The organism is Hanstruepera flava (assembly GCF_023634025.1).
Classification (GTDB): Bacteria; Bacteroidota; Bacteroidia; order Flavobacteriales; family Flavobacteriaceae; genus Hanstruepera; species Hanstruepera flava.
In genome coordinates this window covers 475,172-532,842 of record NZ_JALJCW010000001.1, presented here as the reverse complement: position 1 = coordinate 532,842, position 57,671 = coordinate 475,172, and the positions used below count along the sequence as shown (strand labels likewise).

General features: G+C 34.0%; 50 protein-coding genes and 1 pseudogene (2 of these 51 running past the window's edge). 22 read left to right on the top strand and 29 right to left on the bottom strand.

All coding sequences use genetic code 11. The features are described from left to right. Both MTX13_RS02485 and MTX13_RS02480 read right to left on the bottom strand, forming a co-directional pair. A protein-coding gene (locus tag MTX13_RS02485; RefSeq protein ID WP_250432837.1) for a hypothetical protein crosses the window boundary here: on the bottom strand, positions 1-98 show its 5' portion. Its footprint begins 310 nt before the window's first position; 98 of the gene's 408 nt are visible here — the first part of the coding sequence; its start codon is at positions 96-98; its stop codon lies beyond the left edge, outside the window. An 88-nt stretch (positions 99-186) separates the two neighbouring features. Further along, positions 187-1,404 (bottom strand): MDR family MFS transporter, encoded by a 1,218-nt coding sequence (locus MTX13_RS02480; protein ID WP_250432836.1) that lies wholly within the window; start codon positions 1,402-1,404, stop codon positions 187-189. A gap of 231 nt (positions 1,405-1,635) precedes the next feature. Between MTX13_RS02480 and MTX13_RS02475 the strand changes: the two genes are divergently transcribed. Continuing rightward, positions 1,636-2,238, top strand: coding sequence for a DUF1684 domain-containing protein (locus MTX13_RS02475; protein ID WP_250432835.1), 603 nt, complete (start codon positions 1,636-1,638; stop codon positions 2,236-2,238). A 6-nt stretch (positions 2,239-2,244) separates the two neighbouring features. Here MTX13_RS02475 and crcB read toward each other — a convergent pair whose 3' ends face one another. The 3 genes from crcB to MTX13_RS02460 form a co-directional block, all read right to left on the bottom strand. Next, positions 2,245-2,610 (bottom strand): fluoride efflux transporter CrcB, encoded by a 366-nt coding sequence (crcB, locus tag MTX13_RS02470; protein WP_250432834.1) that lies wholly within the window; start codon positions 2,608-2,610, stop codon positions 2,245-2,247. Further along, a complete protein-coding gene (locus tag MTX13_RS02465; RefSeq protein ID WP_250432833.1) occupies positions 2,611-3,633 on the bottom strand; it encodes an SRPBCC family protein in 1,023 nt (340 codons plus the stop codon). It lies immediately after the preceding gene. Positions 3,634-3,707: 74 nt separating this feature from the next. Further along, positions 3,708-3,893, bottom strand: coding sequence for a hypothetical protein (locus MTX13_RS02460; protein WP_250432832.1), 186 nt, complete (start codon positions 3,891-3,893; stop codon positions 3,708-3,710). Between the two features lie 73 nt (positions 3,894-3,966). Between MTX13_RS02460 and MTX13_RS02455 the strand changes: the two genes are divergently transcribed. Next, positions 3,967-4,353 carry a nucleoside triphosphate pyrophosphohydrolase family protein gene (locus tag MTX13_RS02455; RefSeq protein ID WP_250432831.1) on the top strand — a complete coding sequence of 129 codons (387 nt, stop codon included), beginning with the start codon at positions 3,967-3,969 and terminating at the stop codon, positions 4,351-4,353. A 34-nt stretch (positions 4,354-4,387) separates the two neighbouring features. Here the strand turns inward: MTX13_RS02455 and MTX13_RS02450 are convergent, their stop codons facing one another. Beyond that, positions 4,388-5,455 carry a branched-chain amino acid aminotransferase gene (locus MTX13_RS02450; RefSeq protein ID WP_250432830.1) on the bottom strand — a complete coding sequence of 356 codons (1,068 nt, stop codon included), beginning with the start codon at positions 5,453-5,455 and terminating at the stop codon, positions 4,388-4,390. 114 nt (positions 5,456-5,569) lie between these two features. On the opposite strand from MTX13_RS02450, the gene MTX13_RS02445 reads away from it, so the two are divergent. The 4 genes from MTX13_RS02445 (at position 5,570) to MTX13_RS02430 (ending at position 8,237) form a co-directional block, all read left to right on the top strand. Beyond that, a complete protein-coding gene (locus tag MTX13_RS02445; RefSeq protein ID WP_250432829.1) occupies positions 5,570-6,082 on the top strand; it encodes a DUF4920 domain-containing protein in 513 nt (170 codons plus the stop codon). Continuing rightward, the gene (locus tag MTX13_RS02440) at positions 6,082-6,519 is read left to right on the top strand and encodes a hypothetical protein (RefSeq protein WP_250432828.1); all 438 of its coding nucleotides are present in this window, start codon (positions 6,082-6,084) and stop codon (positions 6,517-6,519) included. The genes MTX13_RS02445 and MTX13_RS02440 overlap by 1 nt, the downstream gene beginning before the upstream one ends. 1 nt (position 6,520) lies before the next feature. After that, the gene (gene mnmD / locus MTX13_RS02435) at positions 6,521-7,204 is read left to right on the top strand and encodes a tRNA (5-methylaminomethyl-2-thiouridine)(34)-methyltransferase MnmD (protein WP_250432827.1); all 684 of its coding nucleotides are present in this window, start codon (positions 6,521-6,523) and stop codon (positions 7,202-7,204) included. A 130-nt stretch (positions 7,205-7,334) separates the two neighbouring features. Next, positions 7,335-8,237, top strand: a complete 903-nt coding sequence (locus MTX13_RS02430) for a TIGR01777 family oxidoreductase (protein WP_250432826.1) — start codon at positions 7,335-7,337, stop codon at positions 8,235-8,237. A gap of 54 nt (positions 8,238-8,291) precedes the next feature. On the opposite strand, the gene MTX13_RS02425 is transcribed toward MTX13_RS02430, so the two are convergent. Beyond that, complete coding sequence (locus MTX13_RS02425; protein ID WP_250432825.1) at positions 8,292-8,951, bottom strand: YceI family protein; 660 nt, start codon at positions 8,949-8,951, stop codon at positions 8,292-8,294. A 159-nt stretch (positions 8,952-9,110) separates the two neighbouring features. On the opposite strand from MTX13_RS02425, the gene MTX13_RS02420 reads away from it, so the two are divergent. The 12 genes from MTX13_RS02420 (at position 9,111) to MTX13_RS02365 (ending at position 20,442) form a co-directional block, all read left to right on the top strand. Continuing rightward, positions 9,111-9,638 carry a nucleotide exchange factor GrpE gene (locus tag MTX13_RS02420; protein WP_250432824.1) on the top strand — a complete coding sequence of 176 codons (528 nt, stop codon included), beginning with the start codon at positions 9,111-9,113 and terminating at the stop codon, positions 9,636-9,638. Positions 9,639-9,641: 3 nt separating this feature from the next. Beyond that, entirely contained in the window at positions 9,642-10,772 is a 1,131-nt protein-coding gene (dnaJ, locus tag MTX13_RS02415; RefSeq protein ID WP_250432823.1) for a molecular chaperone DnaJ, read from the top strand. Between the two features lie 296 nt (positions 10,773-11,068). Next, positions 11,069-11,995 (top strand): ABC transporter ATP-binding protein, encoded by a 927-nt coding sequence (locus MTX13_RS02410; protein WP_250432822.1) that lies wholly within the window; start codon positions 11,069-11,071, stop codon positions 11,993-11,995. A gap of 2 nt (positions 11,996-11,997) precedes the next feature. Further along, positions 11,998-13,311, top strand: a complete 1,314-nt coding sequence (locus tag MTX13_RS02405) for an ABC transporter permease (RefSeq protein ID WP_250432821.1) — start codon at positions 11,998-12,000, stop codon at positions 13,309-13,311. A gap of 4 nt (positions 13,312-13,315) precedes the next feature. After that, positions 13,316-14,212: a mechanosensitive ion channel family protein gene (locus tag MTX13_RS02400; protein ID WP_250432820.1), complete on the top strand. Its 897-nt coding sequence runs from the start codon at positions 13,316-13,318 to the stop codon at positions 14,210-14,212. Positions 14,213-14,235: 23 nt separating this feature from the next. After that, positions 14,236-15,120 (top strand): DUF6268 family outer membrane beta-barrel protein, encoded by an 885-nt coding sequence (locus MTX13_RS02395; RefSeq protein ID WP_250432819.1) that lies wholly within the window; start codon positions 14,236-14,238, stop codon positions 15,118-15,120. A 1-nt stretch (position 15,121) separates the two neighbouring features. Continuing rightward, entirely contained in the window at positions 15,122-16,285 is a 1,164-nt protein-coding gene (locus MTX13_RS02390; protein ID WP_250432818.1) for a sigma-54-dependent transcriptional regulator, read from the top strand. A 136-nt stretch (positions 16,286-16,421) separates the two neighbouring features. Next, a complete protein-coding gene (locus MTX13_RS02385; protein ID WP_250432817.1) occupies positions 16,422-17,300 on the top strand; it encodes a PPK2 family polyphosphate kinase in 879 nt (292 codons plus the stop codon). An 80-nt stretch (positions 17,301-17,380) separates the two neighbouring features. Continuing rightward, positions 17,381-18,784, top strand: a complete 1,404-nt coding sequence (locus MTX13_RS02380; protein ID WP_250432816.1) for a M20/M25/M40 family metallo-hydrolase — start codon at positions 17,381-17,383, stop codon at positions 18,782-18,784. 4 nt (positions 18,785-18,788) lie between these two features. Continuing rightward, complete coding sequence (locus MTX13_RS02375) at positions 18,789-19,490, top strand: T9SS type A sorting domain-containing protein (RefSeq protein WP_250432815.1); 702 nt, start codon at positions 18,789-18,791, stop codon at positions 19,488-19,490. After that, on the top strand, positions 19,487-20,062 hold the full coding sequence (locus MTX13_RS02370; protein ID WP_250432814.1) for a hypothetical protein: 576 nt from the start codon (positions 19,487-19,489) through the stop codon (positions 20,060-20,062). Before MTX13_RS02375 ends, MTX13_RS02370 begins: the two co-directional genes overlap by 4 nt. After that, a complete protein-coding gene (locus tag MTX13_RS02365) occupies positions 20,062-20,442 on the top strand; it encodes a VOC family protein (RefSeq protein WP_250432813.1) in 381 nt (126 codons plus the stop codon). The genes MTX13_RS02370 and MTX13_RS02365 overlap by 1 nt, the downstream gene beginning before the upstream one ends. Before the next feature lie 215 nt (positions 20,443-20,657). Here the strand turns inward: MTX13_RS02365 and MTX13_RS02360 are convergent, their stop codons facing one another. From MTX13_RS02360 to lysA, 4 genes and pseudogenes are all read right to left on the bottom strand, one after another. Then, positions 20,658-21,848 (bottom strand): DUF1624 domain-containing protein, encoded by a 1,191-nt coding sequence (locus tag MTX13_RS02360; protein WP_250432812.1) that lies wholly within the window; start codon positions 21,846-21,848, stop codon positions 20,658-20,660. 4 nt (positions 21,849-21,852) lie between these two features. Next, positions 21,853-23,268: an MBOAT family O-acyltransferase gene (locus MTX13_RS02355; RefSeq protein WP_250432811.1), complete on the bottom strand. Its 1,416-nt coding sequence runs from the start codon at positions 23,266-23,268 to the stop codon at positions 21,853-21,855. A gap of 2 nt (positions 23,269-23,270) precedes the next feature. Continuing rightward, complete coding sequence (locus tag MTX13_RS02350; protein WP_250432810.1) at positions 23,271-24,314, bottom strand: hypothetical protein; 1,044 nt, start codon at positions 24,312-24,314, stop codon at positions 23,271-23,273. A 357-nt stretch (positions 24,315-24,671) separates the two neighbouring features. Beyond that, positions 24,672-25,877: pseudogene (gene lysA, locus MTX13_RS02345) on the bottom strand (diaminopimelate decarboxylase). 176 nt (positions 25,878-26,053) lie between these two features. Here lysA and sucC point away from each other — a divergent pair. Next, positions 26,054-27,244 carry an ADP-forming succinate--CoA ligase subunit beta gene (gene sucC / locus MTX13_RS02340; protein ID WP_250432809.1) on the top strand — a complete coding sequence of 397 codons (1,191 nt, stop codon included), beginning with the start codon at positions 26,054-26,056 and terminating at the stop codon, positions 27,242-27,244. 51 nt (positions 27,245-27,295) lie between these two features. Here sucC and MTX13_RS02335 read toward each other — a convergent pair whose 3' ends face one another. Further along, positions 27,296-27,994 carry a phosphoadenylyl-sulfate reductase gene (locus tag MTX13_RS02335; RefSeq protein ID WP_250432808.1) on the bottom strand — a complete coding sequence of 233 codons (699 nt, stop codon included), beginning with the start codon at positions 27,992-27,994 and terminating at the stop codon, positions 27,296-27,298. Between the two features lie 68 nt (positions 27,995-28,062). Continuing rightward, positions 28,063-28,356, bottom strand: a complete 294-nt coding sequence (locus MTX13_RS02330; protein WP_250432807.1) for a DUF1456 family protein — start codon at positions 28,354-28,356, stop codon at positions 28,063-28,065. A gap of 226 nt (positions 28,357-28,582) precedes the next feature. Here MTX13_RS02330 and MTX13_RS02325 point away from each other — a divergent pair, with 226 nt between their 5' ends. Beyond that, positions 28,583-28,984, top strand: coding sequence for a TerB family tellurite resistance protein (locus MTX13_RS02325; protein ID WP_250432806.1), 402 nt, complete (start codon positions 28,583-28,585; stop codon positions 28,982-28,984). Here the strand turns inward: MTX13_RS02325 and uvrB are convergent. The 15 genes from uvrB to MTX13_RS02250 all read right to left on the bottom strand — a co-directional run bounded on the left by uvrB (position 28,981) and on the right by MTX13_RS02250 (position 55,028). Next, positions 28,981-30,984 carry an excinuclease ABC subunit UvrB gene (gene uvrB, locus MTX13_RS02320; RefSeq protein WP_250432805.1) on the bottom strand — a complete coding sequence of 668 codons (2,004 nt, stop codon included), beginning with the start codon at positions 30,982-30,984 and terminating at the stop codon, positions 28,981-28,983. The two genes, MTX13_RS02325 and uvrB, sit on opposite strands and share 4 nt — an antisense overlap. Before the next feature lie 18 nt (positions 30,985-31,002). Further along, positions 31,003-33,342, bottom strand: a complete 2,340-nt coding sequence (locus MTX13_RS02315; protein ID WP_250432804.1) for a T9SS type B sorting domain-containing protein — start codon at positions 33,340-33,342, stop codon at positions 31,003-31,005. Between the two features lie 68 nt (positions 33,343-33,410). Further along, positions 33,411-38,276: a T9SS type B sorting domain-containing protein gene (locus MTX13_RS02310; protein WP_250432803.1), complete on the bottom strand. Its 4,866-nt coding sequence runs from the start codon at positions 38,274-38,276 to the stop codon at positions 33,411-33,413. Between the two features lie 89 nt (positions 38,277-38,365). Next, positions 38,366-40,207, bottom strand: a complete 1,842-nt coding sequence (locus MTX13_RS02305; RefSeq protein ID WP_250432802.1) for a T9SS type B sorting domain-containing protein — start codon at positions 40,205-40,207, stop codon at positions 38,366-38,368. Positions 40,208-40,246: 39 nt separating this feature from the next. Beyond that, positions 40,247-42,634 (bottom strand): T9SS type B sorting domain-containing protein, encoded by a 2,388-nt coding sequence (locus tag MTX13_RS02300; protein WP_250432801.1) that lies wholly within the window; start codon positions 42,632-42,634, stop codon positions 40,247-40,249. 4 nt (positions 42,635-42,638) lie between these two features. After that, positions 42,639-45,092: a T9SS type B sorting domain-containing protein gene (locus MTX13_RS02295; RefSeq protein WP_250432800.1), complete on the bottom strand. Its 2,454-nt coding sequence runs from the start codon at positions 45,090-45,092 to the stop codon at positions 42,639-42,641. A gap of 4 nt (positions 45,093-45,096) precedes the next feature. Continuing rightward, entirely contained in the window at positions 45,097-48,396 is a 3,300-nt protein-coding gene (locus tag MTX13_RS02290; protein WP_250432799.1) for a T9SS type B sorting domain-containing protein, read from the bottom strand. A 27-nt stretch (positions 48,397-48,423) separates the two neighbouring features. Continuing rightward, on the bottom strand, positions 48,424-49,248 hold the full coding sequence (locus tag MTX13_RS02285) for an ABC transporter permease (protein WP_250432798.1): 825 nt from the start codon (positions 49,246-49,248) through the stop codon (positions 48,424-48,426). Positions 49,249-49,266: 18 nt separating this feature from the next. Further along, positions 49,267-50,163, bottom strand: coding sequence for an ABC transporter ATP-binding protein (locus MTX13_RS02280; protein ID WP_250432796.1), 897 nt, complete (start codon positions 50,161-50,163; stop codon positions 49,267-49,269). 135 nt (positions 50,164-50,298) lie between these two features. Beyond that, positions 50,299-50,814 carry a plasmid pRiA4b ORF-3 family protein gene (locus tag MTX13_RS02275; RefSeq protein WP_250432794.1) on the bottom strand — a complete coding sequence of 172 codons (516 nt, stop codon included), beginning with the start codon at positions 50,812-50,814 and terminating at the stop codon, positions 50,299-50,301. 37 nt (positions 50,815-50,851) lie between these two features. Further along, on the bottom strand, positions 50,852-51,868 hold the full coding sequence (locus MTX13_RS02270) for a COX15/CtaA family protein (protein WP_250432792.1): 1,017 nt from the start codon (positions 51,866-51,868) through the stop codon (positions 50,852-50,854). A gap of 12 nt (positions 51,869-51,880) precedes the next feature. After that, on the bottom strand, positions 51,881-52,330 hold the full coding sequence (locus tag MTX13_RS02265; protein ID WP_250432790.1) for a GNAT family N-acetyltransferase: 450 nt from the start codon (positions 52,328-52,330) through the stop codon (positions 51,881-51,883). Beyond that, positions 52,331-53,749 carry a CCA tRNA nucleotidyltransferase gene (locus MTX13_RS02260; RefSeq protein ID WP_250432788.1) on the bottom strand — a complete coding sequence of 473 codons (1,419 nt, stop codon included), beginning with the start codon at positions 53,747-53,749 and terminating at the stop codon, positions 52,331-52,333. It lies immediately after the preceding gene. Positions 53,750-53,804: 55 nt separating this feature from the next. Continuing rightward, positions 53,805-54,365, bottom strand: coding sequence for an L-threonylcarbamoyladenylate synthase (locus MTX13_RS02255; protein WP_250432787.1), 561 nt, complete (start codon positions 54,363-54,365; stop codon positions 53,805-53,807). Positions 54,366-54,383: 18 nt separating this feature from the next. Then, positions 54,384-55,028, bottom strand: coding sequence for a class I SAM-dependent methyltransferase (locus MTX13_RS02250; RefSeq protein WP_250432785.1), 645 nt, complete (start codon positions 55,026-55,028; stop codon positions 54,384-54,386). Between the two features lie 68 nt (positions 55,029-55,096). On the opposite strand from MTX13_RS02250, the gene MTX13_RS02245 reads away from it, so the two are divergent. Then, the gene (locus tag MTX13_RS02245) at positions 55,097-56,293 is read left to right on the top strand and encodes a glycosyltransferase family 2 protein (protein ID WP_250432783.1); all 1,197 of its coding nucleotides are present in this window, start codon (positions 55,097-55,099) and stop codon (positions 56,291-56,293) included. Between the two features lie 62 nt (positions 56,294-56,355). Next, a complete protein-coding gene (locus MTX13_RS02240) occupies positions 56,356-57,588 on the top strand; it encodes a glycosyltransferase (RefSeq protein WP_250432781.1) in 1,233 nt (410 codons plus the stop codon). On the opposite strand, the gene MTX13_RS02235 is transcribed toward MTX13_RS02240, so the two are convergent. Continuing rightward, on the bottom strand, positions 57,583-57,671 hold the 3' end of the coding sequence (locus MTX13_RS02235) for a hypothetical protein (RefSeq protein WP_250432780.1). 871 nt of this gene lie beyond the right edge of the window; 89 of the gene's 960 nt are visible here — the last part of the coding sequence; the start codon falls outside the window, past its right edge; the stop codon is at positions 57,583-57,585. The two genes, MTX13_RS02240 and MTX13_RS02235, sit on opposite strands and share 6 nt — an antisense overlap.

Genomic DNA, 57,671 nt, shown 5'->3' with positions numbered 1-57,671 from the left:
GCTTCTACAATGTTCGACGGAATAGGCAATGAGTTATCGACAAGATAGTTTATACTGTCATCTATCATTTTGCCATCTTCTTCAGTTTCAAAGAACATCTCTTATTCCATAGTAATTTCAACAATGGAATCAACGAGTGTTCTGATACTTTCGGCCTTTTGAAATATTGGTAGATTTTCCCAAGGTCTATCCATAACTTAATTCATTTTTAGCTTTTAAATATCGCTTTAATATCCATAATAACAAAGCACAAATGATACCAAGCCCAGTCATAATGTACCATGTATTATCAAAACCAATATTATCAACCAATTGCATACCAGCATTATGACCAAAAATATGTGCAATAGAAAACGAAATGGTGTAGAGCGCCATGTATTCCCCTTGATTACCCTTTTTAGCACGTTCCATGGCGAATGCGTTAGAAAATGGAAACGCAATCATTTCGCCTATGGTCATAAACAACATACCTATCAATAATACACCTATCCAACTAGTCAAGTTTAATACTAAAAAACTCAAGGCTGTTAAAAATGCACCCACTAACATGAGTGTTGCTTTTGAGTTTTTGGTATTCTCCAACCATTTGATAAGCGGCATTTCCAAAATAAAAATAAACGCACCATTTAAGCCCAAAAGCATGCCGATTTCCAATTCGGTAAGCAAGTGTACATCTTTGTAGTAAATAGGCATTGTTGAAAAATATTGCAGGAATATGATTCCAAACAGTGTCATTGATACCAAGAATATCCAGAAAGCTTTGTCTTTATAAGCTGATTGCGGATTCTCGTTTATTATTGTGTCCAATGGCTTTGCTTTTTTTGGATGTAGTACTCTAATTAATAATAGTGTTGCCAAAACACACGTAATACCATCTACCCAAAATAGGCCTGAATAGTTCATTGTGGTAATAATCAAGCCTCCTATTGCAGGGCCTGCTGAAAACCCTAGATTAATAGCCAGGCGGATAAGTGTAACACTTCGTGTTTTATTTTCTGGCTTGCTATAGGCACTTAATGCTACAAACATAGCAGGACGAAACATATCAGCCACAAGCATTACGAGAAATATACCCAAACAAATAGAGACAAAAGTGTTTAAAAACTGTAAACCAATAAAAAGAATACCTGTAGTTAAAAGACTTCTAACCATAACTTTGTAATATCCTATTTTGTCGGTTAGCTTACCTCCAAGCCAGGATCCAGCAAAAGAACCCAAGCCAAAGGCAGTCATAATCCAACCAACATCTTTAGGCTCAAAATGTAAATCTTCGGTTAGGTATAGAGATAAAAATGGAATAACCATTGTCCCGGCTCGGTTTATTAGTGTTATAAGAGCGAGCCACCAAATCTCTTTAGAGAGGCCTTTAAAAGTGTTTAAATAGTTAAAGTATAGTTTCTTCATTTTTTGATTGCATGTTATAAAAATAAAAAGTCCGACGGTTACGTCGGACTTTTCTATATTGATTAATTATATGTTTATATCATCATAATATATAGCCAGTCCAACATCTTTCCCAAGAGGTTTGTCTTTGCGTATATTTTACGATATAGTTGTTCATTGTTTTCTAAAATGTTAACCAAAACTAGGTAAAAAAACTTTAAGTTGTATTTTTGAAGTCATAAAATTTTTAAAATGAAACAAATCCTTATACTATTTCTGGCTATTACAACCTTTGCCTGTGCTCAAGATAAACAACCCATTTTAGGTGAAACTGATTGGCAAAAAAAAATGAATGCTGATTTTAAAGATGCTACAAAATCGCCATTAAAAGATAAGGATAGAAAAGATTTTAAAGGTTTGGATTTTTTTAAGTTCGATTCTGCTTATGTTGTTAAGGCGACTTTAAAACGAACACCAGACGAGAAGCCCTTTAAAATGAAGACAACAACTGAACGATTGGCCAATTATGTTAAATACGGCACAATTGTTTTTGAATTAAACGGAAAAGAGCACGAACTTAATATTTATCAAAATCTAGACTTGTTAAAAAAACCTGGATATGAAGATTATCTGTTCTTACCTTTTTTAGACCATACCAATGGCGAGGATAGTTATTCTGGAGGTAGATATGTGGAGGCTAGAATTCCGGAAGGTGATATAATTCAAATAGATTTCAATACGGCTTATAATCCGTATTGTGCTTATAACGAGAAATACTCTTGTCCTATTGTACCTAGAGAAAATACGCTGTATACACGCGTTGAAGCTGGTGTAAAGGCTTTTAAAAAGCATTAACTGACCTTACTTTACTAAAAACATTCCAAAGAATACTGCTAGAAAACCAATGGCAAAACTTGCGATGGTGTAAATAGCAAAGCTTGTAAAATCCCCCGATTTCAACATAACATGGTTTTCGTAAGCGAAGGTTGAGAACGTTGTGAATCCACCACAAAAACCTGTTGCCAAAATTAATGTTTGACTGGAGTTAAGTGCATCATTTTTTACAGCTAACCCGAGAATAATTCCAATAAGTAGACTTCCTATAATATTAGCAGCGAAGGTGCCATAAGGAATCCCTGTTTCAGTACTGTTTAAGAGTTTTCCTAATATATAACGCAGAACACTACCTACACCACCTCCAATGAAAACTAAAATTAAATTCTTCATTTATTCTGCTAAAGCGATATATATTTCTGTTACCCAGTCAGCAGGATTAGGAGTAGATCCAGGGTCGGTTAGATATACTTCTAACATAGGTCCTGATTCTGCAATGGTTAGTTGATAGTTTTCAATATACTCAAAAGTTTTATCCCAAGCCTCTTTTAAGTTTTCGTAATCTCCAGTTAACGTCGTTCTAACGGCTTTGAATGGTTCTAATTGTCCAGTTAATATATCACTTTCAGTAGTTATAACTTGTGCTGTTGTTGGGATACAGCAAGAGAACATCACTGCATTGTTAGCCTCATCCCATTTGTGATACAAAACAAAAGGAGCTCCAGCCATTGGGATTTTATTTTTCATGGCATAATTACCAATTTTAGGCATCATTTGCTGCATTTGTGTTTTAAAATCACTCATTTTGCTTGATGTGGTATTGTAAATATAGTAACCACCACTATGATTTGTAACACCCTGAACATTTATATTGTAAACGCTCATTGATGCCATAACAATACTATCTAATTTTTCTAACCCTCGTTCATAATCTGGCCCTATCATATTATCAAATCCACCATTTAGAAGTGCACTCGCTTTAAAAACAAAAGGTACATTGTTACTGTTCATTTTCCAGGTGACATTTGTTTTTCCATCTTCAGTAGGCTCAAGATTCCATGTTACTTGAGAAGGTTCAAAATCACCAAATTGTAATTCTTGGGTAATGGTATGTGGAGCATTTGTTTCTAAAGTTTTCATTCTGCCTTCACCATGCGAATCTATCCATGAAAATGCACCACCAACTCCATCGGTTTTGTCACTTAATGTTATGACGGTTTCAGGATCATTCTCAACCCAAGAAGACCAAGTTTCCCAATTTTTAAAGTCTATAACATTATTGTAAATTACCGCAGCAGGGGCATTAATGGTTCGAGATCGTTTTACTTCAAAGGAATTAGGTTGCACAGCTATATAGATTGAAATTCCTATAACTAGAATTAGAACTATAAATAAAATGTATTTTAATGCTTTCATCTTTGGTCATTGTAGTTTAACCAAAGATAGTTAATTTATTAAAGCTTTTTTAGAAAATATTCTTTACAGTATTGCTATTGAAACAGCCATTTTATGGTAACAATAAAGAGAATAAACGAAATAAAAGCAATAAGAACCCATAAGCTACCTTTGTAGTGTTTGTTGTGCAGTTTAATGTCTTTGCGGTAAGCATAAATAAGAGCAACTATAAAAGCTATTGCAAATAATACTCCAAAAACTAATTGCCCTTTTGTAAACATATCTTTAATTTTATGCAAAATTAATTAAAAAGAATAATACTTTCACTTTTGTGAAAGTTAAAACAAGTTTTAAATGAAAGAAAAAATAGAAGCCGTTAAAGCATTTCATACGGCATTTAAAATAGGTCATCGAGAAACACCAAAAGCCAATTTGGGTTTAGAGAAAAATATGTTGCGCTATAAGCTTATGCGCGAGGAAAATGAAGAATATTTAGAAGCGGCTAATGAAAATGATTTAGTTGAAGTGGCAGACGCGTTAGGCGATATGCTCTACATATTATGCGGCACCATTATCGAACATGGTTTGCAATATAAAATTGAAGAAGTCTTTAACGAAATTCAACGTAGTAATATGAGCAAATTGGGCGAGGATGGTGAACCCATTTATAGAGAGGATGGCAAAGTATTAAAGGGCCCAAATTATTTTAAGCCTAATATCGAGGCTATACTAGATAAATAAAAAAAGCAGCTCTTTAGCTGCTTTTTTTATAAGTTTAGACATCCAATCTCCAACCGTGTTTATCTTCTGTAAGATTATGTTGAATATTGAGTAGTTCTTGTTTTAATAAAGTAGCATAACTTTTTTCAACATCTGGTAATTCAAAAACCTTTTCTGCATGTTCAAAAGCTGAAATAGGACTAATAACAGCAGCGGTTCCAGTTCCAAAAATTTCTTTTAGTGTTCCGTTATTTGCAGCTTCTTTAACCTCACTAACACTTATACGTCTTACTTCAACGCTGATATCATTATCTTTGGCAAGTTGAATTATGCTTTTTCTAGTAATGCCATCAAGAATTCTATCGTTAGTTGGCGCAGTAATTAACGTGTCATTAATTCTGAAGAAAATATTCATGGTGCCAGCTTCTTCTAAATATTCATGTGTATTGGCATCTGTCCAGATAACTTGTTGGAAGCCTTTCTTTTGTGCAAGGCTTGTTGGATAAAATTGGGCAGCGTAATTACCTGCAGCTTTTGCAAAACCTACACCTCCATCGGCAGAGCGGCTATATTTTTCTGCAAATAGTACACGCACTTTTCCTGTATAATAAGCTTTTGCAGGCGAGCAGATAATCATAAAACGATATGTATTTGCTGGAGCAGCAGAAATTGCTGGTTCAATAGCTATAATAAAAGGTCTAATATAAAGCGAATTGCCAACACCAGATTTAATCCAAGCTTTATCTAGTTTCAGTAATTCGGTTAAGCCATTTAAAAAATACTGTTTTGGGAATTCTGGCATGGCAAGACGTGCAGCAGATTTATTAATTCGCTCATGGTTGTCTTCAGGTCTAAATAGGAAAACATTGTCTGAATTGTCCTTAAACGCCTTCATGCCTTCAAAAACAGCTTGACCATAATGGAACACGCGTGCAGATGGTTCGATAGTCATAGGTTGATAAGGCATAATCTTTGGTTGTTGCCATTCGCCATTAACAAAATCACAGACAAACATATGGTCGGTAAATACACGTCCAAAATCTATCTTATCAAAATCTACTTCATTTACCCTTGATTTCTCTACTTTAACTATATCGATTTCGTTAATCTTATGATCTACCATTTTTTTCTGTTTTTTAGTGCTGCAAAAATACTTAATTTCAATCTTTTTTAAAACATAATAATTACTTAAAAAAAGCGTATATTTGAGGTCGGAATTTTATATCAATATTGACTTATGAAAAATATTTTCTCTTTGCTTTTATTAGCTTTAATCATGGTTTCTTGCAAGAATAACGAACAAAAAACAGAAGTTGAAATTGTTGAACCTGAAACTAAAGAAATTGCCTATGCCTCTTTTGGAGATAAAATTGAAGCAGACAATGCGGTTGATGCATCTGTAATGGCCGAAAAGTTTAAGGCTATGCAAGTAGGTGATAGTGTATCCTCAAAAATGGTTGCCAAAGTTGATGAGGTATGCCAGGCTAAAGGCTGTTGGATGCGATTGGATTTAGGTAACGATGAGCAAGTAATGGTTAAATTTAAAGACTACGGGTTTTTTATGCCAAAAAATATTGCCGGAAAAGAGGTTATTATTAATGGGCAGGCTTATGTGTCAGAAGTATCTGTAGATGAGCAGAGACACTACGCTGAAGATGCAGGAAAATCAGAAGAAGAAATAGCAGAAATTACTGAACCAAAGCGTACCTATTCATTTATGGCCGACGGTGTGCTTTTAATTGAAGAATAGTGAAGTATTTAGTTCTTGTATTAAGTATATTTATTTTTTTTAGCTGTAAACAAAACGAGGAAACTCAAGAAACCGCTAAACAAGAAAAGATTGTTTATGATATGTATGAGCCATCTGAAATGGCTAATCTCATGAACCAAATGTATGCCCATAACTTAAAAGTCAAGAACGATATTTTGGCTGGAAATGTACCTTCAGAATTCCCATTGGATTTTTTAAAGATCCATTCAGCAGAAATGTCTGAATTTAAAGAGCGAAATGCTGTATTTCAAAGCTTTTCTGAATTGTTTATTGAAGCCGAAAAAGAAATTTATAATACAGAATCTACCGTTCCATTAGAAGAACGTTTCAACAAAACAGTCAACCTATGCATATCTTGTCATCAAACAGAATGTACAGGGCCAATACCTAGAATAAAAAAGCTATTAATAAAATAGTTTGAAGCGTCAAATAATCACCACAGCAGACGGTTCAAAAACCATACAAATAAAAGATTGGAATGAGCAATATCATTCTGTACATGGCGCCTTGAAAGAGGCGCAACATGTTTTTATAAAACACGGACTCCATTATTTTATCGACCTTTTTAAAGATTTAAACACACCAATATCAATATTAGAGATTGGTTTTGGAACGGGGTTGAATGCCTTTCTTACTTTACTAGAAGCCGAAGAAAAGGAAACTCCGATTGATTATGTAGGTGTTGAGGCTTATCCGGTTTTAGTTTATGAAGTTCAGGCGCTAAACTATCCTGAATTATTAAATAATGAGTGTTTTGGCAATACGTTTAATGAGTTGCATACTTGTGGTTGGGAAGAAAAGCATGTTATTTCGCCACACTTTAGTTTAACTAAAAGAAAGCAGAAGTTTCAAGATTTAAAAGATCAGAATCATTTCAACATTATTTATTATGATGCTTTTGGAGCCCGAGTCCAGCCCGAATTATGGACAGAAAATATTTTTAAAATAATGTACGATGCTTTAACAAAAAATGGTATTCTGGTTACTTATTCAGCCAAAGGAAGCGTAAGACGTGCCATGCAGGCTGTTGGTTTTACTGTCGAGCGGTTGGAAGGTCCTCCTGGAAAACGTGAAATGTTACGAGCCTCTAAAAAAGCCTAGGATTCGACGAATAGAGCGAGTTAAATGCTTCATGCTACGAAGTATTGTTAACTTTCGTTAAATCTGTTAAAGCTACATTAAACTATGGCTTTTTGGGCCATGCATTTCTTATCTTTATTAAAAATTGAATATGAAAGTTTTAATTACAGGAGCAACAGGCTTAATAGGAAAGTCTATTGTGTATCAATGTCATGCGCTAGGCTATTCTGTACATTATTTAACTACTTCAAAAGGTAAAATAGAAAATAGCCCTAATTATCGCGGTTTTTTTTGGAATCCAAAAATTGGTGATATTGATTCTAAATGTTTAGAGGGAGTTAATGCAATTATTAATTTGGCAGGTAGTACCATTGCCCAGCGTTGGACAGAAGCTAATAAAAATGAAATTTTAGAGAGTAGAATTAATAGCTTAAAAACATTGAACAGTTTATTAAGCCAACATACGCATTCGGTTACTCATATTATTTCAGCCAGTGCTATTGGAATTTACCCCAGTTCTGTTACTAATTTTTATGAAGAAGACTTTTCCGACGTTTCTGGTACCTTTTTAGGAGAAGTTGTTGTAAAATGGGAATTGGAAGCAGATACGTTTAAAGAGTTGGGATTAACAGTTTCAAAAATACGAATTGGCTTGGTTTTGGATGATAAGGAAGGTGCTTTGCCTCAAATTGCTAGACCAGTAAAATTAGGGCTTGGAGCGGCTTTTGGAAATGGCAATCAATGGCAGTCATGGATTCATAAGACTGATTTGTCAGCTATGTTTGTATACGTGCTCAATCATAAATTACCAGGTGTCTTTAATGGTGTAGCACCTAATCCTGTAACTAATTCAGAACTAACCAAATCAGTAGCTCGAACCCTTAAAAGACCTTTAATACTTCCCAATATTCCTCGATTTATTATGAAACTAATTTTAGGAGATATGCACATTTTGTTGTTTGAAAGTCAGCGTGTAAGCAGTAAAAAAATTGAGAATAAGGGCTTTCAGTTTAGCTATGCCAATTTAAAATCAAGTTTAGCTAATCTATTATAAAGAATAAAGCCGCTGTAAATTTACAGCGGCTTTATTGACAAAAATTTGTTGGCGCTAAGCTTTTTTATTAGCCGTAACTGAAATTTGTAGTTCAATATCGTCGTTTATAAATTTATCACCTAAATCATCAAAGAATGATTTTGATTTGAACTTAACATTCCATTTAGAACGATCAATAGTAAATGCTTCACTAGTAATTGTAACTGTATCACCATTTTCAGATACATTAACAGGAATTGTAACGTTGTTTTCAACATCTTTCATTTTTAAATTTCCAGAAAGCATAGCTTTTCCATCCTGCATTTCAAAAGCTGTTACCTCAAATGCTGAAGATGGGTATTGTTCTACATGAAAGAAATCATCACTCTTTAAGTGGCCTGTTAATTTAGCATTACCTTCGTCTTCAGCAGGGATGTCTGTAACTGTTATAGAACCCATGTCAATTAAGAAAGATCCACTCTCAATAGCATTATCATTCATGGTAAATACACCATTTTCTATTGCAATGGTTCCTGTGTGTGTTCCTGTTGGTTTAAATCCTTTCCACTTAATAGTAGAATTACCAGCGTCTACTAAATATTTTGTAGAAACAGCAGTAGTTTCAGCAGTTTCTTCAGCTACAGTAGTTTCAGCTTCTTTAGCCTTGTCTTTACAGTTTGTAAGTGCAAGGGCTAATATTGTTATTCCAGCAAATTTTAAAAATGTTTTAGTCATAATAATTTTCTTTTAGTGTTATAACACAAAAATACGTATTAGTAATCTAGATATTTCTAAAAAAAAACTTAAAAATTTTGAGTGACATTTTGACATTTTAATAATAATGGCAGTACTTTTGCTCGTCCATATAAGTATTGTATAAAAAGGAAATTACACATGAGCAAAAAAGATAAGAAGGAAGCAATTTCTGAAGAACAAATTTCTGAAAACCAAGTAGCAGAACAAGAGGAGAAGTCTGCTGAAGAGCAACTTGAAGAGGCTTTACAACAAGAAAAAGATAAGTTTTTAAGATTGTTTGCAGAGTTTGAAAATTATAAACGACGCACTGCAAAAGAACGTATTGAATTATTTAAAACGGCTAATGAAGATGTTATACAAGCTTTGTTGCCTATTTTAGATGATTTTGACAGAGCCTATTTGGAAATATCAAAAACAGAAGAAAAGGAGTTGCTTAAAGGTGTTGAGCTTATTAAAAATAAATTAAGAAATACTCTAAATCAAAAGGGATTGGAGGCTATAGAACTACAAGAAGGTGATACTTTTGATGCCGATATTCATGAGGCAGTAACACAAATCCCTGCTCCAAACGAAGATTTAAAAGGCAAAATAATTGATGTAATCGAAAAAGGTTACAAATTAGGTGACAAAACCATACGATTCCCTAAAGTAGTTATAGGACAATAAGACATGGCAAAACGAGATTATTACGACATATTAGGAGTAACCAAAAGTGCTTCAGATTCAGAAATAAAGAAAGCTTACCGAAAAATGGCTTTAAAGTATCATCCGGACAAAAACCCAGATGATAAAGAAGCCGAAGCTAAATTTAAGGAAGCGGCTGAAGCTTATGAAGTATTAAGTAATGCTGATAAAAAAGCGCGTTACGACCAATTTGGACACCAAGCTTTTGATGGTGCTGGAGGCTTTGGTGGAGGCGGCATGAATATGGACGATATATTCAGCCAGTTTGGGGATATTTTTGGAGGAGCCTTTGGCGGAAGCGGCGGATTCTCTGGTTTTGGCGGTGGATTTGGAGGCGGCGGACAACGTCGTGTTAAAGGCAGTAATCTTCGTATTCGTGTTAAATTAACTCTGGAAGATATAGCCAATGGTGTTGAGAAAAAGGTAAAAGTAAGACGTAAAGTTCAAGCTCCGGGAACAACATATAAAACATGTAGTACTTGTAATGGCTCGGGTCAGGTTACACGGGTTACCAATACGATTTTGGGACGCATGCAAACGGCATCAACCTGTAATGTTTGTGGTGGAGCAGGCCAGACTATTGATAAAAAACCAAGTGATGCTGATGCGCATGGCCTTATTGTTAAAGAAGAAACGGTTTCTATTAAAATACCTGCTGGAGTTGTAGATGGTATGCAACTAAAAGTTTCTGGTAAAGGAAATGAAGCGCCTGGAAATGGTATTTCAGGTGATTTACTAGTTGCTATAGAGGAAGAAAATCATCCAACACTACAGCGTGAAGGTGATAATTTACATTACGATTTATATGTTAGTTTGCCTGATGCAGTATTGGGAACTTCAAAGGAAATTGATACTGTTACTGGAAAAGTTCGTATAAAAATTGAACCAGGAGTCCAATCAGGTAAAATACTGCGTTTACGGGGTAAAGGTATTCCATCTATAAATGGTTATGGTAAAGGAGATCTACTTGTACATGTTAATGTTTGGACACCCAAAACATTAAATAAGCAACAAAAAGACTTTTTTGAAAGCATGAGAAATGACGAACATTTTGAACCGAAGCCAGAAATTGGTGACAAATCGTTTTTTGAGAAGGTGAAAGATATGTTTTCATAACTAGTCAATTTCTTGAACCCTATATAAATCCGCTTGTTTAGCGGATTTTTTTTGATTATTATTAAAGTTATTTATCGACTTTTATTAATAGTTACAGAAAAAACACTATATTTGATTTATCACTATTCTAGAATAGTGGTAATTTTTCTTTTTCATAGCAATTTTTTCCCATCCTTAAATTCGTTTTTAAGGATGGGTTTTGTTTTTATTAAAACGTATTTAGGGCTTATTATTTTTAATTTACTCTACTACATTTAATATCTTTACCCAATGCAACAATAAATAGCAATTCAAGAATGGATTACTTATTGGAAGTACACGATGTTTCTAAAAAATTTGGCGATTTTACTGCATTGAATAAAGTGTCTATTGCAGTTCCTAAAGGCAGTGTTTTTGGATTATTGGGTCCGAATGGGGCTGGTAAAACAACATTAATAAGAATAATAAACCAGATAACCATGCCAGATCAAGGGCGTGTAATTCTGGATTCTGAATCCTTACAGCCTAAACATATAAAAGATATTGGTTATTTGCCTGAAGAACGTGGGTTATATAAATCTATGAAAGTTGGCGAGCAGGCCCTTTATTTAGCGCAACTTAAGGGTTTGAGTAAACAGGAGGCTAAAAAGCGATTAAAATATTGGTTTGAACGCCTAGAAATAGGAGATTGGTGGAATAAAAAAATTCAAGAACTCTCTAAAGGTATGGCACAAAAAATTCAGTTTGTTGTTACTGTCTTGCATGAGCCAAAATTATTGATATTTGATGAGCCATTTTCAGGATTTGACCCTATAAATGCCAATATTATTAAAGATGAAATAATCAGGCTCAAAGAAAATGGCGCAACAGTAATATTTTCAACCCATCGTATGGAGTCTGTTGAGGAACTTTGTGACCATATAGCTTTGATTCACCAATCAAACAAAATTCTTGATGGTAAATTAATCGATATTAAAAGAGCTTATAAAACCAATACGTTTGAGGTTGGTATTAACCCTTTTCAAGAAACTGGCTTCGAAAATGAACTTATATCGAGATTTAAAACGTCAAAGGCTAGTTACAAGTCTATAGGAGATGAATTAAAGTATAATGTCAAGCTATCTGATGCTGATTCAGCAAACGATTTATTAGACTTTTTAATGACAAAAGGAAGCGTGTGCCATTTTGTTGAACAAGTGCCAAGTGCCAATGATATTTTTATTCAATCTGTAAAGAGTAATTAAACATGAATCATTTACCACTAATTATAAAGCGCGAGTATTTAACTAAAGTTAAGAACAAGTCTTTTATTGTCATGACAATTTTAAGCCCTGTAATTATGATAGCTTTAGTTGCAGTTGTGGCCTATTTGTCTCAAATTAACAATAATGCTAAACGAGAAGTTTCGGTTTTGGATAATTCTGGGTTAATGCAATCTGTACTAGAAAGCACAGATAATATTAATTATTCATTTTTACCAAACATGTCGCTAGAAGAGGCAAAAACTCTTGTTGAGGAGCAAGAAAACTATGGCCTATTATATGTGGAGAATAGTATTGATGTTGATACATTGGCCAACAATATTAAGTTCTATTCCGTAGATTCGCCTTCGCTTACTTTCATAGGAAGCTTGGAAGATAAATTAGGTAACTATTTAACCGACTTAAAATTAGAGCGCTTAAATGTTAATATTGAACAAATACGTAATTCAAGAGTACGTGTAGATATTGTACAAGAAAGTTTTGTTGGTGAAAAGACATCAAAAACAGATAGTATAGTAAAACTTATTTTTGGTGGTGCTGCAGGGTATTTATTGTTTATGTTCATAATTATTTACGGTAATATGATTATGAGAAGTGTTATAGAAGAAAAAACCAGTCGTATTATTGAGGTCATTATCTCTTCTGTAAAACCAGTTCAATTAATGCTGGGTAAAATAATTGGAACATCGTTGGCAGGTATTACTCAATTTGTGATTTGGATTGTTTTAGGTGGTATTCTAATGCTAATAGTGTCAAGTGTTTTTGGCATAGATTTAATGCAATCGCAATTAACACAACAGGAGTTAATTAATCAATCTGCTAACACAGGAGCTGTATCTTTCGAGGCGCAACAGGTTCTGGTGGCATTCTCTAATTTGCCTATTTTAAATTTAATTTTAGCATTCATTTTCTTTTTTATTGGCGGCTATTTACTGTACAGTTCACTTTATGCAGCTATTGGTGCAGCTGTTGATAACGAAACGGACACACAGCAATTTATGTTGCCTATTTTAATGCCATTAATTTTAGCCGTTTATATTGGAATATTTACAGTAATAGAAGATCCTCATGGTATGGTGTCTACTTTGTTTTCGCATATCCCTTTTACATCTCCAGTTGTTATGCTTATGCGCATTCCATTTGGAGTTCCAATTTGGGAGCAATTATTATCTTTAGGAATATTAATTGGAACTTTTGTTTTTACAGTTTGGGTTGCGGCAAAAATCTATCGTGTAGGAATATTAATGTATGGTAAAAAACCAAGCTATAAAGAACTCATTAAATGGATTAAATATTAAGTTTATGAGACAGAATCAATTAGAAGAAATTGAAGAAATTGTAAAAGAGAGTAGTATTTGGGAATCATTTGTGGATTTTCTAGGTACAGTTTTGTACGTAAACGAAGACAAGACCATTAAAATAACAATTGGCCTCGTTTTATTGGTTTTAATTATTTATATAGTTACAACAATTGTTTTGAGTATTGTTAAAAGGTTGTTTTCAAGACGTTTGCCTAAAGATGACAGAGCCAAGTTTCAAACTGTTTTTTCATTTGCACGATGGGTAGTTTACATCGTGGTTTTACTCATTGTTTTTCATTCGGTCGGTATTAACGTAACGGCTATTTTTGCAGCTTCGGCGGCATTATTGATTGGTGTTGGTTTAGCACTGCAAACCCTTTTTCAGGACATCATTTCTGGTGTTTTTATTTTAATAGACCAGAGTTTACATGTTGGCGATATTATTGAAATAGATGGTATGGTTGGTCGAGTAGATGAAATAAAGTTACGCACAACAAGAGCTGTAACAATTGACAATAAAGTTTTGGTAATACCAAACCATTTGTATTTAACGAATAGTTTATATAATTGGACGCAAAATGGCATAACTACTCGCGAAAGTGTTGAGGTTGGTGTAGCTTATGGTAGTGATGTGCAATTGGTTAAAAAGTTGCTTATTCAAGCAGCAAATGCTCAACCAGAGACTTTGAATCATGAAGAAACGATTGTATTATTTACAAATTTTGGAGATAGCTCACTAAATTTTAAAGTAATATTTACCATTAATAATAGTTTTAAGGCGCAATTTCCTAAAAGCAACATCCGTTTTGAAATTGATAGGTTGTTTAGGGAACATAATGTTACCATACCATTCCCACAGAGAGATGTTCATATTTTTGAAAAACCCAGCAAACAATAATTATTAAGTTAATCAAGCAAAGAATGAATACTCAAATATTTAAAGTGATAATCTTATTCACTTTAATGTTTGTGCCAAATAGTACCATAGCCCAACTTACAGATATTGCTCGATTAGAATATTCATTTATCCCGCAAAGTCAATCTGAAGACCAATACACACGCTTTCGCGCCTTATTTAATTACCCGATTGAACTGAAAAAAGGCAGCTATTTTGTTATTGGTGCAGAATACAATCGAGTGCATCTAAAATTAGAAGAACCCTATCCATTCGAAACCGATATCATTGATAAATTTCATATCATAGATTTTTCAATGGCATATACATTTAAAACTCATGATGATTGGCGATTTGGAGTAAAAGTTTATCCTAGAATAGCATCGACATTAACGCAAAGTATTACTTGGAGAGATTTTTTTATAAATGGTGGTATTTACGCTATAAAAGATAGATTGAAAGATGAAAGTTTAAATAATCCATGGCGATTAATTTTAGGTCTAACCTATAATTCAACAGCTGGTGTGCCTTTTCCTCTACCGTTTATTAGTTACTATAGAATACTTAATGAAAAATGGAGTTATACATTAGGTATTCCAAAATCTAATATTAAACTACAACTTAATAGTAAGAGCACATTTCAAACATTTGTGACTTTTGATGGATTTTATGCTCATATTCAAGACGCGATTGTTATTAATGATGAACTAGCCGATCATATTTCGTTATCTGTAGTTGTGGGTGGACTGGGTTATGAGTACAGTTTTACAGATCATTTAGCTGCTTATATATATACAGGGTATACATTCCGTTTAAATAATGTTTTAAGAGCTGAAAATCGCGATGAAATTTATAAATTAGACAACATAAATGCGCCTTATTTAAGAACCGGATTAAAATTTAAAATATAATATGTCCAAAATATTAGTAATTGAAGATGAGGCGGCTATACGCCGTGTATTAGTAAAAATATTATCTGAAGAAAATGACAGTTATCAAGTTGATGAAGCCGAAGATGGCTTGTCTGGAATAGAAAAAATAAAACAAGACGATTTCGATTTGGTTTTATGTGATATTAAAATGCCAAAGATGGATGGTGTTGAAGTTCTGGAAGCTGTCAAAAAAATTAAGCCTGAAATTCCTATTGTTATGATTTCTGGTCATGGCGATTTAGACACAGCTGTTAATACAATGCGTCTGGGTGCGTTTGACTATATATCAAAACCACCAGATTTAAACCGTTTACTTAATACCGTGCGTATTGCATTGGATAGAAAAGAGCTAGTAGTTGAAAATAAAATGCTCAAAAAGAAAGTAAGTAAAAACTACGAGATGATTGGTGAGAGTGATGCAATATCTCATATTAAAGACATGATTGATAAAGTTGCTCAAACAGATGCTCGTGTTTTAATTACTGGGCCAAACGGAACGGGAAAAGAACTTGTCGCGCATTGGTTGCATCAAAAAAGTGAACGTTCAAAAGGGCCATTAATTGAGGTTAACTGCGCTGCTATACCTGCAGAACTTATTGAAAGTGAACTATTCGGCCATGTAAAAGGGGCTTTTACTAGTGCTGTTAAAGACCGAGCAGGTAAATTTGAAGCGGCTAATGGAGGTACTATCTTTTTAGATGAAATAGGCGATATGAGTCTTTCTGCACAAGCTAAAGTGTTGCGAGCTCTTCAAGAAAATAAAATTCAGCGTGTTGGTAATGACAAAGATATCAAAGTTGATGTTCGTGTAATTGCTGCAACTAACAAAAATTTAAAAAAGGAAATAGAAGAGGGACGCTTTAGAGAAGATTTATATCACAGATTGGCTGTTATTCTTATTAAGGTTCCAGCATTAAATGATAGACGCGATGATATTCCGTTACTAATAGAGCACTTTGCCGATAAGATTTCAAAAGAACAAGGTACAGTTAAAAAATCCTTTTCAGCCAAAGCTGTTAAACTCCTTCAAGAATACGATTGGACAGGTAACATTCGCGAATTGCGTAACGTGGTAGAACGCTTAATTATATTAGGTGAAAAAGAGGTTAGTGAAAGCGATGTTAAGATGTTTGCTTCAAAATGAGCTTTAATTAATATTGAGTACATAAAAAAACACCGCTTAAGCGGTGTTTTTTTATAATAAACAATTGACCTTTTCCTGTTGACCAATACAATCATTAGGAATTAGTATATTTATAATTCTAATTAAAATTCACTTTATGAAGGATATTAATATCGAATCGTTTCAAATCAAACAAACCATAAAATTATCTGAAATACCAACAACATTTGATTTACAAGCCAATAAGAAAAAAATTGAGCATGCTCTGGAAGATGTTTGTGAAGATTTGGCAGACATACAAAATACTATGTATGCCCATGGTAAGTATGCGGCATTAATTTGCATTCAAGGTATGGACACAGCTGGTAAAGATAGTTTAATTCGTGAGGTTTTTAAAGAACTCAACGCCAGAGGCGTTGTGGTACATAGTTTTAAGGTTCCTACGGAATTGGAACTTAATCATGATTATTTATGGCGTCATTATATAGCCCTACCTGCTCGAGGCAAATTTGGTGTATTTAACCGTACACATTACGAGAACGTTTTGGTAACGCGTGTGCATCCGCAATATATTCTAGGAGAAAAGCTACCTGATGTCAATAGTTTAGAAGATGTAAATGAGGCATTTTGGGAAAGGCGTTTTGAGCAAATTAATAATTTTGAAAAGCACATAGCCGAAAATGGCACCATAATATTTAAGTTTTTTCTTCATCTGTCTAAAGATGAACAAAAACACAGATTATTACGCCGTTTAGCCAAACCAAACAAAAACTGGAAGTTTTCACCAGGCGATTTAGACGAACGAAAACTATGGGACGACTATCAGTTTTGTTATGAAGAGGCCATTAATAAAACCTCTAAATCTCATGCGCCTTGGTATGCCATTCCAGCCGATGATAAACCAACAGCTAGATACCTTGTAGCCCGTGTTTTGCATGATACTTTAAAGCGTTACACAGATATAGAACCTCCTGAGCTTGAACCAGATGTAAAGGCTAACATAGATTTGTATAAAAAACAACTTGAAAGTGAATAGCTTTTCAGTTAATCGATTTTATACTTTTTTTCACTTTTAGACCACCAATAATATAGTATCTTTCCATTCAAATTATTTTCATGAAAAAACTAGTTCTACTTATTACAATATTATCGTCAGTAATTGTATCTGCTCAAACCGATGCTGAAACCTTAAGAACCATTTACACCACTTCTTTAACCAATGGTAAGAGTTATGAATGGTTAGATTATTTGTCTAATCAGATAGGTGGCAGGCTTTCAGGCTCTTTAAATGCCGAAAAAGCTGTTGAATATACCAAAGAGGAACTGGAAAAGTTAGGATTGGATAAAGTGTGGTTGCAACCTGTAATGGTTCCCAAATGGGTTAGAGGTACTAAAGAATATGCCTTTATTGAGTCTGGTTCAGGATCAACGACCACAGTTAATATTTGCGCTTTAGGAGGATCAATCGCAACGCCTTTTGGTGGTGTAAAAGCACCTGTGATAGAAGTCCAAGATTTTGAAGAATTAAAGAAACTAGGTCGTTTAAATGTTGCTGGAAAAATTGTATTTTTTAACAGACCTATGCAACCCGATTTAATTCAAACTTTTGAAGCTTATGGCGGTTGCGTGAATCAGCGTTATGCTGGTGCCATGGAAGCTGGTAAACTTGGAGCAGTTGGTGTAATTGTACGTTCCATGAATTTACGTTTAGACGATTTGCCACATACCGGAAGTATGAGTTATGGTGATTTGCCAAATTCGCAACGTATACCTTCTGCTGCTATAAGTACAAACGATGCCGAAAAATTGAGTAGTATGTTGGCTTTAGACAAAGACTTAAAGTTCTTTTTTAACCAGACCTGTAAGCAAATGAACGACGTACAATCGTATAACGTTATTGGTGAAATTACTGGAAGCGAGTTTCCTAACGAATATATTATTGTTGGTGGCCATTTAGACTCTTGGGATTTAGGTGATGGTTCTCATGATGATGGTGCAGGTTGTGTGCAATCTATGGATGTATTACGTTTACTAAAAGAAAGTGGTATAAAGCCTAAACGTAGTATTCGCGTTGTGTTGTTTATGAATGAGGAAAATGGACTACGTGGCGCAACAAAATATGCTGAAGTGGCCAAACAAAAAGGTGAAAACCATATTTTTTCGTTAGAAAGTGATGCTGGAGGATTTACACCTCGAGGCTTTAGCTTTGATTGTAGCGATGCTGTTTTTAATAAAATTGAAAGTTGGAGAAGCTTATTTAAGCCCTATTTAATTCATTATTTTGAAAAGGGTGGCAGCGGAGCCGATGTTGGTCCATTAAAAACCGATACCAATGTATGTGCTGGATTACGTCCAGATTCACAACGTTATTTTGACCATCATCATGCTGCTAACGATACGTTTGAACATGTAAATAAACGCGAACTGGAATTAGGCGCAGCAACTATGACAAGTTTAGTGTATTTAATTGATAAGTATGGTATTTCGCCAATTTCGAATAATGAAGAATTAAAAGATTGATAACATGAAAAAAATAATGCTCCTAGTTTTAGTTTGCCTTTCTTTCTATAGTTTTTCTCAAAACCCTTTATTAGATGATAATGCTTGGTATTTACAAAATGTGATAATTAATGGCGAAGATAATTTTCCTCCTGTTAATGAGGAAATTGCGAATATAACATTAGAATTTTTGGATGAACCTTATGAGTTTTATTCAGTGATGTGCAATTATTTGGCTGGGAATATTAGTTTTGATGATAACACATCTACTTTTACTTTTGAAGATTTAGTACAATCTTTGGCGGTTTGCGGGATATCTGAAAACAGTGCCTATGAACAGCAATATTTTAATGTATATATGGGTAATCAGTTTAATCCGTTTACATATGTAATTACAACTGAATCTGATTCTAGTACATTAATAGTTACAGCTGCTAATGGTGATCAAGCTATTTACGGTAGCGCCAGGCTTCATGCTACAGAGTTTCGTATGACAGATTTAAAAACCTATCCTAATCCTATTATTGATGAACTTTTTATAGAAAAACAAAATAATGATAAATTAAATGTTAGCGTTTATGACATTAACGGTCAATTAATACATTCAAAATCTGTTAGCCATGAGCAATCGGTAATTAATGTTTCAGAACTAAAACCTGGTATTTACATTTTTGTTTTTGAAAGTGATAATAATAGAAAAGAGATACGAAAAATAATAAAACAATGAAGACTGTTTTTACTGCCATATTAGTTTTAGCTTTTACTTCTGGTTTTTCACAATCACATGATGATAGATTGCCGTATTACGAAATACCTGAAGCTCCAGAAAGCTTTACAGCAGGAACTGTCGCAGCACGAGCTGTTGATGGATTAGGATTTCGATATTATTGGGCAACAGAAGGATTAAGACAAGCTGATTTGGATTTTAAACCCAATGCCGATGCACGCTCTTCTATGGAGACGATTGAGCATATATATAGACTTTCAAAAATGATAGTTAATTCAACTTTAAAAAAGGACAACAATATAAAAGAGGATAAAGAAGAGTTGAATTTTGAAGAAATGCGCAAAGCCACTTTAATCAACTTTAAAACAGCTGCAGATATTTTAAGAACCAGTGATGATATCAGCCAGTTTAAAATAGTATTTGGAGATCGTGAAATTCCGTTTTGGAACCAAATAAATGGTCCAATAGAAGATGCGGTTTGGCATTGCGGACAAGTGGTTTTGTTGAGGCGTTCATCTGGGAATCCGTTTAACTCTAAAGCGAGTTTATTTAATGGTAAATTAAGAGACTAATGGAAAAAGCACATTTACACCAAATACATCCTGTTTTACCGGTACAAAATGTTTTAGCTGCCTTGTTTTTTTATGTCAATAAGCTAGGTTTTGAAATTGCCTTTGCAGACGATCCTAAAAATCCAACTTATGCTGGAGTACGAAGAGACGATATTGAAATTCATTTGCAGTGGCACGATGCCAAAGAGTGGGAATCTGGAGTAGATAGGCCCATGCTACGGATTGTTACCCATAATATTGAGAGTTTATTTAATGAATATAAATCTAAAGATGTGTTTCACGAAAGTACTGCAGTAAAGGAGACACCTTGGCAAACTAAAGAATTTGCATTTTATGATTTATATAAAAACGGGTTAACTTTTTATAAGGATATCAACTAGAATTTAAGTAAAGCTATTGTGCTTGCTTTTCTTCTTTTTCTTCGCGTTTTAGTTCAAGATATTTCGTAATAAGTCGTATACCTAATCTAGCGAAAAGGATAATAGCAAAAGCCATAACGATACTAAAACCATCCATAATAGTCGTTTGCTACAAAGATACTGGCTTTGTAACATTTAAAAGAAGAATGGTATTGGTTTAACTTATAATTATGACATTACAAATAACTCAACCACCATTTGTCTCTATTATTTGCTTTGTATTTCATGAACATATTGCAGAACGGATATAATATTACAACGACCATAATCGATACTAAATAGGTTACCCATAAATCAAAACCTTTATCAGCAAGATAACCGCTCATAAATCTAGAAGGCGTCATGATTAGTTCTCTCCAATCTTCTCCTAATATGGTCAGACCAATTAAGCCAACAAAATGAATGACGTATAAATGAATGATATAATAGAAAAATGGTACACGTCCTATAACCACTAAAACATGAGTAATAGCATTTTTTACATTTTCTATAGTATATAAGAATAGCATTGAAGGGCCCAGTGTCATTAAGGTGTACAGGAGGGATGGTGGGTATTTAGCCGTATTCATAAACGATAAAAAGGTGTATGTACTATCTTTTTGAACACTCCAAGGAACCAAATCGCCATATACATTTATATAACGTAGAACTATAAATAATGCAATAGAACCAAAGCCTAATATTAGTAGCCATTTTTTTCGGATAGCTACATTAAAATCTTTTTTATAGAAGTTTCCAAAGCAGTACCCTAAAACCATAATCCCGAGCCAAGGTAGAATAGGATAGGCAACAAACATCATAGACTGACCACCATTGAATACGACAAAATTTTGTTGATGTATGAAATACCATAAAATTGCAAGAGGATCGTTGCCCTGCATTGTTATCCCATCTAATAAGTTGTGACCAAATAAGATTAATAAACCTAGGATTAATAATACTTTTTTAGGGAAGTAAATTAGTCCTGACAAAATCATCATACAGGCACCAATAGCCCATATAACCTGAAAGATGTGAAGGCTTAAGTTAATGTCAAAAGTCCATGCAAAATTAACTATGGTTAATTCTGTAAAAACCAACCATAATCCACGAGTAAATAAAAATTTTGACAAGGCTTTTTTTGATGTTTTTTTGGCTCCATATAAAAAAGCAGATGTTCCAGCCAAGAATACAAATACTGGTGCGCAAAAATGGGTAATCCATCGTGTGAAAAATAAACCAGGTGTTGTGGTGTCCATATTAGTGGGATCTAGAAATAAGTATCCTGTATTTGTATAATCCCTAACATGGTCTAGAGCCATAATAATCATAACTAAACCTCTTAAAATGTCTATGGACTCTATTCTTGTTGATTTTACAGTATTCATAGATTTAAAATTGAAAATATATAAATTGTTCACCACTGCCTTGAGATATTATTATTAAGAATAACATAAACGCCCAAAACACACCCAAAATAATGGGGTTGGTTTTTAAAGATACAGCTTTCATAGATGTATTTCGCATAAGCCAATGGCATATAAATAATATTCCAACTACCAGACTTACTTTTAAAATCTCAAATGAGCCTAATATTTTTTCGCCATTAGTCTGCATGTAAAACATAGATTTAATCATATTCCAAGCTGTGTCAAACTCACGTGCCCTAAAAAACACCCATGTAATATTTACACAAGAAAATGTAATGAATGCCAAGAAAATACCATTCCATTTAGTAATCTTAAAAGGTAAATACTGCTTTTGAAGTTTTTCGAGTATGAGATAAGTTCCATGCAAACCACCCCAAACCATAAAGGTCCAGGCAGCACCATGCCAAAGTCCGCCTAGTAACATGGTTAGCATCAAGGCTACATACATTCTGGTAATACCATGTCGGTTTCCACCTAAAGGAATATATAGATAGTCTTTTAGCCAACTTGATAATGAAATGTGCCAACGACTCCATAAATCTGAAAAGCCTAATGAAGCATATGGATATCTAAAGTTATCTGGAAGAATAATGCCAAGCATTAATGCGATACCAATTGCACATGTAGAGTATCCTGCAAAATCAAAAAATATTTGTCCTGAAAATGCCAATGTACCAATCCAAGCATCAACGCCATGCAGTAGTTTATCCGAACCAAAAACATAGTCGGATGTACTGGATAGTAATGTGTCAGCCATCACTACTTTTTGAAATAAGCCAATAGTTAATAAAAAAACACCCCAAAAAAACTGATTGGCTGTTGCTCGTTTCTCTTCATAAAATTGTGTTATTAAATCTTTTGCTCTAACAATTGGACCAGCAACTAATTGTGGGAAGAATGTAACATATAATGCAAAATCTAAAAAGGTTCTAGCTGGTTCAATTTTACCTTTATACATATCAATGGTGTAGGACATGGTTTGGAATGTGTAAAACGAAATTCCCATTGGTAAAATAATATCCATGGGCAAGGCTTCAAATTCAATTCCCATTGTGTTGACTAAAGCAGTAAAATTTTCCAATAGAAAATTACCGTATTTAAAGAATGCCAGAAAGCCAAGGTTTACTACCATGCTTAATAATAGCCACATTTTTCGTTTTCTTTGGTTGTCTTCTATTGCTAATTTTTTGCCAGCAGTCCAATCGACTAAAGTTGAGATCCAAAGCAATATTACTAATGGTGGATTCCATAATCCGTAAAACACATAACTAGCTAGTAACAGCATGCGCTTTTTGTTGGTCCAGTTTAAGAATTTAGAATAGTAAAGCAGTAAAACTATAACTAGAAATACTATAAAGCTTAAGGAGTTAAAAAGCATATCTAGTTAGTTTTAAGTTTAATTGGTATTGTGTTGTCATTCATCATAATCTTTGCAATTTCAGCCGTAAAAAAATCAGCATCCTCACCCGATAAGTGAGACCATTCTGGACAATCCAAATCTTTTAATTGTTTATAGTCTTCAAAATGATAGCCTTTAGCTCCAGATTGTTTTACAAGTTCGTCCCAAAACTCATCTCTACAATAAAAATTCTCTTCTTTTTTACGATAATACCCAGTTGAAGGACATCTTAAAAGCACGAGCTTTCCCCCACGTTCTTGAAATATTTTGGCATCTTTAACAAAAAGTTCCATTACACTGTCTTTACTCATCTCCCTTGGTGGCGTTTCAGGTGTGCTTTTAAAGCTCCAAACATTTTTTATTAATCTAGCAAAAGATGTATCTCTTGCCGTTTTTTCTGTCATTCGTAAATTTCTATCAAGTGAAATGTCTGCAAAGTTTGGAAAAGGAGGGAAGTCATTCCCTTCAATACGATTGCCGAATTGAATACCTTCTAAAAGAAATTGCAATTTAATAGCGTCTACACCATCTGCATCGCTAATAAATGCTAGGCTTTCTTGTAATGGTATTGATAATAAGTGATTTAAACGTTGGGCGTAAGTTCGATTATGAAAATATTCAACTTTATCATTGGCGCTTCTATATGCCCTTTTTTCAGTAGAAGTAGATGAGAAAAACAGTCCTGGTGTTACACCAACAATTATAGTTCCCACAAAATCTGTATGGTTTACCAGATCGTGAAAAACTGGCAACGGCGTTGCTCCTGGATAAGCTAATTGAATGGGTTTTATTCCCGTTTCCTGTTTCCAAACATCCAATTGTATATCAAAATGAATTCGAGAAGAACCAACGATTATAATGTCTGAATCCAATGCTCTTTTAACTCGATTTCTTTGTACGGCAAATAATGCTTCGTTATTATCTAAATCGGGATAGTAACCTTTGGATCGCCAATATATTTCCCAGCCTATGGTTCCTAGAATACAAAGGGTGATTCCAATTATTAAGGATTGTTTTAAGTTCATAGAATTTAATTATTACAAGTCACTACTGTTAACATCTTTTGTTTTATTATTGCAGCCAACCAAGGCAAGGCTAATGGACATTTCGTGATTTAATTGGTTGGAAACACATAATTTTTGAGAGGGGAAAATACACGAAAAGTTATCCCAATTGATTATTGAGATAAATGTGGTAGGAAAATTCTTGAGCTTTAGGGGATGTGAGATTGAGCCTTTTAGCTCAATGAAATTAGTTGGTTTGGTTGTCATAAGTCTTTATTAAAGCTATTAAAAGACTTTAGGGAATTATAAATATAGCAAAAAAAACTTGAGAACCTATTAAAAATAATAAAGCGCGATTATTACAGTCGCGCTTTTTAATTAAATATCTAATACTATTTGATGCTTTATTATATCATCAAAAGTTTCGCGTTCGCGTATTAAATGGGCTTTTTTATTATGCCATAAAATTTCTGCGGGTCTATATCTGGAATTATAATTTGAAGCCATTGAAAAACAATAAGCACCAGCATTTTTAAAAGCTAAAATATCACCTTCAGTAATTTCTGCAATACGTCTATTATTTGCAAAAGTATCTGTTTCACAAATATAGCCTACAACCGAATAAAACCGTTCGCGGCCTTCAGGGTTTGAGATATTAACAATTTCATGTTGTGAACCATATAGCATAGGTCTGATAAGATGATTGAATCCAGAATCTATTTGTGCAAATACGGTAGATGTTGTTTGCTTAACAACATTTACTTTGGTTAAAAAGTAACCAGCTTCGCTCACTAAAAATTTACCAGGTTCAAAGGCTAATGTTTATTCTTTACCATATTCTTTGCAGAAGGCATTGAAGCGTTTTGTTAGTTTTTTACCAAATTCTTCAATGTTGGTTTCAATATCACCTTCTTTGTAGGGCACTTTAAAACCAGAACCAAAATCTATGAATTCTAGGTTTTCAAAATTTTTGGCTGTTTCAAATAAAATTTCACTGGCATATAAAAACACATCAATATCTAAAATATCACTACCAGTATGCATGTGAATACCATTAATGGTCATATTGGTGTTCTTTACAATACGCAAAATATGAGGTATTTGATGAATGGAAATACCAAACTTACTATCAATATGTCCAACAGAGATATTGGTGTTCCCACCAGCCATAACATGAGGGTTGATTCTGATGCAAACAGGTGTGTTTGGATGCTTAGTACCAAATTGCTCTAAAATAGATAAGTTGTCAATGTTTATTTGAACACCTAATTTTGAAGCCATTTCAATTTCTTCAAGTGAAACACCATTAGGTGTATAAATAATGTCTTTAGGATCAAAACCAGCAGTTAGTCCTAATTTAACTTCTTGAATGGAAACGGTATCCAACCCAGAACCCAATGAATTCATCAGTTTTAAAACAGACAAATTAGATAAAGCCTTGACTGCATAATTTATCTTTACCTGTTTCACCTTATTAAATGCCTGTTTTAAACGTTTATATTGTGAAACTATTTTTTCAGAATTATAAACATAAATAGGACTTCCATGGTCCTCGGCAATTTGTAATAAGGTTTTTGAGTTCATTTTTTTTAATTTAAGATCTGCAAAGCTAAAAAGTATTTTGGGATAGCTAATATGAATCTATAGGTATTTATATCAAATTTCGGTCAATTAAAAAGGGTTGGAATACTTCCTTTAAAATTTATTGGTTAAATGTTACAGGATGTTTACTTTTGTGGCACTATAAATTTTACAGATAAATGAATTTACACGAATATCAAGGAAAGGAAATTTTAAGCAGTTTTGGCGTTCGCATTCAGCGTGGTATTGTTGCGCAAAATGCTCAAGAAGCTGTACAGGCTGCAAAACAATTAACCGAAGAAACAGGAACAAGCTGGCATGTCATAAAAGCTCAAGTACATGCTGGTGGCCGTGGAAAAGGTGGAGGTGTTAAATTGGCTAAAAATTTAGAGGAAGTAGAGCAGATTGCAGGTCAAATAATAGGAATGAACCTTGTAACACCTCAAACTTCGGCTGAAGGTAAACGTGTACACCAAGTGTTGATTGCAGAGGATGTGTATTATCCAGGTGAAAGTGAAACAAGCGAGTTTTACATGTCTGTTTTATTAAATCGTGGTACAGGTCGTAACATGATTATGTATTCTACCGAAGGTGGTATGGATATTGAGACAGTAGCTGAAGAAACACCACATTTAATTTTTACTGAAGAAATTGATCCAGCTGTTGGATTAATGCCTTTTCAAGCTAGACGTGTAGCCTTTAACCTTGGTTTATCAGGTATGGCTTTTAAAGAAATGACAAAATTCGTTACAGCGTTATATACTGCTTATGTAAAGTCTGATTCGTCATTATTTGAAATTAATCCTGTTTTAAAAACAAGCGATAATAAAATAATGGCCGTAGATGCTAAAGTTACCATTGATGATAATGCCTTATATAGACATAAAGATTATGCTGAATTACGTGATTTACGTGAGGAAAATCCTGTTGAGGTTGAAGCTAAAGAAGTCGGACTTAACTATGTGGATTTAGATGGTAATGTAGGATGTATGGTAAATGGAGCAGGTTTAGCTATGGCTACTATGGATTTAATTAAGCAAGCAGGTGGTGAGCCAGCAAACTTTTTAGATGTTGGAGGTACCGCAGATGCTGCTAGAGTAGAAGCTGCCTTTAACTTAATTTTGAAAGATCCTAATGTTAAGGCTATTTTGATTAATATTTTTGGTGGTATTGTACGTTGCGACCGTGTGGCTCAAGGTGTGATTGATGCTTATAAAAATATGGGTAATATAAATGTGCCTATTATAGTGCGTTTACAAGGAACCAATGCTGATGTTGCAAAAGAATTAATTGACAACTCTGGGTTGGATGTTATGAGTGCAACAGAATTTCAAGAAGCAGCAGATAAAGTACAGCAAGTTTTATCTTAATAATAAACAAATGGAATAAAAAAAGGCTCTCTATTTTGAGAGCTTTTTTTGTTATAAATGTAAACCACATTCTGTTTTAGGATTGTTGTTCCATCTGCCACTCCTGTCTTCACCAGGTATGGTACAATGCTTACAACCAATAGAGTGGTAGCCATGAGCTACTAATGGGTGAAATGGTAAATTATGCTCCTTTATGTAGGAGTCACGTTCTTGTTTGGAGATATCCAATAAGGGGTAAAACTTAAGAATATCGCCACGTAACTCAAATATATCTAATGTTGCACGATGATCACTTTGCCACTCCATTAAGCCAGAAACCCATACATTATATTGTTTTTTAATAATGTCAAGTGGTCTAACTTTGTTTATTGAACAGCAGAAATCTGGATTTTTTTTCCAGGTTTCGTCTTTTTTTGTGAATTCGTATTCTTCTTTAATGGCACGAATTGATTTTACGTTTAGACCGTAACGTTTTTCTAAAGCTTCCTTATATCGTATAGTTTCATCAAAATGATAACCAGTATCAATAAAAAACACGGTTTGTTCTTTATTGATATCTGATATTAGTTTAAGTAAAAATGCTGAAGTTGCAGCAAATGAACTCGTAAGCATTATGTCGCTTACATCAAAATCTATATACAGTTGTTCAATTCTTTGGCAAGGTGTTAAAGGCTTATACTTTTTATTAAGTAACTGGATTTCTTGTTCTGAAAAATGTGTTTTTGGAGTAGGTATTGGTTGATTGAACATGCAATTAGGATAAATATGTCTTAATTGTGCAATATTAAGAATGAAGCTTGATAAATAAAAAAAATAAACTAGTTATTTTTAGAATTATTTGACTTTCCGTTATGAGGTGAATTTGGTTTGGAGTTGGTGTTAGGTTTCTTCTTTGGTTTAGGGCCTCTTAAATGTATAACGAGCCCATTTAAGAAATTGCGTAATATTTGGTCGCCACATTCTTTATATTTAGGGTGATCTTCTTTTCTAAAAAAGGCACCAAGCTCACTTTTAGAAATTCTAAAGTCTACAAGTTCTAAAATCTTCACAATTTCATCATCTCTTAACTGTAGAGCGACTCTTAATTTTTTAAAAATATCATTATTTGTCATGGGTCACTTTTAAATATGATTTGTCTCATGCTTTTAAGAATTATCGATGAAACGCAAAAACACATTAAAAAGCTGTTTTTCAGTGAATTGAAAAGACTACTTTGAGTAAATGATTAAAAATACCGATAAAAAGCATTAAAATTTTCGACAAGTTACAATTTATAGCGGATTATTTAAAGGTCTATCTCCGTATCTTTATAACAGTAATAATTAATCTATTCCTCACATGATAAACAGGGTTGAAAAATTAAGCCTCCTATCTGAAATGATTTCGTTTGCAAAAACCGAAAGCAATTTAAAGCCTATTGAATATAATTTTCTTTTAGCGATAGCGAAGCAGCTTGATATTTCACGAGAAGATTTTGATTATTTAATAGACCATCCCATAAATTATATCCATTTAGAATCCCATAGCGAACGTATTGTACAGTTTCACAGATTGGTTTTATTAATGAATATAGATAATGAACACACACCAAAAGAAATTGCGAAACTTCATAATTACGGTTTACGAATGGGATTGAGTCAGGAATCCATTAGAAAGGTTTTGTATTTAATGGAGAGCTTTCCAAACAAGATAGTTCCGCCAGATGTGTTAATCGACATTTTTAAGGTACAATATAATTAAACCTTAAGTTTCTCCAGCTTTTGCTGATAAACTTTAATCTCATCTCTAAATTTTGCGGCCTCTAAAAAGTCAAGAGCTTTTGCGGCTACTTCCATAAGTTTGCGTTTTTCTCGAATTTTCTTTTCCAGTTGGCTTTTCGTCAAGTATTCGCTTTCTGGTTCAGCAGCTTTTTGAGCTTCTAACTCATAACTGTAGGTGCTAACCGAATTTTTTGCCAAGGCATTATCTAAACTTTTGTTTAGTGCTTTGGGCTTTATATTGTTTTCTGTGTTATAGGTAATTTGCTTCTGACGTCTGTATTCAGTCTCGTCAATAGTTTTTTGCATGCTTTTGGTAATCTTATCGGCATACATAATGGCTTTGCCATTTAAGTTTCTAGCTGCACGTCCAACAGTTTGGGTAAGCGATCGTGCAGAACGTAAAAATCCTTCTTTATCAGCATCTAAAATAGCAACTAATGATACTTCAGGTAAATCTAAACCTTCACGGAGTAAGTTTACACCGACTAGGACATCAAATAAACCTTTACGTAAGTCTTGCATAATTTCTACGCGTTCAAGAGTATCAACATCACTATGGATGTACCTCACTCGAATTTGAATGCGTGTTAAATACTTTGTCAATTCTTCAGCCATGCGTTTGGTAAGCGTAGTTACCAAAGTGCGCTCGTCTTTTTCAACACGTTGCTGAATTTCTTCAATTAAATCATCTATCTGGTTTAAACTCGGTCTGACTTCTATTTCAGGATCCAATAATCCAGTTGGACGAATAACTTGCTCAACATATACACCATCGGTCTTTTGCAGTTCATAATCGGCTGGAGTAGCACTCACATAAATAACCTGATTTTGTAGGGCCTCAAATTCTTCAAATTTTAAAGGCCTGTTATCCATGGCAGCAGGAAGCCTGAATCCATATTCAACAAGATTTTCCTTACGGCTTCTATCACCTCCATACATAGCGTGAACCTGCGAAATGGTAACGTGACTTTCATCTACTACCATTAAATAATCATCTGGAAAATAATCCAGTAAACAGAATGGTCGCGTTCCTGGCTGTCTTCCATCTAGATACCGCGAGTAGTTTTCAATACCAGAACAATACCCTAATTCGCGAATCATTTCTAAATCAAACTCTGTACGTTCCTTAAGCCGCTTGGCTTCCAAATGTTTGCCAATATCTTTAAAATAATCGTATTGTTTTACCAAATCATCCTGAATGTCTTTAATAGCGTTTTGAAGTACTTCAGGGGAAGTTACAAACATATTGGCTGGATAGATATTAAGCCTGTCATATTTTTCTAAAACTTCATTGGTCTGAACATTAAAAGCCTCAATATCTTCAATTTCATCACCAAAAAAATGAATACGAAATGCATGATCATCATAACTTGGAAAAACATCAACCGTATCACCTTTTATTCTGAAGTTACCATGATTAAATTCGGCTTCGGTTCTGGAATATAGGCTCTGTACCAATTGATGTAGCAGCTTTGTTCGAGAAATAACCTGATCGCGTTCTAATGATATAACGTTCTTTTGAAATTCAACTGGGTTACCAATACCATATAAACATGACACAGATGCTACGACTAACACATCACGACGACCCGAAAGTAGCGATGACGTTGTGCTTAAACGCATTTTTTCAATTTCTTCGTTTATAGAAAGGTCTTTTTCAATGTAAACACCTGAAACTGGAATATATGCTTCAGGTTGGTAATAGTCGTAATACGACACAAAATATTCAACAGCATTATCCGGGAAAAACTGTTTGAATTCTGAATACAACTGTGCAGCCAAAGTTTTGTTGTGAGCTAAAACCAAAGTAGGTTTTTGAACCTCTTGAATAACATTGGCCACCGTAAATGTTTTACCAGAACCGGTAACACCTAATAGGGTTTGGTATTTTTCGTTGGAAGAAATACCACCAACTAGTTGTGAAATAGCCTGTGGTTGGTCTCCCGTAGGTTTGAAATCAGATTGAATTTTGAATCGCATATTACAAATCTAGTAGAATTAACGCACGAGTGCAAAATGCCCTCGAAATTCTTTGCCATTAGGTAGTATGGCTAAATACCAATAATCTGTACTGGTAAGATTCTGACCATTCAATTGACCATCCCAACCATAATCATTACCGTCAATTTCTTTTAGTAACTTTCCGTAGCGGTCAAAAATAAGCACGCGTATTCCAGCATTTTTCTGACTAACGCCTAGCGGTTTCCAAGTGTCATTATCACCATCGCCATTTGGTGTGAAAAATTTTGGAAACCCTAAAATAGCTGTGTCTTCTGTAATGATACCACAACCATTTTTATCTTTAACGGAAACTGTGTAGAAGCCAGGCGAAAGATACGTGAAGGTGTTACTATCTTGATACGTACCATTATTTAGTGCGTATTCATAATCACCTTCGCCCGAAACCGTAATTGTAATTGAATTGTTGTTGGTGGCTTCTTCTACTGCAATGTTTGTAATTGTAGCCAGATTGGATGCTTCAACCAAAATAGATCGAGAGGTACTACAACCTGATGGATGGGTTACCGTTACTAAATAATTCCCCACCTCATTAATTGCAATTTGGGAGTTATTGATGTTTAGGTTAGTGCCATTTCTGAACCATTCATATGTATAACTATTGGGATTACCATTTCTTACACCAGCATTTAAGGTTAAAGTATTCGGGAAAGTATTTAGACAGTAGATGAGGTTTTCGTCGGGTTCTAATTCAGGTATAGGATTCACAACTAAATCAATAGTGGTATAGGCGAAGCAGTTTCCGCTATTGGTGATTTGAACCCATAAGGTTTGCTGATTTGGGTTTGTATTTTCAAATGAACCAGAAATAGGGTTTGTCTGACTAATTAAATCGGATTCAGAAGTATACAATGTGATTGCTGAACCCGTTGGGACATTATTTTGAGATTGAATAAAATCGATGATTTCAGAAACATTAAATGTTGCATGGCCATCATTGTTATCATCACAAATTTCAAAATCAGAGAGTGTAACAGAATTGTTTGAAATGTCTAATAATACTTCTGCTATTGAATAGCAACCACTTCTGTTTTCAACTCTAGCAAAAACAGTTTGTAAAATGCTAGTATTACTATATGAACTGGGATTTGGAATTGGGCTATTGTTTTGATTAGCATCAGTCAACAACTCAAAAAAGTTGACCACATTTAACGTGTTGTCTCCTAATGTTATGTTATTTACAGCGTCAAATAGATTATAGGTAGTATAACCATCTAAACCTATATCACAGTTAATTAGTGTGGTATCTGATACTATTGGGTCTGATGCGTATTCAATAACTACTTCACCATAAAAGGTGCAATTCACACCATTGTATAGCTCTAAACTGTAAGTGCCTGGTGCACTTACCTGTAATGTTGGGTTTGTTTCACTCATAAGCTCAATTCCATCTTTAAACCATGTATAGGTTGCAATGGCAGAGCCAGGAACACTGCTGGTTAACGTATAAGTCTCATTTTCGCAAAGTGCATTGTCGTTGGCAATTAATCTATTAGGTCCTAAATCTGTTGATAATTGAAAACTACCAGCTTCTAAAAATACAGCAGAATCATAACGGTAGTTAATATGGTCTGCAATCACCAATTTTACATGATACGTAACGTTAGGTAAAACATTTGCAACGGCTCGTAATACTTTTGTTTGTCCATTAAAATTAATGGGAGCACTGGTGTCGTTCCAACTGCCAAAATAACTTTCGTTAATAGGGTCGCAGCCACCAGTTCCAGGGATTCCGGAATGCACTGTAGTGACTTTAATAGGAGTTGTTGTGTCTGGAACTAACGCAATATTTTCATACTCTTGCTGATTGGTTGGCCGAATGAGAAATCCAAATAAATCAGAATATTGGCAGGTATTGCTATTACCTTCTTGATATTCCTCTGAAGCAAATACATACCTAAAACTTATTTGTGAAGCATAGTTAGACAGAAAATCGAATTCTATAATGGTTGCATTTAGTGTTTCCGATTCTTGAAGAACACGCTCTAAATCTTCGTCGCCTATCCAACCTGGTGCATCATCATCACTTAAAGAGTCGTTTGGACCTTCAACATTTTGTGAGCGACCCGTACTTAAAACCAAACCATTTGCAAAAGGGAAATTAGAACCCGAAGCATCAAAATATCCATAACTTTCATCGGTTCCATTAAAATTACCACCAACTACATTAGTAACCATAACATCAGTAATGCAATCACTTCCTATTAAAATATCTTCAATAAGCTGTTGTGGTGTGTAGCTTTGAGCATCTACTTGGACATTTTGAGACCAAGCAAAAACAGTAGTAAAACAAGTTAAGAATAATAGAGCCTTCTTCATGCATTTCTATTGGATTGCAAAGATAAGGATTATACTATTTTTATATGCTTAAAAATGGTTAAAGAAAATTAGCGTTTCAATGTAAAATGGCGCCTGACTTCAAATTGTTTGTTTCCTTTTTTAACATGGGCAACAAACCAATAGTCGTTGGTTGGCATGGGTCTTCCATTATACATGCCGTCCCAACCTTGCGATGTATGCCTTAAGGTTTTGATAAGCTTACCATAACGGTCGTAAATATAGACTATGGTTCCTACTAATTGATCAACTCCTGTAATGTGCCAGGTATCGTTTTGTCCATCGTTATTAGGTGTAAAAAATAAAGGCGCATCAATTATTACAATGTCTTTTATAGCCGAAGCACATCCGTTTAAATCGTAAACTTCAATGGTATGAGGCCCTAAAGTCACATTGTAAAACGTGTTTGATTCTTGAGGCGGCCCACCATCTAGAATATAAACATAGTTGCCAATACCACTAATGGTAACGGTTATATTATTGGGGTCTGAAAAATCTATAGTTTCTGTGAATTCAATTGTAGCTTGTTCTGACTCAATGACGTTAAAAGTTGCTGTTGTGGTACAACCATAAGCTGAAGTAACCGTAACCGAATAGGTACCTATTTGAGTAATTTCAATTTCAGGTGTTGACTGGTTGTTTGACCATAAATAGGAATCTGTATCAAATCCTGTTTCAGCAGAAACCACTAATGGTAAATTGTCTAAACAAACGGTTTGATCGGGTATTACTACCTCTGGTTTACGCTGAATTAAGGTCATGAAACTTGTTGTTGTAAAGCAACCTGTTGCATTGTTTTCTAGACGCGCATAAATGGTTTGCTCATGAAACGCTTCGTAGTTTAAATCTATAATTGGATTGGTATTATCGGTTGCTTCTTCAAGTAATTCAAAATAGGAAACGGTATAGTCATTTGGGTTTATTCCGCCTAACACAAAAGGTGTTTGTTGCGATAGATCGAAAATTAGCAAGGCATCATAATCATCATCACAGGCTTCCATATCAGGCGCATTTCCAGCTGAAGGTAATGGATTAACTATTAAATTGAATGATGCCGTGGTAAAGCAACCCGTTAGCGTGTTTTCGGCTCTAACAAAAATAGTATCACTATTTGATGTATAGTTGTAGGTACTATTTAATGGGTTTTGATCGTTATCGGCATCAAGCTGTGAGCTGTAGAAGTTTATGTCTACATTTGTTTGGTTTCCAATTAATGCTTCAATAGTATTATCTAGTTCAAAACTATCAGAATCATTATCACAAGTTTCAAAATTTCCTATGGCATTAATGGTAGGAGGTAGGTTAACTATTAATTCTAAAGGTAAAGCAACATAACAGTTGGAAACTGTATTGGTAACACGAATATAAACGGTTTGTGGATTTGATGTGTTATTATAATTGTTTGGATTCTGAATTGGGTTTGAATTGGCTTCTAAATCGTCTAAAGATTCATGGTAGCTAACTACAATATCGTTTTGACGCACATCTAGTACCTCAATTTCTGATACTGTTAAATCAAAACCAACCGAACCATCATAATCAGTATCGCATTGCTCCATAGCCGATGCTTGGTTAACAAGCGGCACTTGAATAACGTTGAGCCCAAATTCTGCTATGCCATGACAGTAGGTACCATTTTCAATACGCGCATAAATTTGTTGCGGATTGGTTTGATTGGTAAAGTTTAATGGTATTTCGTTTTCTTCATTCTCGGCATCGTCTAATGAGGTGTAAAACGTGATGGTTAAGTTATCTGGACTACCTTGAGCCATGTCTTGTTCAATTTGTGATAAATCAAAATCTTCTTGACCATCGTTACTCATATCATCACATAGAAACATGTCCAATGGTGCATTAAAAATAGGAATTGAACCAACTTCAATAACAAAAGAGTCTATTCCATAACAGTCTATATCACTTATGTTTTCTACTCTGCAAAATATAGTTTGTGGATTTGAAGTGTTTTGATAGTTACTGTTCTTATCAATAATATTAGTGCGATTGGCAGCATCGGTTTGTGTTTCAAAGTATAGCACGCGTTTTCCACCCTGACCGTTTAAAATTTCGTTATCCTTATCAGAAAATAAGAAATCGGCAACTTGATTACCATCGGTTTCGCAATTTCTAAAGTTGGTAATCGTTGAAAATTCAGGTAAGGTATTAACGATGATTTCAAATGATTCAATAGAAAAGCAACCCGTGGAATCATTTTCTATTCTTGTATAAATGGTTTGTGTATTTGCTGAATATGTAGTTGTATTGGTTATAGCATTCAAACTATTTTCGGCATCACTAATTGATGTGTGAAACGATATGTTTAATCCAGAAGTATTGGTAACCATTTCTGATATTTTATTTTCTAGATTTACCATAGTAAAAGCATCCTGATCATCATCACAAACTATTATGTCAGAAGCTTGAGTAGTTGTTGGTGCGGGTAATACTTCAATTTCCAATGCTTCTACATCGTAACAATTTGTAGCTGTATTTGTAACCCGAACATAAAGCGTTAAGGGGTTTGTTGTGTTAGTGTGAAATGGAGGTAATGGATTAACATCATCCAAAGCATCATTTTCATTGAGATAATAATTGACATTGGCATTAGGTATTCCGGTGCTTACATAGCTATCAAAAACACTTAATTCAATTGAAGTAAAAGTGTCATCATCAGTATCGCAATAGGTAACTGGGTTTAATGTTTGAATTATAGTTGCTTCGTTAATAATCAGGCTTATTTCTGAATTAAAAGTACAATCTGGATTTTGTATTGAAATAAATAATTGATGCGGTGAATTGGTTACCTCATACGGTACGGTTTGGTCAATAGCATTTGCATTATTGTCACGATCATCTTCAGTTTCGTAAAAATATACGGTTACATCATTCAATCCGTTAATAATGTTATTGGCAATATTTTCTAAATTGAATTCTACAATGCCGTCATTTGACTCATCATCGCACCTGGAAAAATTTCTAATGTTGGTAGCTGTATCTAGAATATTGGTGTGAAGTATTATACTGGCAATTGAAACACATCCAGTTAGGTTATCAACTACGCGTATGTAAACAGTCTGAACATTTGGTATTGTATTCGTATAATTTTGAAAATTACCTATGGGATTATTGCCTGTTTCGGCATCTGGATAGGATTCATGAAATGTTGTAGAAACATTGGTTAAACCTTGTAAGACATCGTCTATAACTTCAGATAAATCAAATACTTCAAAACCGTCGTTATCTTGTTCGCAGGCATTAATGGTTTGCGTTTCATTATTAATATCAGGTGCATCTAAAACAGTTACAATAAGTGTCGTGGTATTAATACATCCAGTTGCATTATCGGTAACACTAACGTAAAGTAATTCCGTTTGGGTTGTATTTACATAGGGGACTGGTACAGGATTTGTGCCAGAATCGGCATCACTTTGAGTATAATGGTAATTAACAGTGTAGTTGCTATTTCCGTTTGTAATTTCTGAATCTTTTACCGTTAAATCTATTGTTGTTATACCATCTGAAGTGGCATCGTCACAAACCTCCAGACGTGTAGGAGGCATAATTATTGGCAATGGATTGACAATTAAATTAAAAGTAGTAAAAGCTAAACAACCGTTGTCAATGTCTTCAATTCTTACATAAATAGTTTGTGGGTTTGCTGAATTTTGAATTGGTGACGTAATAGCCGATATGCCGTTTTGGGCATCTGCTTGGTTTAAGTGGTAGCTAATATTATAGTTTCCAGATGGTACTGCAGCTAAAACATCAGGATCCATTACAGATAGACTAAATGTTTCAACACCATCATTACTGTTGTCATCACAAACTTCAAAATCTGGTATGTTACCAGCTGATTGTTCAGAATTTAGAGTTATGTTAATGGTGTCGGTAATTTCACAAGTCGTATTATTTATAGGAATAGAAACATTAACAGTGTAGGTTCCTGAATTGTTTACAGTTAGTGTAGGATTGTTTTCGCCATTAATAATGCTTCCGCTATTAAACCATTCATAAGTAGCCAACGGATTTTGAGTATCACCATTAAGTGTTATACTATCTGCACATGTTGTAATATCTGGACCTAAATTAACTGAAGCATTAAAACTATTTCCTTCAATAAATACTGCTGAATCAAAATTTTCATCAGTTTGATCTGCAATGACTAATTTAATATGATACTGTACATTAGGTTGAATATTTGCACTAGCTGTTAAAACGGTTGTTCTACCATTAAAGTTTGTATCGCCTAAATTATAACCTTCAAAATATTGCTCATTTTCGGCGTTACAAAACCCTACGATTTCTTCATGAATTGTATTGGTGTTAACGGGAATGTTTGTACCAGGAATGACGGCAATGTTAATATAGGGGTCTGGTGTGCCAGCTTCTTTAATTAAGAAGGCAAATCCATCAGAATATTCACATGGGTAGTTAGCGTAGTATTCTTCAGAAGCTAAAATATAGTTGAATTGTACTTGGTTGGTAACAGAAACAAAATCAAACTCTATTGACGTGGCATTTAGCGTATTGCTAATACCCAATGCTGTTTCAAGATCCGAATCCGTTAACCAATTGGTTTCACCATCATTTAAGGTGTTGGCATTGGTCGTGTTGCCGGCTGCGTTGGCGCTACCGGTTGACAACATGATACCATTTTCAAAAGGAAATGCAGAGGATGAACGCTCAAAATATCCATAACTGGCAATTTGATTAATACTACCATTACTATTTGATGTGATATTAGAAACTTCAACACAACCTTGAACCAAATTATCTTCAATAAGTTGTTGAGCAGAAATGTTACTATTTATTGTAATTTGTTGTGCTAGTATATTTGTTTTAAAACAAAATAGTGCTACAATAAAACACAAGGTAGTGGTATAGGTCGAGGGATTTTTTACTTCTTTAAATTTTAACAAAGTCCTTTTTTTATGATTTGGGACTGAAAAGTAAATTTAAATCAGACAAAATGCAAAAAACATCGATGAAATACATTAAATTTTAACATTTAATAATTTACATACACCCAACCTGTCCAAGTCTTGTAATTATTATCGTTGGGATATAAGACATAGTAGTAAGTACCTACAGGGACCAATTTATTTAAATTGTTTATGCCTCTATTGGTGCGGCCATACCATTTGAGGTTGTTGTCGCCTTCGAAAATCAAAGTGCCAAATCTATTATAGATTAAGAGTTTATGATTTTCAAAAATGTTATATAAACCTTGAATGTTAAACCAATCGTTAAAGCCATCATTGTTTGGAGTGAAAACTTCGGGAATATAAGGTGGGCAATTTTCTACAGTTAGGTCAAAAACATAATTATCAAAACAGATAGTATTCTCAACTCGAATAAAAATAGATTGAGGGTCAGACCTGTTTTCGTATATCTCTGGAATACTAATAGCATTATTTTGATTAATTAAATCTTCATAAGACTCATAAAAGGCAACATCATCAATAGTATTGTAATCTATATGTTCCAATTGTTCAGTTAAATCAAATTCTGCTGTATCAAATCCAACATCACAAGCTAAAAGTGGTTCTAGGGTAACTACTGGAGGTTCAGGAATAAGCTCTATATTTTGGAACGAGGAGTTATTTAATTCATTTAGCTCAATAACAATCCCGTTTCGGGTTCCATCGTCATCTATTGCTAGTTCTAAAGTAAAATTATCAGGAATGTTATCGGGAATAGTAATGTTAATACTTTGCGTTTCAGATCCATCAATTGGAATTGTGTTTAGTGTTTCAGATTGGGCAACTAACTCATTGTTTGCGTAAAAAGCAATAGGCGTAAAAGCAGGTAAAACTTCAGTGCAATTTACATTGTAAACCGTATAATTACATAAAATGTCTCTACTAACGCATTCTAATATAAAATCGTCTAATTGTATAGTGGCATCTGGTAGTTGGCTGTTTAAAACGGTAATGATGTTATTGATTATAATTAAATCGGCACGAAGAATACCAAATTCGTCAAAGTCTCCGGTGGTTAATTTTATTTCAACTGACGTGTCACCAATTTCGATATTGTTTTCAATGTTGTAGACATCTAAATCGGCATTGTAAAAGGTAGAACTGTTCGTAAAGGAATTGGTTCCGTTAAAAGCATTGTTTCCAGGATTTAAAGGTGGATTGGAAATTAAATTCCCATTTATTAACAGTGATTCGCCAAAATCTAAAATGGCATCGCCTTCCCAAGCTAGAAAACCAATTTTGGCTCCTGTATTGTCTAAAACATTTACATTGTCAAGTGATATAATTAGTTCTTGGACATTTCGGTTAATAATATCTAAACCTTGAAATAGGTTTATTTGGTTTATGGGTAAATTAGTGTCTTCATATATTATATAAATACTCCAACCTCCAAAATTTGTGCGGTTTTCACAATACCCTTCGTTGTTGTTTAATGTTTCTGAAATATCAAGGTCTGAAAATGTATATGTGCCATTTCCGGTACTGATAATATAATTAGTAATATCGGCATAGCACGAAAAATAATTGAGTAAACCCCATGTTGCATCATTATAATCTACAGTATAAATATTATCTGCAACAAATTCAGTATTATTGAGTGTTATTGTGTCATCTCCCGTTCCCGATCCTGCCCAGTACAAATACGCTGCAATTATTGTTCTATTACTAGCCAAATTTAAATCAGCACTGGATTCTGGTAAGATTTCACAAAAACTCCTATCAATATTGTTTTCGAATTGGTTAAGTGTATTGCCAATTGCCAAATAATCATAACGACCATTAAATTGCTGGAATAACTCTATTTCTTGACCAAACACCGAGTTAGATAAAACAACGCTTAAAACTATATAAATTAGGTTACGATACATTCAATAGAAGTTGCTGTATTAAATGTACAACATAAAAACTTAACGTTTAAGAGTAAAGTGATCACGATACGTTCTGCCGTCTTCTAGAATTACTGAAAACCAGTAATCATCTGTTGGCATCTGGCTCCCATTAAATGTTCCGTCCCAACCTTGACTTGCGGGAGAAAGTGACTTTAATAGCTTGCCATATCTGTCGAAAATGTAAATTTTAGAATTAGGTTGAAACTGGCCTGAAATACCTTGAACTTGCCAATAATCGTTTTCGCCATCACCATTTGGTGTGAATATTTTAGGAAATCCAATTATTGAAAATGAACCTTGTACAATGCCACAGCCATTTTTATCTTGCACATAAGCTATATGGATACCAGGTTCTAAATTGGTAAAACTATTATTATCTTGATAAGGCCCGTCGCTGTCATCTATAGCATACTCGTACTCTCCAATTCCAGACGCATTAATCGTTGCTGAATTGCCACTAACCTGTATGGAATTAATTGTGGCTATGCCAGAAGTGCTCACGGTTACAACTCTTTCAGCAAAACAGCCATCGGGATTTTGAGGTGTTATGGTGTTAATTGGCGTTATTCTAACCGTATATGTACCTTGCGATTGAACTTCAATCTCATAAGTTGTTTCATTACTATCAAGCCATAAAAAATTATAGTTTGATACATTATCCTCCAAAGGGCCAGCATCAATAAATATAGATGCGTCTGGTTCGTTTATGCAAAAGAAAGCCGAATCGGTTTCTTCAATAATCGGACGTTCTGCAACCTGTAACTCCAATTCACTAATACTATAGCAATCTCCTCTTATGCTGTTTTGTAATCGTACATAAATTATTTGAGGATTAGCTGTATTTGTATAGGTGCTTACATTGATAATAGGATTGAAAAAGTTTTCAGCATCAGTTAAATCCTCATAGTAGGAAATAGCAATAGTATCGTCATCAATAATATCTTGTGGGATGGCAGAAATTAAATTAAATTCAGCTGTTCCATTGTCAACCTCACAACCAACTAGAGGTTCTAAATCAAGTTCTTCAGGTTGTTCTGATATTATTAGGGTTCTATACACCGTTTGTATTTCACCTTCCGTATCAATTGAAATGGTCACCAAAAACTCACCGGTTGTTGTAAATACATGAGTAGGATTTAAATCGGTTGAGGTATTATCACTGCCAGATGCAGGATCACCAAAATCCCAATGTATACTATCTATAACAGTAGACGTATTTATGGTGAATTCAGTAGTATCTCCATAACAGGTGTTTCTAAATACATTGGTTGCAAAAAAATACGATTGGATAAAAGGTGGTAAACCAAAATGACTACTATTGCCACCAAGATGCACACCTTCAAACTCAAAATTAGAATCAGCACCACGTTCGTTTGGGTTAGCAATAACCGATAAATATTGACCGCCTTCAATGGCAATATACAGTCTGCCGTCCAGTGCTTGTTGCACAGCCCCTAATTCTTCATCTACTTCACCAATAATTATATCTGAATTTATTATGGCAGCCTGGCTGTTTAATGTTAAATCGTATTGATGCACTTTTGATGTACCTGAACTTCTGTCAATTTCTGTTACATATAATAAATTACTATCTGGTGAGAACTCACAGCCATATGGTCCAATGTTATTTGAATTGTAGTTTGAAATTGTTATCGGATTGGATAAAACTCCAGTAGTCGCATCAAAATCAAAAATTTGAGTTTCACTTAAGTCATAAGATACAACACTAGCAATTTTTTCTCTGTTAGGTGAAGCTTTTAAATAACCAATTGTATTATTTATGTCTCCAGTATGGTTGGAGCCTACTGCAGAAACTACAGGAGTAGTATTTACTCCAGTATCTGAAACCAGATAGGCAATATACTCGTTACTCATCCAACGGTGACTAATTACCCAAATGCTCCTTCCGTCAGAGCTTTCAATAGCAGTGATTTTTTCGGTTGTTGGGTTGGCTAACAGTACATTTTTATTGTTTGTTACACCACCCAAACCACCATCTAATGCCATATTGACTTCAGAGTAGCGTAAGCCTCCTGCACCACCTCGGTCATCTACTGTGAAGATGTAAAAAATAGTGTCATCATCTGGTTTTGGAACAATTAAAGCAGATTGGGTACTAGATTTATCGCCTTGTAATCCTGTTCCGTTAAGCATAACAGCATTATTTTTATTCCAGACTGTAATGCCATCTGAATAGAACAATAAATTTCCTAGTCTATCAGAAATGCTGGAACACCCTTCGGGTGTGTCAATTAGAGCGCCATCAAAAGGGATGGGATATCCAAAATTAAAGTTTAATCCAGCCCGTACGCCAAATGCCCAATTGGCAGCTTGGTTTTGAGCAGTAAGTGTTACACTTATTAGTGCTAAAAATGCAATGAGTATATGTTTTTTTCTTGTAATCAAAAAATTATCGTTTTAAGGTGAAATGGTCTTTAACAACACGTCCATCCTGTAGGGTAGCCGAAAACCAATAGTCATTAACTGGTAGGGGTGTACCATTAAGAGTACCATCCCATCCTGGGCCAAAAGGATTTATTTGTGTTAGTAACTTACCATATCTATCAAAAATTAGTATTTTAGAATTGGGGTTGAAAATATTTGAATGTCCTTTTATGTTCCAAAGGTCATTATCACCATCTCCATTAGGGGTAAATACTTTGGGAAAACCGATGACAGAAACCGAGTAATCTACAATTCCACAATTATTTTTTACATCTCTTACACTTAAGGTGTAAATTCCAGGAATAATATTGTTAAAACTATTTTCGGATTGATAAGGGTATGCCAAACCAAACTCGTTAAAAAGCGCATATTCATAATCACCTTCGCCGGACGTTATTACTGTTATAGAATTATTATCTGTTGCATCAACCACCTCTACCGACTCAATTGTTGCAATATTTGAGGGTTCAACAGTTATAGTCCTAATTACACTGCAATTTGTAGTATTATTTGTAACCTCAACAGTATACATACCAACCTCATTCACATTAATAGCATATGTAGTTTCATTAGTTGACCACAGATATGAATAATTTGAAGGTGAAGTAATTTCGCCAGAATCAATCGTTATCGTGCTAGGGTAGGTGTTTAGGCAATAAAAGACAGTTTCTTCTGTATCAATATCAGGTAGATTATATACAAAGAGTTCAATTTCTGCAATGCCATAACATTCTTCAACATTTTCTACACGAGCAAAAATAACTTGTTGGTTAGGTATTGTATTGGTATACAAAGATGAAAGTGCATTGGTTTCTAACATGGCATCATCAATAGTAGCATAATATGCTATGGTTGCTCCAACAGGAGCTCCATTTAGAATGTCTGCATTTGCTTGATTTAAATCAAATTGAAACAAACCATCCTCAACTCCATCAGTATCACATTCTATAATTTGAGTATTGTTAACCGTTGTGCTACTAATTTGCAATTCCAATTCTGAAATACTGAAACAACCAGTACTATCATCAATAACCCGAACAAAAATTGTTTGAGGATTCGATACGTTTGAATAAGAACCGCTATTTGAAATAACATTAATATCATTTAGAGCATCATTATAACTCGTGTAAAACCGTGTTGACCTGCCATTAGTATTTCCAGTAAGCGAATCGTTGGAATTTGTGAGATTAAAAATAGAAGAGGAAGAGTAGCTGCATTGAACTTGTACAGCATTAAACGCTTCGGGTGTTTCTAAAACAACGAGGTTTAATGTTCTAATACTAAAACAATTTACATTAGCAGCATTTTCAATTCTAATAAAAACTTCTTCTAAATAAGGTGTTGTGTTGTGATAATAGTTTGGTAGCGGATCAAGACTAAATTCAGCATTTGAATACGACTCGTGATATGTTATATTTAAATCATCTGGATTTTGCCCGTTTAGTATTTCTTCATTTTTTGATGCAAGATCAAAGGTAACTTGACCATTTGTATTATCACCGTCGTTGTAATCATCGCAGAGAATATAATCTGATGGAGTGGGATAGTTTGCACCATCACCAACTATAAGGCTGAAGGGTATTATTTCAAAACATCCCGTATCATTGTCAGTTATTTTAGCATAAACTTCTTGTGGATTTGAAATGTTGGTGTATAATCCTGTTATTGGATTGTTGCCAATACTGGCATCTGTTTCTGATTCGTGATAAGTAACTGTAACATTTGTCTGTGAGCCAATAATTAAGTCCGTGTTTACACTTAAATCAAAAGCAGTAGTAAAGTCGTCAAACGGTGGTATGGCATCACATTCCGACAAATTTAATTCTAAAGAGGATGATGACTCATTGGTTGGCGGACTTGCAAATTCTGCAGTACCTGTCCACTCAAGATTAAAAGGGCTGTTTCCAATGGGTCTATCAATAACAATATAATATGTATCTCCTGCAACAACATCGAGCCAACGTACAAAACTATTACCATCAGGGCCAGGACCTTCAGATGTATCAGTTTCTGCACCATTCATTCCAGTGAGATTCCAATGTAAACCTGCGCCAAGTGGATTGGTAGTAGAACAACGAATGGCAGGGCTTAAATTATTACAGTTTGGGTTAGGACCGAACACAAAAAAATCATAGTCTTCATTTAGGTCAGTACTTTGAGGTGTTAATGTAAATCCTAAAGTTCCGTTATTTACAACAGTAACTTTTAACCACAAACTATTGTTTTCTACACTACTACAAGTGTTTAATCCTATAAATTCTTGAACTCCAATGCCGTTGACATCTAGATTAATATCAGAGTCACCGCACACTGTAATGGCATTAACACAATCGGTAGGTTGTTGGGCAACAAGACAAAGATGACTTAAGCAAAACACAAAAGCCAAAATCAAATTGTGCCATGTCACTTTTAATTTCAATTTGTTATCGTTTTAATGTGAAATGACTTCTATAAAGTCTGCCATCTTGAAGTTGAACTGTAAACCAGTAATCTGATACAGGCATTTGTTGGCCATTAAATGTACCATCCCAACCATCACCTACAGGATTTAACTGTTTAAGCAATTTACCGTAGCGATCAAAAATTAAAATTTTGGTATTCGGTTGAAATTGTTGCGAAACACCTCTTACTTGCCATGTATCATTATCGCCATCTCCGTTTGGTGTGAAGAATTTAGGAAAACCAATTACAGAAACAATATCATCAACAATACCACAGTTGTTTTTTACATCGCGCACACTAACTGTATATAAACCAGGATTTACGTTTTCAAAATAATTAGACGATTGGTATGTGGCATACAGTTGTCCATCTTTATCGTATAAAGCGTATTCATATTCACCTTCACCTGAAACTATAACTGTAATGGTATTGTTGTCACTCGCATCAATAACTTCAATAGATTCAAATGTTGCAATATTGGAAGGTTCTATAGTGATAGATCTAGATTTGGTACAGCCATAAATATTCATAGCAGTTACGGTGTATACACCTACAGCATTAATATCAATTTCATATGTTGTTTGTCCTGTAGACCAACTGTAAGTATAATTATTAGGTGAATCGCCTACAATACCAGCGTCAATTGGAATTGTATCTGGAAACGTGTTTAAACAATACAGTAGTGTTTCGTCATCTTCTAATTGCGGTAATGGATTTATGGTTAAGACGACTTCACCTATACCAAAACAAGCATTGTTATTTTCAACTCGAGAATAAATAGTTTGGCTATAAGGGTTTGTGTTGGTGTAAGGCGATGCTAATTCGTTTTGTTCTAGTAAAGCATCATTATATGTTTCGTAGTAAGTTACCGGGAATGTTATGCCATTATCAGCTTGAATAACTGCCGTAAATTGCTCTAAATCAAACGTATTTATACCATCTTCGGAATCTAATTCATCACAGACTTCAGGAGCTTGATAATCGTTGATTTGTGTTGTACTAACCTCTAAAGTTAATTCAGCAATACTGTGGCATAATGTTGTATCATCTATTACACGTGCAAATACAATTTGTGGATTAGCCGTATTAAAATAGGCATTGGCATTTACTGGACTATTACTAGATTGAGCATCAGGGAAGGACTCGTAAAATTCTATAAATACGCCTGTTGCGTTGCCTGTAAGCGCGTCAAATGCTTCATTTAAGTTAAACACAGTAAAGCCATCAACTGTGCCATCTTCATCACATTGTATTAATGAGGCATCAAACGATGGTGGAATAGGATTAATAATGGCATCAAATGAGGTGGTGTCAAAACAATCATCGTTATCTACATTTTCCACACGTACAAAAATCTCTTCTTGAAAAGGTGTTTGATTATAATATATCGACGGTAAAGCGTTATCGCCAGTATCAGCATCACCTTGAGATGAATGATAACTAACATTATATTCTAATGGATTTTGCCCATTTAAAATATCATCATCAAAATCCTGTAAGTTTATGTTTATCTGTCCATTGGTGTTATCGCCATCTGCATCGTCATCACATAGTTCAAAAGTTGCTACAGGATTTGCCAAAGGTGTATTAAAAACTTCTATGTCAAAAGATATGGTATCATAACAGTCTTCATTTCCATCATTATGAATTCTAGCATATACCGTTGCAGGATTTGTAGTGTTGGTGTAAAGACCCGTTATTTCGTTTTCATTATTATCAGCATCTATTTGCGATTCAAAATAATGTACGCTATAAATTGTAGAATCTTGAGTATCTAAAATACCTGCATCTTGCTGGGTTAAATCAAAATTCCAAGAGCCGTCGTTATCATCATCACAGATATTAAAATTCCCTACAGGGTTGGCCACTGGAATGTCAAAATACGTTACAATAGCTTCACCTTCTAAATACTCACAGTCTCCATTATTTAAGTCTATTGTTAATTCGTAGGTTCCAGCTTGGGTAACATCTAAATCGTAATCGGTTTCTGGCAATACAGTTCCGTCAAAAGTCCATTCGTAGGTAGCGCCTGGAATATCATCGGCTGTTAAGGTATAGGTGTCTCCGGTGCACAATGGTAAGAAAGTGGTATCCTGGCCGTTACGAATAATATCAATTTTTTCAGTAAAAAATGAAGCTATAAAAGGCGGTAAGCCTTGCATGGAGTTAGCACTTAATGTTACTGAATTATTATCATAATTACAGGCAGCTCCTAGTGCATTAGGATTATTAATAGTACTTAAAAACGGAGACCCAATATCGTAAGTTTGCGCCATGGACCTATAAATTCTGCCATCTGGGCCTAGTTGTAAGGCACTTCTGTATGCATTTCTTTGGTCTACTATAAATGCTGAACCACTTATATCTGCTGCTGCTAAATTGTATTGCACTAAAACAGAAAAATGATTACTAGGGTTATTGTCCCCATCCCCGAATAAATCATTTGAGGCCGTAACATAAAGCATTTGGCTATCAGGTGAAAATTCCGCGCCATAAGGTTTGTTGTTAGAAGTTGGTACGGTTAAACGTTGCCTATTACTTGCAAAACCTGTCGTGACATCAAAATCAAATAAATACAGACCATTAGTGGTATTGGTACAGGCTAATTTGGTACCATCGGGTGATAATTTTAAATAGCCACGTGCATCGGTTATACCAATTCTATCGAAATTAGATTTTACAGCTGTGGTGTTTATACCCGCATCAGTAACTTCAAAAGCGTGAAAGGTATCTAATGTGGAAATGGATGTGCCATTAAAGTCTGATAAACCAATAACCCAAATAGCACCCGTTTCACAGTCTTTTAAAACTGCTGCAATTTTTTCAGCAGACTGTGATAGTAGATTTTGATTTTTTAAGGTTACTTCGCCACGCCCCATATCCCTGGACATATCAACTACGGAATATTTCATACCATTTCCTGTATTATTAGAGCCTACCGTAAAAATGTAATAAATATCAGGATGGTTAGGTCGTGGAACCACAATAGCAGACTGTGTACTAGAATCGTCACCCAATAACCCAGAACCATTACGCATAACCGTATGCACGTTGGTGTAAACAGTTGAGCCATCTGTGTAAAACAATAAGTCTCCATTATTGTTAGAAATAGATGAACACCCTTCTCGAGTATTTAAGCGACCATCATTTAAAGGAATAATATTATTGTTAATATCGAATCTAATTCCAGCATTTTCACCAAAATACCAGTTGGCTGCTTGACGTTGACTATAGGTGCTGACAAAGCACAGGAAAAGTATGTAAAAGAGTGTTTTTTTCATTTTTGATAGCAATAACTATCAAATATATTACAAATCTCGCTTTTTTAATAATCTAAACGATAAAAAGATAAATAAAGCTGTCCAAGCCAGTACTATAATAATCTCTGATGCGTGTACACCATAATCATAAGCTAAATCGCCATTGTCTGGAAATTTTGTAATCATTATACGTTGAAAAGGCTGATCTATAAGCTTATACATAGATTTTAGCGGGAAAAAGTTTTGAATTTTTTCGGCTATTTCCATGTCTGCCTTCCAAGAAATTAACCCGAAAACTATCCATTCCACAATATAGAGTATAAACAGAAATCCTAAAGCAAATGCTGAACGTTTTAAAAGCATACCAAAAAATAAACACAAGCTAAAGAAGCCGACTAATTTTACAAAATAGGCCAACAAGAACTCGGTTTCCCTAAAAATGATATTCACTTCAGTATAACTAGAATAGTATAAGCCAATAAAGAACGAGGCTAAACTTATAAGTACAGTTGCCAAAAGGGAGAAAAATACAATGGTATAAAATTTAGATAATATAAACTCCTTTTTGCTCAAACCATCTATTAAGTTTTGCTTAATGGTTTTATTGCTATACTCATTACCAATCATACTAACTACAACTATGGCAAAGAAGAATTTAAAATACGATGCAAAAAATGTAGTTATATGCCAGATTATTGGAAAATTGAAGATGCCCAATTCACCCAATTCCAAAGTAAAAAAACCAAAGAAATTAATTTTTATGGACGATAGAATTAAAACTGTAAATGGTAAAATAAATGAAATAAAGATGAGTACTTTACTCGTTCTGTTTAACAATAGTTTTTGTAATTCTAATTTAAGAAGTCGTAACATGCGATTGGTTTTGATTGATTAGTTGTTGTCTGTAAGTTGTAAAAATTGTTCTTCTAAACTTTCTTTACGTTTTACCAAATGGGTTAGTGTAATACCGTTTTCAAACATAAGTTGATTAACCGATTTGGCATCCATAGGTTCGTCTAAAAATGCTGTAATTAAACCGTCTTCAACTTTAATTTTACCAAACATTTTCTTGGCTTCTAAAAATTGAACTAATTTGTCTGTGTCATCTGCCTTGAGTTCTAGATAGCCATGGCTGGATATCATTTCGTCAACCCGACCAGAATAGAGTTTTTCGCCCTTTCGTAGGACAACAACATGCGAGCATACTTTTTCAACTTCATCCAATAGATGCGAGGCCAATAAAATGGTTGTGCCATTGCTTGCAATTTCTTTGATGAGTGAACGAATTTGATGGATTCCTTGAGGATCTAAACCATTGGTAGGTTCGTCAAGAATTAAAATTTCAGGATCATTGAGTAATGCAGAAGCAATTGCCAAACGTTGTTTCATACCCAAAGAGTAGGTTTGAAATTTACTGTCCTTTCTATCTAAAAGTCCAACAACTTCTAACTTTTCGTCAATCTTGGAATAATCAACACCTTTAATTCGGCAAACCAGTTTAAGGTTTTGGTAAGCACTCATGTATGGGTAAAAATTAGGGCGTTCAATAATAGCACCTACTTTTTTTAAAGCGTTATGTGTAGTTGTATTGCCATCGAACCAATGAAAATCTCCAGAGGTTTTATTTACAACATTTAAAACAACACCAAGAGTTGTAGATTTACCACTGCCGTTTGGACCTAGAATACCATAAACATTGCCTTTGTTTATAGTAAAACTTAAATCTTTTACAGCTGTTAGGTAACCAAATTTTTTAGTAAGATTATTAATGGTTAGGATTGTATCCAAGATATTTTATTTTTTAAGTGAAATACAATTTCACAAGGGTTGGTAATGTTAATATGACGACTGATTCAATTTTTTGTTACATAAAAATAAAAAAGCATTCTGTTTAGAGAATGCTTTTTAAAGTTTTATTAGAAATTAATTCCAGTTTTCATCGAAATCGAGATTGTCGTAATCTTCAATATCTAAATCGTCTTCGTAATCATTAAAATCATCTAGATTTTCAGCTTCAAAAGATTTTTCAGGAGCTTCATCTGGAACTTGCCCATGTACAAACATAAGATTAGGGTAGTCTGTTCCTTCAGCTTCCTCAACTATCTCGGCCAGTTCAACATAAAAGGTCCACATGCTTAAAAAATCATAAACGTATATAAGTTTGGTTTGATCTTCATGGACTAAATCTTTTAGGGTTGTGTTTCCCATAAGTTTAGTTTTGTTAATACCATCACTCATATCAAAAAGTGAAATTTCTTCACCTTGATTCCATTCATCATCACTTATGTAAAAGCTAGCCATTTCAGAGCCGTCAAACCCAAAGGATTGTGTTATGGTATTGTGCAAGTCTTCAAATGAATCTGATTCACGAATTTCTAGGTCGCGAAAAATATCGTCTTCACTATCATTATCCAATACAATTCTAAATCTGTAAATCATGATGTTATTTTATTTTGCAAATGTACTTTATTTTAGATTATTTGCTATAACGATGCAGGGTAAATGTCATTGCGCTCAATAAGAAAAACGCACCTATTTGATGTGTTACCCCAAGCCAAACAGGAACGCCATACATTAATGTAAGTACGCCCAATAAAAATTGCACACCCACCAAAAGGAGCAATGCGTTTAATCCTTTAATTTGCATGTTGTTTGGTGTCATCATTTTCCCTTTATACCAAATTAGTAAAATAAAAATTACTACAATGTATGCTAATGTTCTGTGTACAAATTGCACACCGCTTTTGCCTTCAATGAAATTTTTTATAACAGGCACTTGTTCGGTATATACGGTTTCATGAATTAATTTTCCTTCACTCATAAATGGCCAGTGATTATGGATAAATCCTGCATCTAAGCCAGCTACAAACGCACCATAAATAATTTGAACTAGCAGTACAGCCAACCCTAACCGTATTAAATTTCTGAATTTTACGTTAATGGTTTTTTTAATGGGAAACATTAAATCCAATGCCACCCAAAAGGTGTAAGCAAATGTTATAAAGGCTGTGGTTAAGTGTGCGGCTAGTCTGTAATGACTAACATCTGGATTGTCAACCAATCCACTTTTTACCATGTACCAACCTAAAAATCCTTGAAAACCTCCCATTATTAATAGTACAATAGATTTTCGTATAGTGGGTTTAGAAAGCTGTTTTGTAATTAAAAAATATAGGAAAGGAAGGAAAAACACTAAACCAATAAAACGACCAATAACACGATGTAGCCACTCCCAAAAGTAGATGTCTTTGAAATCTTGAAGTGTGAAATGATTGTTTAATTTTTGGTATTCAGGATATTGTTTGTACAAATCGAAAGCTTCCTGCCATTCTACTTCATTCATTGGCGGAATGGTGCCAGAAATTAATTTGTAATTAGAAATAGATAATCCAGAATGTGTAAGCCTTGTAATACCACCTACAACCACCATTATAAAAATTAAAATACAGCCAGTTAATAACCAGTAAATAACCTTTTTGTTATCCTTTTTCATTTTTTTTCTTAATTAGAAAGTTTTTTTAAAGCACAGACTGTTGTCCATGTTTTTATATTGTCCATAGTTTGGAATGTCCAAATAGTTGTTTTTACGATAAAAGTTAACAGCCTCAAATTGGCGTTTTCCTGTTTCTAGAATAGCCGATTGAAACCCTTTTTCTTTTGCCCAAGTTTCTAGTTCGTTAAGAACTTTTTTGGCAATTCCAGATTGCCTTATATTGGGTTTTGTAAACATGCGTTTTATTTCAACACTGTATTTGTCAAATTTCTTAAAGGCACCACAGCCAACGGCAATTCCGTTATTGTAGGCTACAACAGTGTGTTTTAAAACATCTATATTGTTAAACTGATTATAAAAATCATGCTCATCGCCATCGGTAACTTTTAAATAGGAATCCAAAGCTTTAACTAGTTCTATAAAGTCTGTGTTTTCAGAATTTGTTCTAACAAGCTTTATCATTTAATGAGCTGTTTTTAAACCTAATCGTTCACCTTCTTTGAGCATGAGTTGGTAAGCGGCTTTATAATCGTTTGGAATATCACCTTCTAATATAGCTTCTTTTATGCTGTCTTTTATTATGCCAATTTCTCGAGATGGTTTTAAGTTGAAGGCTTTCATAATTTCTTCGCCACTAATTGGAGGTTGAAAATTTCTGATATGATCGCGTTCTTCAACTTCGACAATTTTTTCTCTTACAATTTTAAAATTGTTGTGGTATTTTTTAAACTTTTTAGGATTTTTTGTGGTTATGTCGGCTTCACATAATGTCATAAGATCGTCAACATATTCACCAGCATCAAAAATTAAGCGTCTCACGGCAGAATCGGTTACAATGTCATTGGCTAAAACAATTGGCCGTGAACTCATAAGTACCATTTTTTGAACGAATTTCATTTTATCATTCAATGGCATTTTTAATCTTTTGAATAGGCGATAGACCATTTTCGAGCCTTCAAATTCATGGGCGTGAAATGTCCATCCTACTTTGTTGTCAAAACGCTTTGTAGGTGCTTTGCCAATATCATGAAGCAAAGCAGCCCAACGTAACCACAGGTTATCTGTGTTTTGCGAAATGTTATCAACAACTTCTAGTGTGTGGTAGAAATTGTCTTTATGACGCTGACCTTCAATTTCATCAATACCTTTTAAGGCGGTTAATTCAGGTAATATATGTTTTAATAATCCTGTTTTTTCCAATAATAAAAAGCCTATTGAAGGTTTATTGGATTCTAGAATCTTATTCAATTCTACAACTATACGCTCTTTGGTAATAATTTTAATACGCTCGTTATTTCGAGAAATGGCATCTAGCGATTCATCCTCAATTCTAAACTTTAACTGTGTTGCAAACCTTATGGCGCGCATCATGCGCAGTGGATCATCACTATATGTAATGTCAGGGTTTAGAGGTGTTCGAATAATTTTGTCGTCTAAATCTTGAATACCGTTAAAAGGGTCTAATAAATCACCATAGTTAGAAGCATTTAAACTCAAGGCTAATGCATTGATGGTGAAATCTCTTCGGTTTTGGTCATCTTCAAGAGTGCCATTTTCTACAATGGGATTACGGCTATCCTCATTGTACGATTCTTTTCGGGCTCCTACAAATTCTATTTCAATATCATCAGTACATAACATAGCCGTACCATAAGTTTTGAAAACCTGAACTTTAGGCTTATTGGGTAATTTTTCGGCAACTTTTTTGGCCAATTTTATGCCGCTACCTACAGCAACAATATCAATGTCTTTATGCGAGCCTCTATCAAGAATAAAATCTCTTACAAATCCTCCAATAACATAGGCGTCTACCTGTAATTCTTGAGCAGATTTAGAAATTATATCAAATACTGAATGTAGTAAGGCGTTTTTGTAGTTCATAAGTGTTAATTACAATCTTCAAATTTCTTTATAAAATAGGTTTGAAATATGAGATTTACTCACGAATAACAGTTATACTACCATCATGCTCAACTTTCAGTATGGATGATGGTTTGGCTTCTGTTTTTTCGTCTGGCAAATTTACAACATAGTCAACACCTTTTAAAATGTCAGGATGTATTTCTTTAAACGATTTTGGAGTTGGTTCACCACTGATATTTGCAGAAGTTGAAACAATTGGCTTGTTAAATGTTTGTAATAGCTTGTTGCAAAATTCATGATTGACTACGCGAATAGCCAAAGTGTTATCTGATGCTATTAGGTTTTTGGCAATTCCAATGGGATTATTGTAAATAATTGATGTGGGTTTAGTAGTGTTTTTTAAAATTTCAAAAACTGTATTTGGAATATGTTTAATGTAAGATTTTAACATGTCTAAATCCTTGACCAAACAAATTAAGGCTTTACTTTCTTCTCGCTTTTTTAGGGCATAAATTTTAGAAACGGCTTTTGGGTTTGTGGCATCACAGCCAATTCCCCAAACAGTATCTGTGGGGTAGAGTATAAGTCCGGAATGGTCAAGCGTATCAGCCGCCTTTTTTAATATAGAATCCATAACCTAAACAGGAAATCATTATGATTTTGAAGCCACAGTAGCAAATTGTAAGAACCTCATGTCGAGTCCTTTAAATAGTCTTGGTATGTTGTAAAGGTAAGGCCTTAAGGATTTTCCTTTATTTATGCCTACGTGCGATATTATTTTAAAGCCTAAATCTTCATACATTTTTCTAATGGATTTTTTGGTAAAAAACCGCAAGTGGGTTTTGTCTAAAACACCCTCTTCTTTGTACTCAAAATTTTCTTTAAAATACATTTCCTCAAAAACTTCGTAATATCTAATATTTGGAATAGAACTTATTACCACACCCGAATCTGATAGTTTGGTTTTAATAATCTCTAACACTTTATACGGATCTTGCATGTGTTCTAAAACATCATTAAAATAAACCGTGTCAAAATAATTATCCGGAAGCTCATCTAAAAACTGTTCGCATGGACCGATAAATACTTTATCTAGAACCTCTTTAGCCTTTTCTGCAGCAGCTGGCGTTAGTTCAATTCCCCAAACCTCGGCATTGTTTTTAGTTTTCATTGCTAAACCAAAGGCGCCTTGAGCACAACCAACATCTAATATTTTTTTGGACGTGGTAGGCAAAAATGCTAACATTTCTTCACGTACATGTTGATAATACCCAGACGGTTTGTTGTTGTAATCCATTGTTAGTAAATTTGACAAATTTTTGAACAAGATACTACATTCTTTTCCAAAATAACAGCAATTTTTTTATGAATACTAGTATTCCTGATTTTGAATTTTTACCTATTGATTTCTTTGATAACAATTCTATTTCCTTTCAACATAACTCTAATCCTTTAGTTTCAATAATTATACCTGTTTACAATCAGCTTTCTTATACGTTAAACTGTTTGTATTCTATTAAGAGAGCGTGTTCGGGCATTGATTATGAAATAATTTTGATTAATGACAACAGTACTGATGATACAAAAGAATACCTTGACCGTATTAACGGTATTCACGTTATTCATAATGAAGTAAATTTAGGGTTTTTAAAGAATATTAATAATGGCGTAAAAGCTTCAAAAGGTGAGTATGTGCTTTTACTTAATAATGACGTTATTGTTTTGCCAAGGTTATTGGAAGAGCTTTTGGCCGTTTTTAAAGACCAAGAACGCGTAGGAGCTGTTGGTGGCATGGCCATTCACCCTTCAGGAGTTATTCTTGAAGCTGGTTCTGTATTATTGGCAAATGGAGGAGCTGTAAACATTGGAAGAGAGTTTTTTCCAGACGACCCAAGATATCATTTTTTAAAGCGAATGGATTATTGTTCTGGTTGTTGCTTGTTGTTAAAACGAAATCTACCTGACAATACTTTGGTTCAGTTAGATGAATTGTTTTTACCTGCGTATTATGAAGAGACAGACTTGTGTATGCAATTAAAACACAAGTTCAATTTAGATGTTTATTATCAACCTTTTGCAAAAATTATTCACTTTGAAAGTATTTCTTACAATGCTGAAGATCAGGAACGTAAGCAAGGGTTAATAGATAATAACAGAATTAAGTTTTATAACAAATGGAAAGCAGTTTTTAGCCAAGAACCATATGGTTTGAAACTAAACACCAATTATTTAAATAAAGACTACATAGGTAAGTGTGAAGTTTATTTAGAAGATTATTTAACAGATGATGTTTTAAATGAAATAGGAGGTAAGGATACCATTCGGCATAAGGTAATTGTAGTTTTAAAAACAAGAGATAGTTTAAAAGAAGAAAAAGTAATAGAACTTCAAAAGCAAGGTGTAGAAGTTTTATTTCCATTTATAACGAAAAATAAAAGAAAAAAATCTTTTTCTAGTATGTTAAAGTATGCATTTGGGATAAGCGATGTGGTTTATACTAAAAACCCATTTTATTATTCGTTATTCTTCATAATAAAACTTAAAATAAAAGCCTTTGGCTAAATTTTTGCTGATATCTTTGCAAATTATAACTTGTTTATAACTCAAACTTTTTAAACAGATAAATGAAACCTAAAATAGTTAAAGGCTTTAAGCTTAAAGTTAAAAACAAAATTTTTGAAAGGCGATTAATTAAAAAAGAAGCTTTCTGCGACTTTAAATATTTAGATTCAGCAAAGCCCATAGTCTTTGTAATTGATGCTATTATTCCAGAGTTTGATAAGGATTCTGGCTCTAGGAGGCTGTTTAGTTTAATTAAGTTAATGCTTAAAGAAAACTTTACGGTTGTTTTAATGGCTGACTTAAAAGAATATAAGTATGCCCGAAGTAACTATATAGAAAAATACAAAGCCATTGGAGTACACGTATATGTACCGTGCCTTAACAGCAATTCTGAATTGGTAACAAGGGAAATGTTTGTAGAACAGGTTTCCAAAAAGGCCGATTTTATTTGGTTACATCGACCTGGTATTTTTGATAAATATTATTCAATTGCCAAAAAAGCTGCATCTAAAGCAAAGTTTATTTATGATATGGTTGATTTTCATTATTTAAGATTAAAACGAGAATGGGAATTGAACCAAAATAAGGAAACACTTAAAGAAGCTAATGCGTATTTAGAAATAGAATTAAATGCTTGTAAAAATGCAGACGAAATTATTTTAATTTCTAAAGACGATAAAGTTGCTTTAAATGATTTTGATGTAGATTTATCTAAAACCACTATTTTAAGCAATGTTCATAATTTTGTTGAAGACATTGTAAAAACACCTTTTGAAGATAGAAAAGATTTACTTTTTGTAGGCGGTTTTTCCCATACTCCAAATGTTGATGCGATTAGGTATTTACATGATAAAATAATGCCATTAATTTGGAAAACAATACCTGAATTAAAAGTTAATATAATTGGAAGTTATCCAACAGATGATGTTTTGGCATTACATTCAGAAAAGTTTAATGTTCTGGGTTTTGTAGAAGATATAACACCATATTTTAAATCTGCAAAAGTTTTTATTGCGCCTTTGCGATACGGAGCTGGAATAAAAGGTAAAATAGGGCAAAGTTTAGAGTATGCTTTACCAGTAGTTACTACAGATATAGGAGCAGAAGGGTTTGATTTTGGAATGTTTGAACAAGATATGGTAGCCAACAATTCCAATGAAATAGCAGAAAAGATAATTAGTATTTATCAAGATTCAGAAAAATGGGAAGCAATTAGTAATTACTCAAAAACTATTTTAGAGCCATTCTCATTACAGGCTACAGAAAAAACAGTACTTAAAATCCTGGATTCATAAATTAAAAACGGTTTTAACCCAATTTTTTAATGTGTATTTTTCATAGATAGTACTATCTATTTGCTCGTATTTTTGCTCAAAAA

Bases quoted from the DNA above. Each gene is read 5' to 3' on its own strand.
- MTX13_RS02335 (WP_250432808.1), bottom strand. From the start codon at position 27,994: ATGTTCAATCAACCAATACCTACTCCAAAAACACATTTTTCAGAACAA.
- MTX13_RS02420 (WP_250432824.1), top strand. From the start codon at position 9,111: ATGAGCAAAAAAGATAAGAAGGAAGCAATTTCTGAAGAACAAATTTCT.
- MTX13_RS02380 (WP_250432816.1), top strand. From the start codon at position 17,381: ATGAAAAAACTAGTTCTACTTATTACAATATTATCGTCAGTAATTGTA.
- MTX13_RS02350 (WP_250432810.1), bottom strand. From the start codon at position 24,314: ATGAACTTAAAACAATCCTTAATAATTGGAATCACCCTTTGTATTCTA.
- MTX13_RS02355 (WP_250432811.1), bottom strand. From the start codon at position 23,268: ATGCTTTTTAACTCCTTAAGCTTTATAGTATTTCTAGTTATAGTTTTA.
- MTX13_RS02360 (WP_250432812.1), bottom strand. From the start codon at position 21,848: ATGAATACTGTAAAATCAACAAGAATAGAGTCCATAGACATTTTAAGA.
- MTX13_RS02400 (WP_250432820.1), top strand. From the start codon at position 13,316: ATGAGACAGAATCAATTAGAAGAAATTGAAGAAATTGTAAAAGAGAGT.
- uvrB (WP_250432805.1), bottom strand. From the start codon at position 30,984: ATGCGATTCAAAATTCAATCTGATTTCAAACCTACGGGAGACCAACCA.
- MTX13_RS02465 (WP_250432833.1), bottom strand. From the start codon at position 3,633: ATGAAAGCATTAAAATACATTTTATTTATAGTTCTAATTCTAGTTATA.
- MTX13_RS02390 (WP_250432818.1), top strand. From the start codon at position 15,122: ATGTCCAAAATATTAGTAATTGAAGATGAGGCGGCTATACGCCGTGTA.
- MTX13_RS02275 (WP_250432794.1), bottom strand. From the start codon at position 50,814: ATGATTTACAGATTTAGAATTGTATTGGATAATGATAGTGAAGACGAT.
- MTX13_RS02445 (WP_250432829.1), top strand. From the start codon at position 5,570: ATGAAAAATATTTTCTCTTTGCTTTTATTAGCTTTAATCATGGTTTCT.
- MTX13_RS02270 (WP_250432792.1), bottom strand. From the start codon at position 51,868: ATGAAAAAGGATAACAAAAAGGTTATTTACTGGTTATTAACTGGCTGT.
- MTX13_RS02370 (WP_250432814.1), top strand. From the start codon at position 19,487: ATGAAGACTGTTTTTACTGCCATATTAGTTTTAGCTTTTACTTCTGGT.
- MTX13_RS02330 (WP_250432807.1), bottom strand. From the start codon at position 28,356: ATGACAAATAATGATATTTTTAAAAAATTAAGAGTCGCTCTACAGTTA.
- MTX13_RS02245 (WP_250432783.1), top strand. From the start codon at position 55,097: ATGAATACTAGTATTCCTGATTTTGAATTTTTACCTATTGATTTCTTT.
- MTX13_RS02315 (WP_250432804.1), bottom strand. From the start codon at position 33,342: ATGAAGAAGGCTCTATTATTCTTAACTTGTTTTACTACTGTTTTTGCT.
- MTX13_RS02405 (WP_250432821.1), top strand. From the start codon at position 11,998: ATGAATCATTTACCACTAATTATAAAGCGCGAGTATTTAACTAAAGTT.
- MTX13_RS02430 (WP_250432826.1), top strand. From the start codon at position 7,335: ATGAAAGTTTTAATTACAGGAGCAACAGGCTTAATAGGAAAGTCTATT.
- dnaJ (WP_250432823.1), top strand. From the start codon at position 9,642: ATGGCAAAACGAGATTATTACGACATATTAGGAGTAACCAAAAGTGCT.
- MTX13_RS02255 (WP_250432787.1), bottom strand. From the start codon at position 54,365: ATGGATTCTATATTAAAAAAGGCGGCTGATACGCTTGACCATTCCGGA.
- MTX13_RS02365 (WP_250432813.1), top strand. From the start codon at position 20,062: ATGGAAAAAGCACATTTACACCAAATACATCCTGTTTTACCGGTACAA.
- MTX13_RS02325 (WP_250432806.1), top strand. From the start codon at position 28,583: ATGATAAACAGGGTTGAAAAATTAAGCCTCCTATCTGAAATGATTTCG.
- MTX13_RS02460 (WP_250432832.1), bottom strand. From the start codon at position 3,893: ATGTTTACAAAAGGGCAATTAGTTTTTGGAGTATTATTTGCAATAGCT.
- MTX13_RS02425 (WP_250432825.1), bottom strand. From the start codon at position 8,951: ATGACTAAAACATTTTTAAAATTTGCTGGAATAACAATATTAGCCCTT.
- sucC (WP_250432809.1), top strand. From the start codon at position 26,054: ATGAATTTACACGAATATCAAGGAAAGGAAATTTTAAGCAGTTTTGGC.
- crcB (WP_250432834.1), bottom strand. From the start codon at position 2,610: ATGAAGAATTTAATTTTAGTTTTCATTGGAGGTGGTGTAGGTAGTGTT.
- MTX13_RS02475 (WP_250432835.1), top strand. From the start codon at position 1,636: ATGAAACAAATCCTTATACTATTTCTGGCTATTACAACCTTTGCCTGT.
- MTX13_RS02385 (WP_250432817.1), top strand. From the start codon at position 16,422: ATGAAGGATATTAATATCGAATCGTTTCAAATCAAACAAACCATAAAA.
- MTX13_RS02375 (WP_250432815.1), top strand. From the start codon at position 18,789: ATGAAAAAAATAATGCTCCTAGTTTTAGTTTGCCTTTCTTTCTATAGT.
- MTX13_RS02250 (WP_250432785.1), bottom strand. From the start codon at position 55,028: ATGGATTACAACAACAAACCGTCTGGGTATTATCAACATGTACGTGAA.
- MTX13_RS02450 (WP_250432830.1), bottom strand. From the start codon at position 5,455: ATGGTAGATCATAAGATTAACGAAATCGATATAGTTAAAGTAGAGAAA.
- MTX13_RS02240 (WP_250432781.1), top strand. From the start codon at position 56,356: ATGAAACCTAAAATAGTTAAAGGCTTTAAGCTTAAAGTTAAAAACAAA.
- MTX13_RS02455 (WP_250432831.1), top strand. From the start codon at position 3,967: ATGAAAGAAAAAATAGAAGCCGTTAAAGCATTTCATACGGCATTTAAA.
- MTX13_RS02285 (WP_250432798.1), bottom strand. From the start codon at position 49,248: ATGTTACGACTTCTTAAATTAGAATTACAAAAACTATTGTTAAACAGA.
- MTX13_RS02480 (WP_250432836.1), bottom strand. From the start codon at position 1,404: ATGAAGAAACTATACTTTAACTATTTAAACACTTTTAAAGGCCTCTCT.
- MTX13_RS02290 (WP_250432799.1), bottom strand. From the start codon at position 48,396: ATGAAAAAAACACTCTTTTACATACTTTTCCTGTGCTTTGTCAGCACC.
- MTX13_RS02265 (WP_250432790.1), bottom strand. From the start codon at position 52,330: ATGATAAAGCTTGTTAGAACAAATTCTGAAAACACAGACTTTATAGAA.
- MTX13_RS02410 (WP_250432822.1), top strand. From the start codon at position 11,069: ATGGATTACTTATTGGAAGTACACGATGTTTCTAAAAAATTTGGCGAT.
- MTX13_RS02395 (WP_250432819.1), top strand. From the start codon at position 14,236: ATGAATACTCAAATATTTAAAGTGATAATCTTATTCACTTTAATGTTT.
- MTX13_RS02260 (WP_250432788.1), bottom strand. From the start codon at position 53,749: ATGAACTACAAAAACGCCTTACTACATTCAGTATTTGATATAATTTCT.
- MTX13_RS02305 (WP_250432802.1), bottom strand. From the start codon at position 40,207: ATGTATCGTAACCTAATTTATATAGTTTTAAGCGTTGTTTTATCTAAC.